Origin of the sequence: Mesorhizobium sp. M0663, from assembly GCF_040320585.1 — a bacterium.
Taxonomy (GTDB): domain Bacteria; phylum Pseudomonadota; class Alphaproteobacteria; order Rhizobiales; family Rhizobiaceae; genus Mesorhizobium.
The window spans coordinates 1-54,789 of record NZ_JAMYPX010000013.1; the positions used below are offsets into that span (position 1 = coordinate 1).

Below are 54,789 nucleotides of genomic sequence, written 5' to 3' on the forward strand. Positions count from 1 at the left end.
GCTCGATCCAAGTGACGCTGAGGCACACGCCGTGTTTGGTATGAGCCTCAGCCAGAAGGGCGACAACGCCCGCGCCAAGGCTGAGCTGGACACGGCCCTTCGTCTAGCTCCCGGTTCGTCCGAAATCCTGACATTCTATACCGGCTTTGCGGCACGCTTCAATGAACCCGAACGCGGCGCTCAGATGGTCGACCAAGTAATGCGGCTCGACCCGAACTACCCGATGTGGACGTCCAACTTCTTCGCCCCTGCCTATTTTATGGCCGGCCGATATGAGGACGCGTTGAAGATGCTGGAGCGCATGACGCCTAACAACTACGACAAGTGGAAGTGGGTGGTGCTTAGCAGCTCCCTTGCGGCTCTGGGTCGAATGGATGAGGCGAATGCTTCGGTTAGGGAAACTCTCAAGCAGTACCCGGACCTGACCGTCGAGAGCATGATTAATGAAGTGGGCTTGAGCACTAAAGAGCGCAGCCGGTTTATTGAAACAATGCCGCTCGCCGGCTTTCCGGCTTGCGCCAAGCCCGAGGCGCTGGCGAAACTCGCCAAACCTGTGCGATTGTCGGAATGCGAGGCGGGGGAGGCGAAGCCTCTCGGGCAGCCATAGAACACCCCTGTGCAAAGAAAGGCGAGGGCCGCTGCTCGCCAGCGCGCGAACGGCGCGCGTTGCCAGGAACGACCGCTGTGCATCGAAAGCGACAGTTCACTGGCCAAACGATGAATGGCGGCAAGTGGCGCTTAAATTTGGATCCTTATCGGCTGCCGGAGAGCCAATCGCTCTCGAGTGCAGGCACTCCAGTGGAGTCCAGACGTTGGATTGGACCCTCGACCTCTACAAAAGCTCACTGAGCTTCGGGTCGGGCTACGACGGCATTCCGAAGCGATCGCTTCGGCGAGAAGTCGTCGTTCTCAATCGGGCGAAGGGGGAGACATCGGCGAAGACGGCATAAGGGAGGATGGGCCAGACCGAGCCGACGGAAAGGTCGTAGCCATTGGAGCGCATAGCGCCTGGCCGGGAGGCCGCCGCCAGCCAGACTTACGCGGCGCGTCGTTGAGCGAGGTGGAGACCCGAACGGGCTCGACGAGGGTCCACGGCGGTCACAATGTGGTGGTGGTGATCGCAGTAGACGCGATCCGGCGAAGTTGGCCCAGCACAAAAACGATAGCCGCCGGGTACTGACGGGTCTTCGCTCACCGGGAAGCGGCACTGATAGAGGCCTAGCTGAATGAGAGGGACGTCTCTCGAAGTTAGTCTGATATTTTCAGGCATGATGGTTTCCTAGTTCACAGCAATTGCCGGCTGACGGCCGCAGTGCGACCCGTCGGGGCGAGCTTCTCTCGTTTGGGAGGGCTACGGACCATGTGGTGTTGGTAGCACCGTTAATGAAGGCCGACGCCCTGCTTCTGAAGCCAATAGTTTGCGACTTAAGGCCACACCCGCGAACGCATTGGCAATCTACCATCGTGTCCCCGAGGCACCCGCCCGCCGGTGTTTGTCGGCGGTGGGGCACTGGCTTGTGGCCCCCTATGAGACGCGCTCTGCCGACACCCTCGTTCACAGTCCGGACCACCTCATGCCGGGTCGCTCTAGCCGCCAAAAACCCAAATCACTCTAAGACGACCGAGTTCCGACCCTTGCAGTCGATCAGTTGCGAGCGTCGCATGACGCGATCTGACCCTGAGCTGCCCTTGGTCAGCCCATTTCACTGCCCGATACCCGACATTCGCGGCACTCGGCACTGACCCCTTGCTGACCTTCTCCAAGACGAGCCCCAAGCGCAAGTCGTGGCCCCAGTGGGGACAATCGACAGGCGCGATCACCCTATGTAGCTGCTTGGCGATCGAGCCTCGAAGTCAACCTGATAGACTTTTGAAATGGGCGGCATAAAATTCGCTTTTCTGCTTTCAATGAAAGCAACGCGAAATGGCCGAAGAACGCGCCCAACGCCGCCTTGCCGCCATATTGGCTGCCGACGTGGTGGGCTACAGTCGACTTCTGGACCTGGACGAGCAAGGAACGTTGGCCGCTTTAAGGAGGAGGAGGAAGGAAATCCTCGAACCACTCGTCCGCGACCGTCATGGCCGTATTGTGAAAGTGATGGGTGATGGCGTTCTGGTCGAGTTCGGAAGCGCGGTGAACGCCGTGTCATGCGCCGTGGACCTTCAGAAGCGGATGGCGGCCGCAAACGAGGGTGTGACCGCCGACCGGAGAATCTACCTGCATATCGGCATCAATCTGGGCGATGTCGTTGTCGAGGACGGCGATCTGTTCGGCGACGGCGTCATTGTCGCAGTGCGGCTCCAGGCAATGGCCGGGGCAGGAGATGTCTGTGTGTCCGGCAGCGTCTACGACCAAGTCAAGCGGAAGCTCGATTGCGGCTTCGACGAACTTGGTCCGCAAGCGATCAAGAACGTCACCGAACCAGTGTCTGTCTACCGGATCCGGCTGTCGACCGCATCGGACGATGGCGGGTTCGCGGAGAAAGCGCCTCTGCAGCTCCCCGCCAAGCCCTCCATTGCCGTCCTCCCCTTTACGAACATGAGCAATGATCCGGAGCAGGAGGCATTTGTCGATGGCCTCACCGAAGACTTGATCACGGATCTGTCGAGGACAAGCGAGTTGTTCGTCATCGCCAGCAACTCGGCATTTGCATACAAAGGCAGGCACGTGGATGTGCGTCGCATCGCGCGAGAACTGGGAGTTCGCCATCTTCTTGAAGGTAGTGCACGGCGGGCCGCTGGACGGGTGCGTATCAACGCCCAACTGATCGACGCGATCGCGGGTGACCACCTTTGGGCCGAAAGATTCGACCGGAGCCTAGAAGATATCTTCGCCGTTCAGGACGAGGTGACCGGCAAGATTGTCGAGGCTCTGGTTGGCCGCCTGACCACCGCGCCGGCGCGCAACAGACCGAGCAACCTGGAGGCCTATGATCTCTGTGTGCGTGCCCGGGTCCTTGGCCTGCAAACGGCGCTCACCGCGAAAGAGGCCATTTTGCTGCTAGACCGGGCAATCGCGCTCGACCCGGAATACGCGGAGGCGCACCGTTGGCTGGCGCTCAACCTCTGGCTGGGCTGGGAGTTCTGGGACGAACCGATGGACCCCAACCGCGCAAGAGCGCTCGCCGAAGCACAGCTGGCGGTCGAACTCGACCCGAACGACGCCGGGAACAGATGGGTATTGGGCGTCATACTTGGACATGAGAGTCGCTGGGTGGAATCGGATGCCGAATTCGATGCTGCCCACGAGTTGGACCCCAACCACGCCGACGCTTGGGCAATGCAGGCCGAGTTGACGACGGAAAAGGGCCGACCTGCCGAAGCCATAGAGCAGGTCCGCAGGGCACTGCGACTCAACCCTCACCCGCCCGGTTGGTATTATTGGATGTTGGGCCAGGCCCAATATGCCCTGGGCGACTACGAATCCGCGATCCTAACGCTGCGCAGGCCCGAAACCTATCGCACGACTTCACGACGCCTGCTTGCAGCAAGCCTTGCGCAACTTGGCCGTTTGGAGGAAGCGGGCTGGGAGGCGAAAATGTTCATGATAAGCAATCCGCACTTCACTATCCGGCACTGGTCGGATTCGCAGCCATTCCCAGCCGAAGACGTGCGCCGGCATATCGTGGAAGGTTATCGCATGGCGGGGCTGCCAGAATGACTGTCATTGGTTATACCTTCGGCCTGCTCGACAGGCGTCCCAAGGCTGCCGCAGCAGCGAATATTTTGGTCTTCTGACGGAACGAAATTCGCCATATCGTGCGTTTGTTTCGCCTCATGGTGTGCTTGAACATGGCCAGTGAAGACTTTCGGCACCGGATAGCGCGACGCGAGGACCTCGCCTCCATGATTGCGCTCATGGATGCAGCGATCTCCGAACTCCAGAAACCGTTTCTCGACGATGACCAGATCCGATCCAGCCGCGCAATCATGGGGCTGGACACGCAGCTTGTCGATGATGGCACCTATTTCGTCGTGGAGCACGACGGCGTCCTGGCAGGGTGCGGTGGCTGGAGCCGGCGCACGACCATGTATGGTGGTGATCAGTCACCGGGACGCAACGCGGCACTGCTTGATCCAGCCACGGACGCGGCGCGTATCAGAGCCATGTATACGCATCCGGACTTTGTCCGGCGAGGCGTCGGCCGCCTTATCCTTTCGCTGTGTGAACGTGCCGCTAAGGCTGAGGGCTTCCGCCGTGCCGATCTGGCAGCCACGATGGCAGGAGAGCCGCTCTATAGAGCCTGCGGCTACCAACCCGCCGAGAAATTCGTCGATGACCGTGGCGGCGCTCCGGTTCCGATCCTGATGATGAGCAAGACGCTCTGACCTACGCTCAAAGGCCAGTCGCTCGCGGCCGGCACTCGCTCCGGCCAGTATGGCAGGAGGAGGATGCTGGAGATTGAACCAGGCCATCTCGAACGAAACAGGACTTCGCCTGTACTTCCGCTCCATGGTCGAGTCGCGACCGACGTGGAGGTTTTCGCGAACGTCTCGAGATGGCGCACGTGGTAGGGTGGCGCGTTGAGTTTAACCGGATCAAACGACCATCCGCTTCGGGTCCGCATCAGGTCGTAGCGAGAACGACCGCAATGGTGAAGCGCCATGATTGTCAGCAAATGGCGCTCTGTGCTCATTCCCGCCGACTAATTCAAACGGCAAGTTCCGCCCATCTGGGCCATTGGCGGCAGCCAGTCTGATTGAGTTTTGACCGTAATCCTCAAACGCCGCCCTCAGCGTTTCGAACGTCGCAAACACGCACAATGCAGCGCCCTCGGGATTCTTGGTCGGTGGCAGAGCTTCAGCTATCCGGCGCACCAAGGTCGTCTCAGAACCGGCTGGAGCGTTCTTTCGGCTGAGGCGACTTCAAGCCGTGACAGGAGCATTCCGGATCAGCGGGAAGTCGCGCGGCGGTCTCCAGCGCGACCCGCGAGGCTGTCATGGAGAGACTGGGCAGCACGTCCTCCTGCAGCAATTTCTGGCGATTGCGATCCATATAGTCGTTGAAGCCCGCCGTCACGAACGCGCAAGGCACGAAACACGCGCCGATCTCGCGCGACAAGGTCGCCTCAGGGGCGATGGAATGGTTGAGTACATCCGCCCCCATGCCCCGATATGCCAAGGCTTCGGCAGGCGTTGTCAGCCGGGGCCCATAACAATGGGCAGCCACCAACTGCTGTTCGATGCCATAAACGCGGCATTCGGCTGGCCAATGACGGCGGGCCGTTTCGACCAGAACCGCCGCACATCTTGGACACACGATTTGCTTGCCCGAACAGTCAAAGCTCTGACGGTCAGGAAGCAGTGAAAACGGGGTCTGCGTCAGTTCAATGATATCGGCGGTCACCACCATGTCGCCCGGCTGGATCGCCTTGTTGACGGCGCCTACAGTCGAGCAGGCGAGAACTTGCCGTACACCCGCCCGCATCAATACCCAGAACGCGCGGCGATGGCAGGAATGGTCGATACGGTCGCGGGGATTGCCGTGCGAATACATGCACAGCGCGCGTTTTGCTCTCCCTTCCGCTGTGATCGACGCATCGAACTCGAGCAGCTTCCAGTTGTCGGTGCGACCGAAAGGTGTTTCAAAACTCATGTCGCGCCGCAAGGTGCGCACACCATCGAATTCGACATCTTCCGGGAAGGCAAGCCCCCAGTTTGCCGACCCTGTGATGATGGCCAACCCTACCTGAGGGATGTCCGTCGAATGATCCGTCAGATCGTCGGCTGCATGGTAATTGGTGGGCATGTTTCCAGTCTCGGTCAGGATTTTTGGCGAAGGGTCACAATCAGGACCACGGCCACGACGATGACGGTCCACAATGTCGAGATCGCCGCAATGGTCGGATCGATCTGATCGCGCAGCGACAGGAACATAAGCTTCGGCATCGTGCTGTTGCGACCACTTGCGATGAAGATCGAAATCACAGACTCGTCGAGCGAAGTCAGGAACGCCATCAATGTCGCCGACAGCAAGCTGATCCGAAGTTGCGGAACGATGATTCCGCCAATGGACCTGGCCCAGTTTGCACCGAGGCTGCGCGCCGCCTGAACCTGGTTCCAGTCAAAGCGGGCGAGAGCGGGTAGCAACACAATGCAGGCGACCGGAACGGCCAGCACCACATGTCCGACCAGCACACCGAATAGCGTTCCGATCAGATGTTGTGCGGCCAACACAAAGAAGAGACCGATCGCAAGCAGGATACCTGGGGTGATCGAGGGGGTCAGCAGGACGCTCTGGATGGCCGCAGCGGTCTTTCCGCCCAGCCGATTCATTGAAATGCAGGCGAGCAGCGCGAAAGGCACCGCGATCAACGCCGTCAACGTCCCAAGGATCAAACTCGTTCTGAGCGCGGCCATCCACGTTGCCGAGCCGAAGAAGTTCTCGTACCAGCGCAACGAGTAGGCGTGCGGCGGAAACTCGAGGAGATTCGACGCCGAAAAGGAAAGCGGCACCACCACGAGCGTCGGCAGCATCAGAAATGCCATGACAAGAGCGGCAAAGCTCCAGAGCAAAATGCGGGCGAGCCTGTTTTGCGGATAGGCTTCAAGCATGGGAGGCTTCCACGGCGTTCTGGGCCACCAGACGGCGTGCCGCCAGCAACATCACACCGATCAGCGCCATAAGAACGAGGAGCAGAATGCCCAGGACGCTTGCCGACCCCCAGTCCTGAAAGGTCGATAGTGTACGCTCGATCCGGGTAGAGAGCGGATTTACCTTGCCGCCGCCAAGCACCGCCGGCGTGATGAAAAAACCTATGGCGTAGATGAGGACGATGATCGAACCCGAGAAGATGCCGCCCGCCGAAAGCGGCATAATGACTGTGCGGATGACCTGCCTGAGAGTGGCTCCCATGCTCGCAGCCGCGCGAATGAGATTTGGGTCGATATCGCGCATCGCAGCATAAACAGGCAGCAGAAAAAGTGGCAGCATGTAGTGCACCATGCCGATGAGCGTTCCCGTGAAGTTGTAGACCAGCGGCAATGGCTCCGCCGTCAGGCCTGAACCGGTCAAAGCCGCGTTGATCAGGCCGTCGCGCCGCAAGAGCACGAGCCAACCATAGGTACGCACCAGAATAGAGGTCCACAGCGGCAGCATGACGAACGCCATGAGCACGTTGGCCAGCCTTGGTCTGACGCTGGCCAGCGCCAGCGCCAGAGGAGTGCCGAGGAGAATGCAGCCCGCCAGCGTACCCAAGGACAGTTCGAGGGTCGTGACGAGCGCCGACCACGTCAGTCCGCTCGAAAGGACCTTCTCGTAGTTGCCGACGGTGTACTCACCCCCGGTGGTCAGGAAGGATTGCCGGATGATCCAAAGGATGGGCAGTATCGCCGCCAGTCCAACGATGAACAGCGCCGGGAGCGAAAGTGAAAGAAAAAACCGCCGCTCGCGCCGCGCATCCGCCGCGAGCGCCGGGTCCCGGACGACGATCACGCCATCGCTCCCGGTATCGCGTGAACCTTCGCTGCTGGTGCATATGCGGTCATCCGCTGACCGGCGGCAAGCTCGGCGCAGCCGCCGGCCAGCGCTGCCGGAATGCAGACAAGAACCTCTTGCCCGCCGTCAAGCGCCAGCGTCAAAAGCCAGTTCTCGCCGCGGAACGCTTTGGCGCGCAGTATTCCTTCGAGAGCCACTCCGTCTCCCCCGACGAGCTTCGCATCAAGATGGAAGCTTTCGGCGCGGATCATCAGAGTTTCGCGTGATGCTTCGGCGCCGTCGATTCTGCGCGCTGAGCCCGGGGCCACAATGTTGGCCTCGCCCATGAACTCCGCGACGAAGCGGGTCGATGGACGATCATAAATCCGCTGCGGCGTATCTATCTGCTGGATGCGGCCAGAATTCATCACCGCAATCCGGTCAGACATAATCAGCGCTTCGCGCTGGTCGTGGGTTACATAGATTGTGGTGATCCGTAGATGATCATGCAGACGCCGGATCTCATACTGCATGGTCTCGCGCAGGTTCTTGTCGAGCGCCGACAGCGGCTCGTCCATCAACATCACGCGCGGTTCGAAGACGATAGCCCGCGCCAATGCCACCCGTTGACGTTGGCCGCCGGATAGTGCGGCAATATTGCGCTCCGCCAGACCATCCAGCTTCACGCGGGCCAAGGTATCAAGCGCCCGCTGACGCGCCTCCGCTCTCGGTACCTTGCGCAGCACCAGCGGATACGCGACGTTCGCCATGACATTCATGTGGGGAAACAAGGCGTAATTCTGGAATACTATGCCGATGTCTCGTTTGTTGGGCGGCAGGCGGGTGATGTCTCGATCGCCCAAGAAAAGTTTACCGGAATCCGGCCGGACAAAACCGGCCAGAGCCATGAGTAACGTGGTCTTGCCCGATCCCGATGGCCCTAGCAGCGTGAGGAATTCGCCAGCCTGGATGTCGAGCGAAACATCATCCAGTGCGACGTAGGACCCATAAGCCTTGTGCACGCTTTCGATGGTGATCGCGAGCGACTTCATCATGTGCTCCAGCCTTGAAGCGCGTCGCGTTCGACTGGCTTCACGCGACGCGCTTTAGGTTCTTGTTTTCATGCATGTCGTTGTCGCGCGCTGCACATTTTTGCGCGACATGCGTTAGAGCTGAGAGTCAGCGGGCCATCATTTCATCGAAGGCTCTTTGGGCAGCCTCGCCATTCTTGACCCACCATTCTGAATTGGAAAACACCGAAGTGCCAGCATTTTCAGGCGCGGTCGCAAGGGTCTTCAGACGGTCCTCGGGAATAAGGCCACCCTCATATGCCGCAGGATTGACTGGGCCGTAGGCAATGAAATCGGTCAGCTTCGCAACCCGCGCGGGCTGCGTCATCGCTGCGATGAGCTTCATCGCGGCTTCCTTGTTCGGCGCTCCCTTCGGCACCCCAAGGCAGTCCGTGCCGATGACCGAACCCTTGAACGTGTAGTCAGCCGCGCCGCCATCTGCTTTCACGGTTTGGGCGCGTCCGTTCCAGGTAATGACCAAATCCGCCTCGCCGTCTTTCAGCAACTGCGCCGACTGGGCGCCCGAGGTCCACCACACGGCGACATCTGGTTTGATCGCTTCAAGCCGCTTGATGGCGCGCTCTAGCCCTTCCGGGGTGCTGAGCACGGAATAGACGTCCGCCGGTGCCACGCCATCGGAGAGAAGCGCGATCTCGATCGAGTCTTGCGCATTGGCGCGCAACGCGCGACGGCCAGAAAATTTGGCAACATCCCAGAATTCCGCCCACGTCTTCGGCGGGTTCTCGCCATAGGTCTTGGTGTTCCACGACATGACGGTGCCATAGGAGTCAAACGGATAGCAGTAGTCGGACTTCGCACCCTCCGGCACGGATTTCGGATCGATGATCTTGTAGTCGAGTGGCTCCAGCAGCGATTGTGCGGCCGCCTGGGCACCTTCCGGTGAGCCCAGGTGAATGACGTCGGTCGTGACCGCACCCGAGGTGACCTGCATCTTCAAGGCGGCCAGGCCGTCGCTTAGGGTCTCCTCGCGGACATCATAGCCAAGCTCTTTTGCAGCAGGGGCCCACATGGCCTCCTTCATGGCGTTGCCATAGTCGCCACCCGCGGTCGTGATTGTGACCGTCTGCGCATGCACGGGCAGGGCAGCCGAGATTGCGAATGCTGTTAAGGAAATGCGTAGCCAGGACATAGGTTCTCCTCCCCAACTTTTATGGAATATCGCTTGAAAGAGCCATTATTTTGTAATCGTAACGTTACGATTACATCTGAATGCGCCGGAGTCAAGCTGCTTCCTGCGGGAGTTTGGATTGACCGGGATGTCGAATTCGGTAACGTTATGGCGGTCAGCAAATCAGCCGGCGCTTTCGCAAATGAAGTCGGGCGAACAATGGCCAATCTAAAGCAGATCGCCGCTGAACTTTCCCTCTCGGTGACCACGGTATCCCGCGCTCTGAAGGATGGGCCGGAGGTGCAGCCCTCGACCATAGCCCGCGTCAAGGAGGCGGCCAAGCGGGTCGGCTATCTACCAAATCATCATGGTCGCGCGCTCAAAACCGGTCGAACGCAGACGCTGACGGCAGTACTCCCGATGGAAACACGAGACCATCTGTCCGATCTATTGAAGCTTCCTTTAATCGAAGGCATGACGCTGGCGGCGCGGCAAGCCGGTTATAGTCTGTCCATCTATTCCACCACTCCCGACGACGATCCCGTTGAGAGTGTGCAGCGGCAGCTTCAGGCGCACAGCGCAGACGGCCTGGTCATCACGCGCCTGGTGTCGGCTGATCCGCGCGTCAAGCTGCTTCTGGATAAACGCATGCCGTTCGTTGCGTTTGGAAGAACCGACCTGGATATCGCGTATCCTTATGTCGATGTCGACAATGAACAGATTGCCTACGAGGCGACCCGGCGGCTCATGGATAAGGGCTGTCGACGTATTGCGCTGCAACTTCTCGTTCCGGAGGACCAGGCGAGTGCCACGCGTCTTTCCGGGTATGGAAGGGCAATGGCCGAGGCTGGTATTCCGATCGACCAGTCGTTGATCGGTCATGGCATGTTCACCATGGAATCGAGCGCAGGCTGGTTCGATCGCTTGCTGGCGTCATCAGATCCGCCAACGGGCTTGGCGTGCGCCAACGAACTGGGCCTTCTGGGAGCGTTGCACGCTCTCGGCAAGTGGGGTCTCACACCAGGCCGCGACGTCCACATCGTCACCCGTGACAGCACGCGGCTGGCACGCTTCCTGCCGGCAAAGATCGGAGTTCATTCCGTGGATATGGCGGGTGTTGGACGCAAACTTATCGAAGTCCTGGAGAGCCGGATCATCAATCCGCTCGGGCCGGTGGAGACAGTCTTGGTGCAAGGCAGATTCGAGCCGGCCGAATAATCCGGGCTGCCCTCAGGAGGCCGCCTCGTCTTGAACCGGCCGGATCAGCGCCTTTGCGGCAGCTGCTCCCGCCGCTAGGATACGATCCGAAAATTCCGTTCCTTCCACGGCGCGCGCGAGTTGAAGCGCGCCGATGAGCGTTGCAAACATGCCCAACGCAGCGCCCTCGGGATCGTTCGTCTGCGGCAGAGCTTCAGCTATCTGGCGCACCAGGGATTGAGCGCGCTTGGCATAGAGGGCTCGCGTTTCAGGCGGCTGCCGCGCGATTTCCGGCAACAACGCGGCCGAAGCGCAACCCTTTCCAGGATTGTCCCGGTGCTCGGCCGATAGATACGTCTCTATGGCCATTTCCGGACCGCCGGCGGCCAATGCTTCCTGCACTTCATGCGACTGCGCGTCCAAGGCCGCCGCCACGCTTTCACGGACGAGCTCCGCCTTCGACTGGAAGTGCGGATAGAAGGCGCCGTTCGTCAGCCCGGCGTCGCTCATGATGGTTGCCAGCCCGGACGCCGCGATGCCGTCAGATCGAAAACGTTCGGCGGCGACCTCCATGATCCGGCTGCGTGACGCGTCTTTTCGGCCCTTTTCGTAGCGCATGGTCTTTCTTTCCTGTCCTGCCATTGCATTATGCTCATAATCTGATATTACGATCATAATTCAACTCGTGGAAATAAGCTAGACCTCTCGAACCTGGAACATCAAAAATGAATGGGAATTCTGAAAAGACCGCAATCGTGACCGGAGCCTCCTCCGGCATCGGCCGCGCCAGCGCCGAGGCCTTGGCGCGGGCGGGTTTCACTGTCTTCGGGACAAGTCGCCGCAAGACCAGTAATGGTCCGGGCGGAGTGACCATGCTGGCATGCGACGTGACCGATGATGCGGCCGTCAATGCGCTCGTTGCCACCGTGCTCGCGCAGACCGGCCGGATCGACCTCCTGGTCAACAATGCCGGTGTCGGTCTGCTAGGAGGCGCCGAGGAATCCTCGGTCGCCCAGGTACAAGCCCTGTTCGACGTCAATCTGTTCGGCGTCATGCGAATGACCAATGCGGTGTTGCCGTCGATGCGGCGGCGCGGCGAAGGGCGCATCATCAATATCGGCTCCATTCTGGGACTGGTACCCGCGCCATACTCAGCTCATTACTCGGCGGTCAAGCACGCGCTCGAAGGCTATTCGGAATCGCTCGACCACGAGGTGCGCGCCTTCAACGTCCGCGTTTCCGTCATCGAGCCGGCATTCGTTCGCACCGTCTTCGACCAGAACGGCATCGAGCCGGATTCGCTGTTGAAGGAATACGATCGGGCTCGAGCCGGGCTCAAGGCGCTGCTGGGCGATGTGATGCCCAAAGCCGATCGGCCGGAAGTGGTGGCGGATGTGGTTGTCAAGGCAGCGACCGATGCCCGCCCGCGACGGCGCTATACCGCTGGCAACGCAGCGCGCCAGGTCAGCCTGCTGCGCCGCTTTGCCCCCGCGGGGATTTTCGACAAGAGCCTGCGCAAGCAGTTCCGCTTGCCGGTCTGAACAACGGCGAGGCAGAGGATTTCACGCACATGCGACTAGCAACTACGACACATTTGGCCAGGCCCTACGAAACGGAGGCGCCAAGCATGACACATAGATCCAATCGGTCGCCGCGTTCACCGGCGTTGTTCCAGGACGCGCCAACGCGCTCCGTCGATGTCGGCGGCATAGCTTTTGCGTACAGGGAACTCGGGCCCAGGACGGGCGTGCCAGTGATCCTGCTCAACCATCTGGCTGCTCAGCTGGACAATTTTGATCCGCACATCGTCGATGGCCTCGCTGCGACCCGGCGGGTAATTGCCTTCGACAATCGCGGCATCGGTGCTTCGGGTGGCAAAACTCCGTCGACCATTTCCGGCATGGCGCGGGATGCAATCGCCTTTGTCCGGGCGCTGGGGTTCGAAGAAGTCGATCTCTTCGGCTTTTCACTCGGCGGCTTCGTGGCGCAAGAGATTGTGCTGACCGAGCCCAAGCTTGTGCGCAAACTCATCCTGGCTGGCACGGGGCCGGCCGGTGGGCAAGGCATCGACAAGGTGACGCCGCTGACGATCGTGGACATGATCAAGGGCGCGCTGACTTTTCGGGATCCGAAGTACTATCTCTTCTTCACAAGAACGCCGAATGGGCGCCGCGCCGCAAACGCATTTCTGCAACGGCTGAAGGAGCGCCGGAACAACCGGGACAAGGCGATATCGCTGAGCGCGTTCGGCGCGCAACTCAAGGCGATCAAGGCCTACGGACTCCAGGCGCCACAAGACCTGAGCACCATCCGCATTCCCACTTTGGTTGCGAATGGCGACCAGGACAGGATGGTGCCGAGCAGCAATACCTATGATCTCGCCGGGCGTATCCCGGGGGCGCATCTGGTCATCTATCCGGATGCCGGGCATGGCGGGATATTTCAGAACCACGCCGATTTTGTCCCGAAGGCCCTGTCCTTCCTCGAGGCTGAGGCCTTGCCGCAAGGCGGCTATGCAGCTGAAAACGTTCGGCTTGTTTCGTCCCGAACAGCAACAGGCATTCTTAGAAAGTAACTGCCATGAAGGCATTCGTTGTCGATAAGTATAACAAGAAGGGCATTCTGCGGCTGGCCGAAATGCCGGAGCCGGAGCTCCAGGACAGCGATGTCTTGGTCGAGGTCCATGCCGCAGGGGTGAACCTGCTCGATTCCAAGGTCAAAACCGGAGAATTCAAGCTCATCCTGCCCTACCGCCGGCCCTTCATCCTGGGCCACGACGTGGCTGGGAAGGTTATCCGCGTAGGATCGCAAGTCAGCAAGTTCAAGGCCGGCGACGAGGTCTATGCGCGGCCGCGCGATGGCCGGATTGGGACATTCGCCGAATTCATTGCCGTGAATGAGGCCGACGTAGCCTTGAAGCCCGAGAATCTCAGTATGGAAGAGGCGGCGTCGATTCCCCTGGTCGGTCTCACCGCCTGGCAGACGCTCATCGAACGGGCAAACCTGAAGAAGGGACAGAAGGTCTTCATTCAGGCTGGTTCCGGCGGCGTCGGGACATTTGCTATTCAGTTGGCCAAGCACCTCGGCGCGACCGTTGCGACAACCGCGAGCGCGGCAAGTGCCGATCTGGTCAAAAGTCTCGGCGCCGATGTCGTCGTCGACTACAGGAAAGACGACTTCGAGAAAGTTCTGTCGGGCTACGATGTCGTCTTGAACAGCCAGGACGCCAAGACACTGGAAAAATCCGTGAGGGTGCTGAAACCGGGTGGCAAGCTCATCTCCATCTCCGGTCCACCGGATGCCGAATTTGCCAGGGAAAAGGGACTGAACTTGACGCTGAGGCTGGTGCTGCGCTTCCTGAGTCGCGGAATTCGGGCCAAAGCCAAGCGCCGCGGCGTGCAGTTTTCGTTCCTGTTCATGTGGGCGCAGGGCGATCAGCTGAGCAAAATCAACGCTCTCATCGAAGCCGGCGCGATCCGCCCGGTTGTGGATCGGGTCTTTCCATTCGAAGCGACCAATGACGCCCTGGCCTATGTCGAAACAGGACGCGCCAAGGGCAAGGTCGTCATCAAGGTCAGATAGCGGGTGCCTCGAACGCAGCCTTGAGCGTCTCGAACGGCGCCAGGGCGCCGCGCACCTGCACGACGGCGGCGGCGACGCGATGAGCGCGCAGCACGGCTTCTGCCGGGGCATGGCCGGCAAGGCGGGCGGCGAGGTAGGCGCCGTTGAAGGAGTCGCCGGCGCCGGTGGTGTCGACCGGGGTGGCGACGTGCACCGCCGGAACCGATTGCAAGGTTCCGTTTTGCGCGATCAGCGCCGGTTCCTCACCGTTCTTGACGACGACTTCGCCGGCCAGCTTTCGCAGCCGTTCGGCTGTTTTCTGCGGTGTCGTATCACCAAACAGCATCTGCTCGTCGGGAAAGGTCGGGAGCGCGATGTCGGCGACGGCGAGTGCCTCGAGGATCGCGGCCTGCGCGTCCTCGCGCCGGCGCCACAGCCGCGGCCGGTAATTGGGATCGAAGGCAATCAGCGAGCCGGCCGCGCGCGCCGTGGCCACGGCCGTCAGCAGTACCTTGCGTGGAGCCTCGTCGAGAATTGCCAAAGTTATACCGGAAAAATAGACAAGCGCCTGGTTTTCAAGGCTTTTCTGCAAAGCGGCTGGGTCCGAAGCCAACTGCCTTGCGGCCGCGTCGGCCCGCCAATAGGTGAAAGAACGTTCGGCGCCGGTCAGCGTGATCGCATAGAGGCCGGGGCGGGCGCCCGCTATCACCGGGCTGGCGCCGATGCCGATGCCGCTCTCGGCCAGGAACTTGATCTGGTCGCGCGAGAACGGGTCGTCGCCGAAGGCCGACACATAGGTCGCCGGCCGCTCGCCGCTCAAGGCATGCAGCGCCCATAACGTGTTGAACGTGTCGCCGGCAAAGCCCATGCGCCAGTTCGGCCCGGCCTGGCCCGAAAGCTCGAGCATGCACTCGCCGATCGAGGCGATGCCGTTTCCTGCCATGAAGCACTCCTCCATCCTGCAATTGCGGTGCTGTAGCTTTTTGCAGCCGGCAGCGCCATGCTTGGCGACGGCGGATTCTTGCACTGGGCTCGATTTCCCACAGGGGCGTGGGACGCGATCTGCCCAGCGAAACGTTATCCGCAGAACAGGAATGGGTTTGGCATCGTTATGGCGTTATCTTCTTGGAGGCCTCGGCCTGGCTGCCTTGCTCGCCGGAGTGCTGGCAATCGTCTATCTGACGGCGCCGCATGCACCCCAACCAAGTTCGGACGTCGGCCGTTCCAAGACGACGGCGAACAAGCTGTTCGTGGCGACTTTCGAGCCCGAGAAAGGCGTCATCCGGCAGGGCGAACTGGAATCCTGGCTGCTCACGCTCAAAACCGTCGAGGGTGCGCCGGTGGAAGGTGCTGCGATAACGATTTCCGGCGGCATGCCGCAGCACAAGCACGGTCTGCCGACCAGCCCGCAGGCGACCGATTACCTCGGCGCGGGGCGCTATCGCATCGACGGCGTCAAATTCACGATGAGCGGGTGGTGGCAATTGCATTTTGCCATTTCCGCTGCGGCCGGTTCGGACACTGTCGTCTTCAATGTGGTGCTGTGAGCCACTGATGAGCCGGTTTCCCAGTCTTCTCGCGTTCGTGGTGGTGGCCCTGCTTGCCGGCTGCGGCAGACCGGAGTTTTCCGATGCCGAAAAGCAGACCATCGCCTCGCTGGCACTATCCAAGCTGCCGCCGCTGAAGCCCGACACCACCAATCGCTTCGCCGATGTGCCGGCCGCCGCGGCACTCGGCTCGACGCTGTTCTTCGACACCGGGATGAGCGGCGACGGCACGGTATCGTGCTCGACCTGCCACAAGATCGACCGCCAATTCCAGGACGACTTGCCGCAAGCGGTCGCCGTCGGCCGCACCAACCGTCGTACCATGCCGTTGGCCGGCGTCGCGCATGATCCCTGGTTCTTCTGGGACGGGCGGCGCGACAGCCTGTGGGCGCAAGCGCTGACACCGCTCGAAAATCCGCTGGAGCAGGCCGGCAACCGCGCCGCCTTCGCGCATTACATCAAGGCCCGTTTCGGCGAGCGCTACGAGCGCATCTTCGGGCCGCTGCCGGACCTTTCGGGCGTGCCGGCCAATGCCGGCCCGCTCGGCACCGATGCCGAGAAGGCGGCCTGGAACGCCATGCCCGCCAGCCAAGCCGAGGAGGTCAACCGCGTCTTTGCCAACATCGGCAAGGCGATCGCTGCCTTCGAGCGCTCGATCGCGCCGCCGCAGACACGCTTCGACCGCTTCGCCATCGACCTGGCTGCGGGCGCCGAGCCGAAAGGCGACGCCTTTTCGCCGGAGGAAATCCTCGGCCTGAAGCTGTTCATCGGCAAGGCCAATTGCGTGACCTGCCACAATGGCCCGCGTTTTACCGACGGCAGCTTCCACAACACCGGCGTGCCGCCGGTCGCGGGCCTGCCGCCGGATCGCGGCCGCGTCGACGCGGTGGCGCAGGTCGAGGCCGATCCGTTCAACTGTTTCGGCGCCTTTCGCGATGGCGATGCCAGCGCCTGCCGCGAGTTGCGCTTCATGGTCAAGACCGGGCCGGAACTCGTCCGCGCCTACAAGACGCCGTCGCTGCGGGGTGCCGCCACCCGGCCGCCCTACATGCACGCCGGGCAGTTTTCCTCGCTCGACGAGGTGGTGGCGCATTATTCGAAGGCACCGGCAAGCGTCGAGGGCACATCCGAGATCCACCCGCTGCAGCTTTCGGACCGCGAACGCGCGGCGCTGGTGGCGTTCCTGAAGACACTGGCGGAGTGAGGGTGGCGGGACAACAACAGCGCTCTCCTACCGATCCTTCACCGTCTCCATCGCGACAAACGTCGAGGTCTGGGCAACGTGCGGCAGGGCGGAGATGCGCTTGCCGAGTACGCGGCGGTAGGCGGCGATGTCGGTGGTGCGGACCTTCAGCAGGTAGTCGAAGCTCGATGCCATCATGTGGCACTGCTCGATCTCCGGCACCGCCTGCACGGCGCGGTTGAAGGCGTCGAGCGCGGCCGAGCGGGTGTCGGACAGTTTCACCTGGACGAAGGCGACATGGCCTTCGCCCATGCGCTCACGGTCGATGATCGCCTGGTAGCCCCTGATGAAGCCGTCCTTCTCCAGCCGTTTGACTCGTGCCTGCACCGGCGTCTTCGACAGGCCGACTTTCGCCGCCAGTTCCGACATGGAAAGCCGGCCATTGCTGCCCAGAGCCGACAGGATGTTCCTGTCAATCCGGTCCAATTGGTCTTCTGTCACTGAATTCCTGGTCGAATTGGAGGTGATCAGTCCTAATGATAGATCGATCGATCTGTTCTGTCGACTTCTTTGGACCGACTGCAATCCCTACATATGTTAGCTTGCGCCGTTCGGTCCGGTGACCGCCGGCCCGCTCCCTTATGCTCGCTCTACAGGACCGCCATGCCAGCGCTCGACACCATCCGCCAGCAGATCCGTGCCAATTATTTGCCCGACGAAGACCAGGCGGTGAAGCGGCTGGCCGAGGCGGCCGGGCTGTCCGCGCAAGACCGCAAGGCGATTTCGGCGCGTGCCGCCGATCTGGTGCGGGCGGTGCGCGGCTCGTCCGATCCGCGGCTGATGGAGGTGTTCCTGTCCGCCTATGGCCTGTCGACCAAGGAGGGCGTGGCGCTGATGTGCCTGGCCGAGGCGCTGCTGCGGGTGCCAGACACCGAGACGATGGACGACCTTATCGCCGACAAGATCGCGCCGCACGACTGGTCGGCGCATGCGGGCGGCTCGAGCTCGATCTTCATCAATGCGTCGACCTGGGCGCTGATGCTGACCGGCCGCGTGCTCGACGAGGGCGAGGGCGGCATCGAAGGCACGCTGCGCGCCATGGTGCGCCGGCTTGGCGAGCCGGTCATCCGCAAGGCCGTCGCCGCCGCCATGCGCGAAATGGGCGAGCAATTCGTGCTCGGCCGCACCATTGCCGAGGCGGTCAGGCGCGGCCGACCGATGACGCAGAAGGGCTATCTCTATTCTTTCGACATGCTGGGCGAGGCGGCCCGCACCGAGGCCGACGCGCTGCGCTACCTCAAGGCATATGCCGATGCCATCTCTTCGCTCGATGCCGGCGCCAACGGCCCCGACATCCGCCAGAACCACGGCATCTCGGTAAAACTGTCTGCGCTGCATCCGCGTTATGAAGTGACGCAGAAGGAAAAGATGCTGCCCGTCATGGCCGAGCGGCTGTTGTCGCTGGCGCTGGCGGCGCGCCATTCGCGCATGGGCCTCAACATCGACGCCGAGGAAGCCGACCGCCTCGATTTGTCGCTCGACGTCATCGAGCGGGTGCTGGCCGAACCGGAGCTTGCCGGCTGGAACGGTTTTGGCGTCGTCGTGCAGGCCTATGGCCCGCGCGCGGCCTTCGTCATCGACTGGCTCTACGAGCTGGCGAGGAAATACGACCGCAGCATCATGGTGCGGCTGGTCAAGGGTGCCTATTGGGACACCGAGATCAAGCGGGCGCAGACGCTCGGGCTCGACGGCTATCCGGTTTTTACCCGCAAGGCCAACACCGACGTCTCCTACCTGGCCTGCGCCAAGAAGCTGTTGGCGATGACCGATCGCATCTATCCGCAATTTGCCACCCACAACGCCCACACCGTCGCCGCCATCCTGTCGATGACGACGGAGCGCGATACGTTCGAGTTCCAGCGGCTGCATGGCATGGGCGAGGCGCTGCATGAGACGGTGCGGCGGGCCGAAGGCACGCGCTGCCGCATCTATGCGCCGGTCGGTGCGCATTCCGACCTGCTCGCCTATCTGGTCCGCCGGCTGCTCGAAAACGGCGCCAATTCCTCCTTTGTCCACCAGCTCACCGACGAGGAAGTCGAGCCCGAGGACATTGCCCGCGACCCGCTCGAAACGGTGGAGAAACAAGGTGCCGCCGCCAATCCAGCGATCGTGCCGCCGTCGGCAATCTTCGGTCCAGGCCGGCGCAATTCCAAGGGCTTCGATATCACCGACACGCTGACGCTGGCTGCGATCGACAAGGCGAGGGCCGAGTTCGCCGGGCCGGAGCGCTGGCACGCCAAGCCGGTCAGCCGCGCGGCCGGCTACGGCAAGCAGCGTCCGGTCGTCAATCCGGCAAAACCTTCGGAAGTGGTCGGCACGGTCAGCGAGGCCGGCGCCAAGCAGGTCGAGACCGCCGTGCGCATCGCCGTCGAGGCACAACCGGCATGGGCAAGACGGCCGGTCGCCGAGCGCGCTGCCATCCTCAACCGGGCGGCCGATCTCTACGAAGCAAACGCCGTCGAGTTCTTTGCACTCTCCGCCCGCGAGGCCGGCAAATCGCTCGCCGACGGCGTCGCCGAAGTGCGCGAGGCGGTCGATTTCCTGCGCTACTATGCGGCTGAGGCCGCCAATGCCGAGGCGGGCACCGAGGCGCGCGGCGCCATCGCCTGCATCTCGCCGTGGAATTTTCCGCTCGCCATCTTCACCGGGCAGATCGCGGCGGCACTCGTCACCGGTAATTCGGTGATCGCCAAGCCGGCCGAACAGACGCCGCTGATCGCCTTCCGCGCTGTCCAGTTGCTGCGCGAGGCCGGCGTGCCGGAGGATGTCATCCAGCTTCTGCCCGGCGACGGCCCCTCGGTCGGCGGCCCGCTGACCGCTGACCCGCGCATTGCCGGCGTCTGCTTCACCGGCTCGACCGAGGTCGCCAAGCTGATCGAAAAGCAGCTCGCCGACACCGCCGCGCCCGACGCCATGCTGATCGCCGAGACCGGCGGCCTGAACGCCATGATTGTCGATTCCACTGCGCTGCCCGAACAGGCGGTGCGCGACATCCTGGCCTCCGCCTTCCAGAGTGCCGGCCAGCGCTGCTCGGCATTGCGCATTCTCTACGTGCAGAAGGACGTCGAGAAGAAGATGCTTGAGATGCTGAAAGGCGCGATGGAAGCGCTCAGCCTCGGCGACCCGTGGCGGATATCGACCGATGTCGGTCCGGTCATCGATGACGAGGCGCAAGCGTCGATCCGTGACTATTGCACCAAAATGGGCCTGCAGGGCCGGCTGATCGCCAAGCTCGAAGCGCCGAAGGACGGCCGCTTCGTTGCGCCGCACGTCTTTCGGGTCAAGGGCATCGAGGAGTTGGAGCGCGAGGTGTTCGGGCCGGTGCTGCATGTCGCCACCTTCGATGCCGACGAGATTGATGCGGTGATCGCGGCGATCAACCGCAAGGGCTATGGCCTGACCTTCGGCCTGCACACCCGCATCGAAGGCCGCGCCCAGCATTTCGTCGATGGCATCCATGCCGGCAACATCTACGTCAACCGCAACCAGATCGGCGCCGTCGTCGGCGCGCAGCCGTTCGGCGGCGAGAGCCTTTCCGGCACCGGGCCGAAGGCCGGCGGCCCACATTATCTTCGACGCTTCCGCAAGGGACCGGAGGCCGGCACCCATCTTGCCGAAGGCCGCAAGGTGACTGCGACCGAGCTCGCCGACAATCTGCCGGACCCGGCGCTTGGCGGCTGGTCGACGCGTCCGGATCGTGTCGCCATCCTGAGGAAACATCTGCGCGGCAAGGGTGCCGCCGCCATCGGCACCGCCGCCGCCATCGATTTTGGCCAGGTCGACCTGCCCGGGCCGACCGGCGAGGCCAACACGCTGTCGCTGTCGCCGCGCGGGCGCGTGCTGTGCCTCGGTCCCGACGCGGATACGCTGCTTGCGCAGACGATCCAGGCGCTGGCCGCCGGCAATGCCGTGCTCGCCGTCGCACCCGGCGCGCCGGCAGCGCTGTCGGCGCTGACCGGCAAGGGCCTGCCGCTGGCGGCCATCGACGGCCGGCCGGCCCCGGTCGAAGCGCGCTCGCTGCGGGTCGATGTCGTGGCCTTTTCCGGCACGCCCGAGGCCGCGCGCATCGTGCGCAAGGTCATCGCCGAGCGCGCCGGCCCGATCGTGCCGCTGATCAGCGAAGTCTATTATCCGGCCGCCTACGCCCACGAGCGCGCCGTCTGCGTCGACACCACGGCGGCGGGCGGCAATGCCAGCCTGCTGGCCGCTGCGTAGGTTTCGCCAGGGTTCGCGCATCGCGGGGCAGGGGTGGCGCCGACTTTGGTATCCGCATGAGGACGATCGTTACCTGATACCGAGCGGCACTTCGAACTGCCAAGCCGAGCGACCGGCTCCTTCCGGAATAGGAGGAAACGGAGAAGCCCGGCGGACTGCGTCGAGTGCGGCTTTGTCCAGCGCGGCAACACCCGAACTGCCCGTCAGCCTGGCTGACCGGACGCTGCCGTTCGAGCCGACGGTAAAGGCAACGGTTGCTGTGCCGGTGGCGCGCGTGCGTGTCGAATTGAAGGCCCGCACCAGTTTTGACCTGATCTTGCCGGGATAGTTCGTGACGGCTGCATTGCCGATGCCTGATTTGCCGCCTCTGCTGGCGGTCAGGATCTTGCCGTCCTTCCTGCCGTCGGCCATGCCGCGCGCGACATCCGTTTCGTCACGGCCGCCGGAGCCGGCTTCTTTCTTCTTGGTGTCGGCTTTTGCCGCAGCCTTGCCCGCCTTCTTGCGCAGGGGCGGCTTTTCGGTTTCAGTCGGTTCGGCTTTTTTGACCGGCTTGTTCTTTGCGGTTGCCTTCTTCGGCTGCTTGGGCTCCGGCCTGTCCGGCTTCGGTTCTTCCGCCGCGCCGACTGTCTCGGTCGTCTGAACCGTTTCGGCCGGCGCCGGGTCGGCTGGTGCCGGCGCACTCGTCTCGGCAGGTTCGGCCGTTTCGACCGCGCTGACTGGCGGCGGCACGGCATTGTCGTCGGCGGGGACCAGCCTGTCTGTCGCAAGAATGTCGGGCGACGGGTCCTGGCGCGCCGGCTGGACAGGTTGCGCAGGCTCGGTCCGGTCGGCAACGGCAGCGGTTTCCGTGGCGGCCTCGTTGACCGGCTCAACCACTTCTTTGTCCGATGTCTCCGCCGGATCGGTGACCGGCTGGAGCGTCTCTTCCGCCGCGGCCGCCTGCGCCTCGACCGTTTCGACCGGCTTGGCGTCGAGCATGGTCACCATCGTCACGTTGGCCACTTCCGGATCGTCTCCGACATCGCCGGCCGCCTGCTGCGGGTCGGCGCCGAGCAGCATTTCGCCTTGCTGGTCGGCACCTTCGATGCTTGGCCGGTCGTCTGGCAGCGTGAGGAAGGCCAGCGCCACCGCCACGTGGAATGCGCAAGAGCAGGCGATCGCCACCGTCCAGTTGCGGCGCCGCCGCGTCTGTCGTGCCTGCCGCAATGGCTCCACAGGTACCGCAGTCAAGTCGCCGTCGACATCGGCGATGTAACTGTCTTCCGGCCTGTCGCGCGGCGAAACACGCAGCGCCCCGCGCGGGATGGCGAAATCCGGATCGTCCGGCTCCGGCGGCAGGAAACCGGCTAGTGGCCACGCCACGGTGTTTCGCGCGAATGCGGGTTCCAGTCCCAAATTCAGACCCCGAAGGCGATGCCGGTCCTGGTCTGCGTCTTCAGCCCGCGCATGCAGGCATTCGGCTCGGCGCCGGCGCATTCCGTGGCGCTGTTGATCAACACGCGGCTGATCTTGCCGCAATCGGTGCCGGCAAGGTCGAAACGCGTCACCTTGGTCTTGCCTGCCGGCAGCTCCTTGAAATCGAGCACGGTCAGCCGGTCGACGACGCCGGCCTCGTTGAACAGCGCGATCTCGAACGCCGCCTTGGAAAGACCGGCGCCGAGATTGTTGGTGACCACGAAGGTCAGGCGGCAGCCCTTGTCGGAAGGCTGCGCGCCGTTGAGCTCGAGGATCAGCGCCGGTGCTTGCTGTTGTGTCCACGCCGGAGCCGCGACAAGCGACATAGCCAGCGCCGCGGCGAACAGACGAAGGGATGCTGTCACGGCTTGCCTCATCGTCAGCCTCCAAACCTCATGGTCGCTGCCAGCTTCAGGGTGACGCCGGGCTCGTAGACGACACTCGTTGTCGATGCGTTCAGCGGGTTGGCGTATTTGACATCGAACAGATTGTCGGCGCGGAAATCGACCTCGAAATTGTCGGTCGCCTGGTAGCTGGCGAAGGCATTGACCAGCGTATAGTCCTTGGCCACCGGGTTGCCCTGCGGCTTGCCGTTGTATTGCACCTCGCCACCGATGGTCAGCCTGTCCTCGAGGAAGCGAAAGCCGAGTTGCCCGGTGATCTGTGAGGAGGGGACGGTGACAAGGTCCGCCCGTTCGCCTTCATAGGAAATCGTGTGGCCGTCGGTGAACGACGCCGAAAGCCCGGCAAAGCCCCAGGCGGCATCATAGACGCCCTCCATCTCGAAGCCGTGAATCTTGGCCTTGGCGAAATTCTGATACTGGAAGCAGATCGGTATGCCCGGACCGAACGGGCAGCCGCTGGTCGGGTCGAACGGCGATAGCGTTACGCCATCGATGTAATCGTCAACATTGTTGTTGAAATAGGCCGCCTTCAGCCGCAGCGCGTCATCAGCCTCGATGACGCCGTTGGTGCTGTAATTGACGCCAAACTCCACCGTCTTGCCGGTTTCGGGCTTGAGATTGGGATTGGGGAGGAACGGGAAGCTGACGCCGGCTGGATGGTTGCCGCTGATCAGGGTCTCCGACAGCGACGGAGAACGATAGCCTTCAGCGTAGGTGCCGTAAAATTGCAGCCCGGAAAGGTTGGCGCTCTCGAAGGGCGAAATGCCCACTGTGATGCGTGGCGACAGCCGGTCGCCAGAGGTTTCGCCGACATCACTGTGGAGCTTGTAGCTGTCGTAACGAAGCCCGGCGATGACCTCGAGCCAGTCCCAGGTGAGCTTGTCCTGAACGTAAGCGCCGGAGACGTTCCTGTTGCCCGAGGGCGTATAGAAGCTGTCGCCGCCCGCCGTGCCGCCTGTCTCGACATCGTCGCCAACCCAGTCGCCGCCATAGGTCAGCTCATGCGCGATTCCAACGGTCTCGAATCTCGACGTGTTCCAAATGTCGATGCCGGAGGTGCCGATGTCGAACGTCGATTTCGAACCCGCCGGCAAAACCACGGGCAGACCGGTGACCGGATCAAACCGGTTTTGCGCCACAAGGGTCGTCAGATCGAGCTTGGTCTTGTTGTAGGACGCGTTGATGTGGAGGTCGAGCCAGCTCTTGTCTTCGTCGGTGATGTTGTAGCGGGCCGTGAAGGTATTCGCCTTCAGGTCGGCGTCGTTCACCGGCGCGCTGCCGCTGGTCTCGGTCCATCCGTCGTTCGAGCCGATCCAGCCCAGCTTCAGCTCGCTGTTTTCGCTGGGGCGGATGGTCGTCTTGAGGAGGCCGCTCAAGACGTCGAAGCCGGTGCCCGCTACAGTGTCGCCGCCGCCATGCTTGTAGTCGTCATAGTCGCGGTAGACGATATTGCCGAGCACGTCCCAGTTCTCGTTGATCCGATAGGCGCCGGTGGCGCTGGTGGTCCAGCCTTTGCCGTTGGTTTCGTAGCGCCCAGTTGCGGATACCGCCCAGGTCTCGTCCGGCTTGAGGAAATCCTGCGCATCCTTGGTGTCGAAAAATACGACGCCGCCGATCGCCCCGGAGCCATAGGTGTTGGCGACCGGGCCGCGGATCACATCGACGGATTTGATCAATTCGGGATCGATGTAGAAGGTCGATTGCGTACCGTGATCCGAGCGCTGGAAATTCTGGCGGGCACCGTCGACGATGACGGAGACGCGGCCGAAATCCTGCAGGCCGCGGATGTTGATGCTGGAACTGACACGCCTTGCGTCGGCCTGGACGGCGACACCCGGCACACCGAACAGCATTTCGTTGGGCGTCGTCGCCATGCGGCGCTCGAGCTGTTCCTCGTCGACATGGCTGGCTGAAGCAAGCGACTCGATCGCCGTCTCGCCGGTACGGCTGAGGATCAGGATCTTGTCGAGCAGTGTGGTACCCGCCGGGGCCGGCTTTACCTTTTCGGGCTGTTGAGACGGGTCAGTCTGCTGCTGGTCGGCTGCCGGTTGGGCGGCCTGCTGGGCGCCGGCCGGTGTTGCGAGCAGCGGGATCGCCGCCGCGCCGGCCAGCAACGCGGCCATTTTGCTTGTCATAGAACAATGTGTCAGGCCGCTGCCCGCCAGCCGTCCCCAATTCGCCAACCCCATGCTGCAACTCCAAGAATCCATGTTCGATGCTGGCTGGCTTGGGGCTCGCTGGCATTTTTCATCGCGTCCGGCGTCTTAAATGTTGACTCATTTACTCCGGTATTGCACTGCTAGATAACATGATTATTCGAGTCAAGAATTGAATCGGCATTTCACGCAGGCGCCGAGCCAGATGCCAGGCACAGGAAAGGGATCGAACCCATGAACACGCACAATCCCAGCGACTTTCGCTATCGCGTCCGCCGTTCCGACGAAAATTCCGTCCGTTTCGACCGGGTCCAATCGGCCGTGAGAACGCTGTCCAGCAACACGCTGTTCCAGGGGGAGCACGAGATCGGCATCGAGCATCATGGTGCGCTGTACCGGCTGAAGATCACCCGGCAGGGCAAGCTCATCCTCAACAAGTAGGTGGTAGAAATGGACCAGCGCGTAAAACCCGCCCCACACGAGATCCGGCGGGCACGGGCAGACAATCCGAAAATGCGCGAGCGCGACCTCGCCGCCCAGCTCGGTATTTCGGAGGCCGAACTGGTCGCCGCGCATTGCGGCGACGGCGTCGTGCGCGTCGAGCCGCGTGTCAACGACCTTTTGACTGGCCTCGAAGCTGTCGGTGAGGTGATGGCGCTGACCCGCAACGAAAGCGCGGTGCACGAGAAGATCGGCGTCTACGACAAGGTCGTCACCGGCAATCACAATGCCATGGTGCTCGGTGAGAATATCGACCTGCGCATTTTCCCAAAAGTCTGGGCGCACGGCTTTGCCGTGGAAAAGCGCGATGGCGCCGACATCCGCCGCAGCCTGCAGTTCTTCGATACCGCAGGCGAGGCGGTACACAAGGTGCATCTCAGGCCAGCCTCCAACCTTTACGCCTATCAGAAACTGGTGGCCGGGCTGGAATCGCCGAACCAGGAGCCGCCGGTGGCGATTTCAGCGGGCACGGCCGACGAGACCGAGACTGCGGACAACCCGGCGAGCATCGACGATCTGCGCGACCGCTGGAGCCAGCTGACCGACGTGCATCAGTTCTTCGGCATGCTGAAGACACTGAAGATCAGCCGCCGACAGGCGGTGCGCATGGTCGGCCAGGACTACGCCTGGCTGGTCGACAAGGATGCGGTGAACGCCATGCTCAACCACGCCGCTGCTGGCGCCATGCCGATCATGTGCTTTGTCGGCAATCGCGGCTGCATTCAGATCCATTCCGGCCCCGTCGCCTCGATCAAGCCGATGGGACCATGGCTCAACGTGCTCGACGAGACCTTCCATCTGCACCTGCGGACCGACCACATCGATGAGGTCTGGGCCGTGCGCAAGCCGACCAAGGACGGCTATGTCACGTCGCTCGAAGTCTATGGCGCCGACGGCAAGATGATCATCCAGTTCTTCGGTAAGCGGCATGAAGGCGAAAGCGAGCGCGAAGACTGGCGCTTTCTGGCCGAAAACCTGCCGCGTATCCCAAGCCCGACCGCAGCTTGAGGAAAACGACGATGGTTCTTTTCTCCAGGCTGGCATCGGTCTCCAGGTCGGCGCTTGGTCCTGTGGCCGCTGTTTTCCTGGCCTTCGCCGCGCTGATGACGGCTCAAGCCGCCGAGGGCATCGCGACTTTCGCCGATCGCTCGAGGATCGTGGCTATTGGCGGCTCGATCACCGAGATCGTCTACGCGCTCGGTGAACAGGATCGTCTTGTCGCGCGCGATTCGACCAGCCGCTATCCGCAAGCGGCGGCGGAACTGCCTGATGTCGGCTACATGCGCCAGCTGTCGCCGGAGGGTGTGCTGTCGGTCAATCCGTCGGGCATATTGGCCCTGCACGGCAGCGGACCGAAGGAAGCCGTCGACGTCTTGAAGAAATCAAGCATCCCGTTCATCGAGGTGACCGAGCGCTATGATAATCAAGGCATTCTCGAAAAGATCCACATCGTCGGCAAGGCGCTCGGCACCGAGGCCAAGGCCGATGCGCTGGCGGTCCAGATCGATGCCAGGCTGAAGGCAGCCGAAAAGCAGACCGCCTCGATCAAGGATCGCAAGCGCATCCTGTTCGTGCTGTCGATGCAGGGCGGCAAGCTGCTTGCCGCCGGCAGCGACACCGCCGCCGACGGCATCATCAAGCTTTCGGGCGGCATCAACGCCGTCGACGGCATTGCCGGCTACAAGCAATTGTCGGACGAGGCAGTCATCACCGCCAGGCCCGACGTGATCCTGATGATGAACAATGCCGGACCGGCCACCGCGGATGACGAATTGTTTTCGAACCCTGCCGTGGCTTCGACGCCGGCGGGTGCCGCCCGCAAGCTGATCCGCATGGACGGCGGCTATCTGCTCGGCTTCGGCCCGCGCACGGCCGACGCCATCCACGACCTCGCCGTCTCGCTCTATGGCGGCCAGGTCACGGATTGAGCGCGATGGCCGATCATTCGATCGCCGGTGCGGCGGGCATCATGGCGACGGCAGCCGAGGGTGACCGTTCGCGGCGCGCCCGCCTCGTCGTCGTGCTGCTCTGCGTCGGGCTGGCTATCGCCGTGCTGTTGTCGCTGACCTCCGGCGCATCCGATGCCTCGGCCATCGGCGTCATGCATGACTGGCTGTTCGGCGCGTTGCCCGGCGACGCGGCGTTGAGCGCCCGCGACCACCTGATCATCCATGACATCCGTCTGCCGCGCATCATTATGGGCGTGCTGATCGGCGCATCGCTTGCCGTCTCCGGTGCCGTCATGCAGGGGCTGTTCCGCAATCCGCTGGCCGACCCCGGCCTGATCGGCGTTTCGGCCGGATCGAGCCTCGGTGCGGTCGCCGTCATCGTGCTTGGCTCGACCATGCTGGCGCCGCTGACTTCGGCGCTCGGCACGATGGCTTTGCCGCTGGCTGCGTTCTGCGGCGGGCTGGCGACGACATTGCTGCTCTATAAGGTCGCGACACGGCAAGGCCGGACCTCGGTCGCCACCATGCTGCTCGCCGGCATCGCGCTGGCGGCGCTTGCCATGGCGCTGACCGGCATCCTGATCTTCATGGCCGACGACCGGCAATTGCGCGACCTGACCTTTTGGCAGCTCGGCTCGCTGGGCGGCGCAACCTGGCAGAAGATCGGCTCGGTCGGGCCGGTCATCGTGCTGGCGCTGGCGGCAATGCCGTTCCTGGCGCGCGGCCTCAACGCGCTGGCGCTCGGCGAGGCCACGGCCGGCCATCTCGGCATTCCGGTGCAGCGGCTGAAATACACCGCGATTGTCGGCGTCTCGGCAGCGGTCGGCGCATCGGTCGCCGTCAGCGGCGGCATCGGTTTCGTCGGCATCGTCGTGCCGCATCTGCTGCGTCTGCTGATCGGCCCCGATAACCGTTATTTGCTGCCGGCATCGGCGCTGCTTGGTGCGGCGCTGCTGCTGTTGGCCGACGCCGTCGCCCGCACCATCGTCGCCCCAGCCGAATTGCCGATCGGCATCGTCACCGCGGTCGCCGGCGCACCGTTCTTCCTGTGGATCCTGCTGCGCAAGCGCGGCGTCATCGACCTGTGAAAGTTTGCCTATGATCGAAGCGCGGGATGTCTCGGTGGCGATCGGCGGCAAGGGCATTGTCGCCAATGTCGATTTCGAGGCGCGGCCCGGCGAAATCGCGGCCATCGTCGGCCCCAACGGTTCGGGCAAGACGACCTTCCTCCGAGCACTGTCCGGCGATCTTGGCTATTCGGGAGAGGTCACCGTCAACGGCCGCAATCTATCGGCGATGAAGCCGGTCGAGGCGGCGACGGTGCGCGCGGTGCTGCCGCAGGCGACGACGCTGTCGTTTCCGTTCACCGTGCGCGAGATCGTCAGGCTGGGCCTGGTCGGCGGGCGCTCCGGCGCGCTGTCCGGCGAGGACCAGCGCCTGCCCGAACGGGCGCTGGCTCGCGTCGACCTCGACGGTTTTGCCGGCCGCTTCTACCAGGAGCTGTCCGGCGGCGAGCAGCAGCGCGTGCAGCTTGCCCGCGTTCTGTGCCAGGTGTGGGAGCCGGTGCTCGACGGCAAGCCGCGCTATTTGTTCCTCGATGAGCCGGTGTCCAGCCTCGACATCAAACACCAGCTGATCATCATGGACATCGCGTGCGATTTCGCCAGACGCGGCGGCGGCGTGGTCGCCATCCTGCACGACCTCAATTTGACGGCGATGTATGCCGACCGGATTTTCGTCATGCATCGCGGCAGGCTCGCCGCTAGAGGTTCGCCGCAACAGGTGCTCAGCGACGAGCTGATCGAAAAGGTCTTCGATTGCCGGCTGAAGGTCGGTGTGTTGCCGGCCGCAAACATGCCGTTCGTATTGCCGCAGTCGGTCTGTTGATATCCAGGTGATGCCGGCCCGCAAATGGCGGTTTCCTGCGCTTCCGGTACTCACGTACCCAAACGTACGCTCCGTTCCGGTTCTCGGAACCCACCATTTTCGGCTCGGCCTGACCTGAATCTCAACAGACCTCACCAACTGAGATGCGACCAGAAATCAGGCGGCCGGCGCCCTTTGCACCAGCATGTCGATGCCGAGCAGGTGCCGCACATTCGGGCGCGCCGCCACCAGATCGGCGATCGTGTAGCGCGACAGCACGGCGAAGAAGGCGTTGAGCGCTTCGCGCAATGCCGAATTCAGCGCGCAGCTATCGACCAGCGGACATTCGGCGGCGTCGTTCTCGAAGCACTCGGCCATGGCAAAGCTTTCCTCCGTTACCCGCACGACATCGAACAGGCTGATTGATTCGGCCGCGCGGCCGAGCCTGACGCCGCCATTCCTGCCGCGCACCGTTTCGATCAGGCCGTTTTCGACCAGCGGCTGCAGGATCTTGAACAGGAAAAGTTCCGATACCGAATAGGCGGCGGCGATCTCGGGGATGCGGCTCAACCGCTCGGTGTTGGCGGCGCAATACATCAGAATGCGCATGGCGTAGTTGGTCTGACGGGTAAGCCGCATTGTGTCCTCACATAACAGTGGTTGGCGTCAATATGGCCTATAGTTTGGAACAATTCCAGACTGGCGCTGCATAATAGATGAATTCCGGCGTCAAGTTTGCGTGCACGATTGCGCGCACCGGAACCAGCGGCGCGCTTTCTGGGGCAGGCGACACTAGATAAGTTCGCATACACGATCAGGAGCGGCCCATCATGTCACGACCAGCCCCGGCATTTGCATCCGTCGCGTCCGTCCGGTTCGACGCCGATGCCGACGCCAAGCTTTCGGCGCTCAGGCGCACCAAGTTCGTTGCCGCCGCAGCGCTTGCGTTTTGCGTGCTGGTCTTTGCGGTGGCGAAATCGCTCGAGAGCCGGCATGCGTGGTTGGGCTTCGTCGCCGCTTTCGCCGAGGCGGCGACGATCGGCGGCCTGGCGGACTGGTATGCGGTGGTGGCGCTGTTTCGGCGGCCGCTTGGCCTGCCGATCCCGCATACGGCCATCATCCCGGAAAACCAGAATCGCATCGCCGACAATCTCGGCCGCTTCATCGAGGTGAATTTCCTGGCGCCGGAACCGGTGCGCGAAAAGCTCGCCGAGGTCGACTTTTCCGCGCTGGTCGCGGACTGGCTGGCCGACCCGAACCGCGCCGCCGATTTGTCGCGCTTCGTCGGCCGGCTGGTGCCGCAGACGCTGGCGGCGGTCGAGCAATCCGGACTGCGCGGCTTCGTCACCAGCCGTATGCTGGAGCAGATCGAAAAGGTGCCGCTGGCGCCGCTCGCCGCCGAGCTGCTGTCGGCGCTGACTGACGATCGCCGCCACCAGAAATTATTCGACGAGTTCACCAAGGTGGTCGGCCGCTTCCTGAGCGACGAGCAGGCGCTGGCGACGATGCGCGAGAAGATCCGCGAGGAACTGCCGTCGCTGTTCAACCTGTTTCGCGCCGACGCCTATCTGTTGAAGAAGATCATTGCGTCGGCCGGCTCGCTGCTCGATGAGGTGCGGGCCGATCCGCACCATCCGATGCGAGCCGAATTCGACCTTTTCGTCGAAACCTTCGTCGAGCGGTTGAGGACATCCAAACAATATGCCAGGCGCGCTGAAAAGCTGAAGCGCGATTTCCTTGCCCGGCCAGAGCTCAGCGCGCTGGCCGGCGATATGTGGGACAGCCTGCGGCTGTTCATCGAACAGGACGCCAAGGCGCCGAATTCGATGATCCGCGACCATCTCGCCACCATGTTCGTCGAGGTCGGCCGCCATCTTGCCGACGACGCGCAGATCAGGGCCGACATGAACCAGGGGTTCATCGTGGCGCTGGCGTCCTTCGTCGAAAGCCAGAAGAGCGGCGTGTCGAAGTTCATCGCCGACCAGGTCAAGCGCTGGGACCTCGCGCAACTGACAAGGCTTATCGAAATGAACATCGGCAAGGACCTGCAATATATCCGCTTCAACGGCATGATCATCGGTGGCCTTGCCGGGCTCGTGCTCTACACTGCCGAACGGCTGTTTCTTGTCGGCTGACTCGTCCGAATGGACCGCTGAGCTTCGCTGCACTATCTTCCGTGCAGTGGCGGCGTTCACGGCAACAAGGGGGAGAGAACCAGCATGGCAAAACGACCGGAGTCCGAGTCCTTCATCGACATGTTCGGCAAGTTCGGCCGCGACCTGAAGCTGCCGAATGTCGACGTCGAGGCGATCCTCGCCCACCACGCCAAGAACCTGGAAGCGCTGGAGAAGTCGGCACGGGCGAGCGCCGCTGGAGCCTCGGCGCTGTTGTCAAGGCAACGCGAGATGCTGCAGGACACGCTGCGCGAAATCACCGACATGGCACAAAGCTACAGAGCGCCCGGCAATCCGCAGGAAATGATGCAGAAGCAGGCGGCGTTCGCCAGGAAATCCTTCGAGACCGCGCTGAAGAATGCCGGCGAGATGGCCGAACTGGCGAGGGCGTCCGGCACCGAATCGATCGAAATCCTGCGCAGCCGCATCAAGGAGGCGATGGAGGAGATCCGCGCCGGCCACGACAAGAGGTAGCTGTTCCCCGGCAGCACACTTGCCGGCGGCGAAGACTGGCGGTTCGCGGGCCGAAGATTATGCGCTGGAATCGCATTGGCGAATTGACAGGGGCGGCCCGTCGTGGTCCGGAACAGGCAAGCGATCGGGAAAGCAGGAATGACGCAGATACGGCCGAGGACGCCGCCGACCTTCGAGCAACTCAGGGCGATGGCCGGGCAGGAGTTGGGCGTTTCGGACTGGACGCTGGTCGATCAGCACCGCATCGACCAGTTTGCCGAATGCACGGGCGATCATCAATGGATCCATGTCGATCCCGAGCGGGCGAAGCGGCAAAGCCCGTTCCGCACCACGATCGCGCATGGCTATCTGACCCTGTCGATCATCGGCGCGCTGGCGCTCGAGATGGGGATCGTACCCGAAAACACGCAGGCCGCGTTCAACTACGGTTTCGACAAAGTGCGCTTCGTGGCGCCGGTCAGGGTCGGCTCGCGTATCAGGCTGCGCACCACGCTGTTGTCGATGGAAGACAAAGGTCCGGGGCAATATCTAATGAAGGCCGCCAATACGGTCGAGATCGAAGGCGAGCAGAGGCCGGCGCTGACCGCCGAGACGCTCGTCATGCTTTATGCACGCCGCAAGCGGGCAGGGGCCTGAGAGCACAGCCTCAGGCCAGCAGGGTTCCGGCAGCGCGAATCAACGCGACATCGCCTGTTCAAGCGCCCTGAAAATCCGGTCATCTCCGGACTGCGCGACGTTGAAGCGCATGAAACGGCTGGCCGACCGGGACAGGCTGAACGCATTGCCGGGCGCAAGCACGACGTTGGCCGACAAAGCGTGACGGGCGACGTCCGCGGCATCTATTCCCTCCGGCAGCCTGCACCATAAAAACATGCCGGCCGGCTGATCTATCCACGGCACGATGCTGATTGCCCTGAGCCGGGTGCCGGTTTCTTCCATGGCGCGCGAGAGCCGCGCGCGCAGCAGATCGACGTGCTTGCGATAGAGGCCGTCCTTCAGCAGCGTCAGCACCAGTTCGGATGCAAGTCGCCCGCTGCCAAAGGACGTGGCGATCTTGAGATCGGTCAATCCTTCCATCCAGTCGCGAGGAGCGGCGATGAAGCCGCAGCGCACCGATGCCGACAGCGTCTTGGAAAAGCTTCCGATATGGATGACCCTGCTGAGGCCGTCGAAGGCCGCCAGCCTGGGCGCGGACGTGTGTTCGAAATCGGCGAAGATATCGTCCTCGATGATCGTCAGCCCCGACTGGTCGGCGAGCTTCAGCACCCGATGGGCAACGACCGGGGACAATATCGCGCCGGTCGGATTATGGAGCGCCGAATTGGTGATGTAGAGGCGCGGCCGGTGCTCGTTCAGCGCCTGCGCGAACAGTTCGATGTCCGGCCCCGAGCGCGTGTAGGGGACGCTGATCACCTTGGCCCGATGGGCGCGCAACAGGGCATGGAAGTTGAAATAGCAGGGATCGTCGACCAACACCGTGTCACCCGGTTCGAGCAGGAACCGGCACAGCAGGTCGATCGCCTGAGTGCCCGATTCCGTCAGCATGATCTGGTCCGGGGAGGCTTCGATGCCGTGCTCGGCCATGCGCCGCGCCAGCAGATGGCGTAGCGCCGGCAAGCCGAGCGGCGTGCCGTAGTCGGTCAGCGCGGCGTCGTCGGCGCGGGCCGTCGTCCGCAGTGCCCGGCGCAATCCAGCCTCGGGCATCCATGTTGCCGGCAGCCAGCCGCAACCCGGTTTCAGGACGCCGTCGCCGGCTTCCAGCGATTGGCGCGAGACCCAGAGCGGGTCGACGGCACGGTCAAGCCTGGGGCCGATCTCGGCCAGCGACAACGGAGCCAACGGTCCGGCGGCATAGAAACCCGAGCCCGGCCGCGAGCGGATCATGCCTTCCGCCGCAAGACGCTCATAGGCTTCGACCACGGTGGATTTGGAAACCTGCATGGCCTTCGCAAACGCCCGGATCGAAGGCAGCCGCGTTCCCGGCGTCAGGCTGCGCGCGGCGATCCTGTGCCTGATCGTCACCATGACGCTTTCGACAAGCGTCCGGCTGCCTTCATCAGTTGTCGTCTGCTCATCCATCCGTACTGCTCGCCCTACCATGACGGTTTTGTCAAACTGTACCTGATTGTCTCTGGCGGAGCCAGACGCCCGGCCCGATAGAGGGCGAAATCAGCGGGGCATCGATGGACAAGGCGGCGAGTAGTTGGGCGGCGAGTAGTTGGGCGGCGAGTGGTTGGGCGGCGAGTGGCTGGGTCAACGGGTTCATAGGCGTGCTGATCTTCAGCGGTTCGCTTCCGGCGACGCGCGTGGCGGTGATGGATTTCGATCCGGTGTTCGTAACGGTCGCCCGTGCGGCTTCGGCGGGCATCCTCGGCCTGGCGCTGCTGCTCGTTTTTCGTCAGAAGCGCCCGGAGCGGCGAGATCTGTTCCCGCTGGCGATCGTGGCGCTTGGCGTCGTGGTCGGTTTTCCCCTGCTGACGGCGCTGGCGCTCAAGCACATCACGTCGGCTCACTCCATCATTTTCGTCGGCCTGTTGCCGTTGGCGACCGCGATCTTCGGTGTGGTTCGAGGCGGCGATCGCCCGAAGCCGGCGTTCTGGCTGTTCTCGTGCCTCGGCAGCGCCCTTGTCGCCGGTTTCGCAGTCACGCAAGGCCTGTCGGTCTCGCCGCTCGGCGACATCTTGATGCTGGCCGCCATCATCGTGTGCGGATTGGGCTATGCCGAAGGAGCGGCGCTGTCGCGCAAACTCGGCGGTTGGCAGGTGATTTCGTGGGCGCTGGTGCTGTCGCTGCCCCTCATGCTGGCGCTGACGTTCATCACCATGCCGCCGTCGCTCGAAAGTGCCGGCAGGGGCGCATGGATTGGTCTGGCCTATGTCTCGCTGTTCAGCATGCTGATCGGTTTCGTGTTCTGGTATCGCGGCCTGGCGCAAGGCGGCATCGCCGCGGTCGGGCAGTTGCAACTGCTGCAGCCCTTCTTCGGCCTGGGGCTGGCGGCAGCGCTGCTGCATGAGCAGGTCAGTCCCGCCATGATCGCCGTCACCGCCGCCGTCGTGCTTTGCGTCGTCGGTGCCAAGAGATATGCGAGATAGGTGCGCCGGCTGCCGGAGTTGCATGCGAACCGGGTGGAATCCTCAAGGATGCTTGGCAACGATATCAGTTCGCCCGGCAGTGGCGCGGGCTGAAAATACCGCAAGGATCAGCGCCATCAGCACCAGGCCCGTCGCCACCTGGAAGGTGACCTGCATCCCTCGTGCCGCTGCCGCAGGTGCCAACACTGCCAAGCCAGTGCCTTCCCCAGCCGATGCGAAGGCAAACACTGCGCCCATCACGGACGCACCGGTGATCAGGCCGAGATTGCGCGACAGATTGAGCAGGCCGGAGACGACGCCGCGCTGGTCGGATGCGACGCCCGTCATCACGGCCGAATTGTTGGAGGTCTGAAACAGGCTGTAGCCGGTGCAGACGATGATGATCGGCACGACATAGCCGGCAATACCGAATTCCGCCCGCGACAGAGCAAAGGTGCCAATAGCGAGATCGAACAGGCCGACGATCATGATCCGGTTCGCCCCGAAACGATCGACCAGGCGTCCGGCCGGCAGCGCCGCCAATGCGGTAACCAGAGGGCCGGTCGACAGAACCAGCCCGACCATGGCTGCGTCCAGCCCGAGCGCGCGCGACAGATAGAATGGTGCGACCACCAGTGTCGCCATCATCACCGTGGCGACGATCAGGTTCATGGCGAGGCTTGCGTTCAACGCCTGGTCGCGGAACCTCGCAGGTTGGATCAAAGGGTTCTGGACCCTTGTCTGCGCAATGACAAACAGCAGGCCAGCCACGGTTGCGGCAATCAGCAAGCCGACATTGAGAGAACCAAAACTGCCACGCCCAAGGGTCATGGCGAGCGCATAGGCGGCTAGCGTCAGCGCGAGCAAAGCCGTGCCGATCCCGTCGAAACCGCGCCGACCTGGCGTCTTTTTTCCGGCCGACAGGAAGCGCCAGGCAAGCGCAAAGGCCAGCACCCCCAACGGCAGATTGATGAGGAAGATCGCGCGCCAGCCGAGGCCGGCAATCAACAGTCCGCCAAGCGAGGGGCCAAGCGTGGTGCCGATCGCCGACATGGCGCCGAGCAGGCCCATGACGCTGCCGGTTTTATCCCGGGGAACCGCGTCGGCGACAAAGGCCAGCGTCAGAGCCATCATAATGGCCGCGCCGAGCCCCTGTGCCGCCCGTGCGGCGATCAGCAGCCAGAGCGTCGGCGCGAGCCCGCAAAGCACCGATGCGAAGGTGAACAGGGCAATGCCGCCGAGCAATAGCGGGCGGCGGCCGAATATATCGGCGAGCCGCCCGGCGCTTACGATCAAGGTGGTGATGGCGAGCAGATAGGCCAGGACGACCCATTGCACGAGCTGGAACGATGCGTCGAACGCCTGCATCAGCGATGGCAGCCCGACGCTGGCGATGCTGGTGGCGAGCGACGACAGCAGCGTTGAAAGCGACAGGCTTGCCAATGCCCATCGGGTCGAGCGTGCGCTCACCGGGGCAACTTCGTCCCAGGTCTTTTCAGCGGTCGATGCCAAGGTGAACTCCTTTGCCGGCAGCCCCCAATCGGAGCTGTCGGACGCTATTCCCTCGCATGATGTGGCGGAAGGCGCAGTATTTGCATCTTATTCGTGCATGAAACGCCACATCGCGGCCGAGCTGTGCTACGGTCCTTCCATGTCGTCGCCAGATCTCAATCTGCTTGTCGCCCTCGATGTGCTGCTGACCGAGGGCAGTGTGGCGCGCGCGGCCGGGCGGCTGCGCCTCAGTCCCTCGGCGATGAGCCGGACGTTGGCGCGGTTGCGCCAGGCGACAGGCGACCCATTGTTGGTCCGGGCCGGCCGTGGCCTGGTTGCGACGCCGCGCGCGCTCGAATTGCAGCAACAGGTAGGCCGAGTCGTTCAGGATGCGGAAGCGCTGCTGCGCCCGGCCAAGCTCCTCGACCTCTCTGCTCTCGACAAGGTCTTCACGCTGCGCGCCAACGAAAGTTTCGTCGAGGAGTTCGCACCGCGTCTTCTGACCCGTGTCGAAGCGGATGCACCTGGCGTGCGGCTGCGTTTTGCGCCGAAATCCGACAAGAACGACATGTCGTTGCGTGACGCGGCGGTTGATCTCGAAATCGGGGTTGCCAGTGAAACGAGCCCCGAAATGCGCATTCAGGCGCTGTTTCGCGACCGCTTCATCGGTGCGGTGCGAACGGGTCACAGGCTGGGCGAGGGCCCAATGACGCCGGAACGCTATGCGGCCGGCCGCCACATCAGCGTTTCGCGGCGTGGCCGCGAAAAGGGCCCGATCGACGAGGCCTTGAAACTGCTCGGTCTCCAGCGGACGATCGTGTGCATGGTTTCCAGCTTCTCGGCCACGCTCGCCATGGCGCGCGCCTCCGATCTGATCGCCAGCGTCCCCGAACGGCACACGCTGGGCGCGCGCACGGGCATGTACAGCTTCCCGTTGCCGGTCGATATCGAGGAGGTCACCATTTCGATGCTGTGGCATCCGCGACTCGATGCCGATCCGGCACAACGCTGGCTGCGAGCCTGCGTGCGGGAGGTCTGCGCGTCGTTTCGCTGATCCAGACTCAGGGCGTGATCTAGAATCTGGTCACCACGCCGATGCCTATGCCTTCGAAGCCGCCCATCGCCATCAATGCGGCCGGCGCCTCTTCGAGGCTGATCTTCTTGCCGACCAGCAGTTCGGGTTTCAGCTTGCCGGTGCGGATCATCTCCATCATCGCCTGGTAGCGGAAGGCCTGCATGCCGTGGCTGCCGCGGATTTCGAGCTCGAATGCGATCACCTTGTCCATCGGTATCTGCGGCCTGGCATGGTCGCCGAGCATCAGGCCGACCTGCACGTGGCGGCCGCGGCGGCGCAGGTTTGCGATCGAGTTGAACGAGGTACTGGGGTGGCCGAGCGCGTCCATCGACATGTGCGCGCCGCCATTGGTGATCTGCTTGACCGCCTTGACCACGTTCGGCGTCTTTGCCGCGTTGATCGTCGCCACCGCGCCGATCTTTTTGGCAAAGTCCAGCTTCTCGTCGGTGAGGTCGATGGCGACGACATTGGCGCCCATGGCGCTGGCGATCATGATCGCCGACAGGCCGACGCCGCCGCAGCCGTGCACCGCCACCCATTCGCCGGGCGTCACCCGGCCCTGGTCGACGATGGCGCGGAACGAGGTGACGAACCTGCAGCCGAGGCTGGCGGCGGTGGCGAATTCCATCTCATCGGGCAAGCGCACGAGATTGGTGTCGGCAGGGTCGATGGCGACATATTCGGCGAACGAACCCCAGGCAGTGAAGCCGGGCTGGAATTGGTGCTCGCACACCTGGTGATTGCCCGAGGTGCATTCGAAGCAGCGGCCGCAGCCGACGGCAAACGGCACGGTGACGCGCTCGCCGCCCTTCCAGCGGGTCACCTGGTTGCCTGCGGAGACCACGACGCCGGCCAGTTCGTGGCCCGGCACATGCGGCAGGCGGATGCCGTCGTCGTGGCCCATCCAGCCATGCCAGTCGCTGCGGCAGAGGCCGGTCGCCTCCACCTTGATGACGACGCCTTCCGGTGCCGGCTTCGGATCGGGAACGGTCTGGATCGTTGGCGTTTCGCCGAACTTTTCGAAGACGACGGCTTTCATCGGCAGTTCCTCATCACTTCATGCAATTTGCGGTCTATTCGGCATCGATCTGGTTCTCAGGCGCGGCCTTCTGGAACGCCGGCAGCGCCATGCAGGCGGCATTGATGCGCGAGATCGTCGGGTAGGGCGTCATGTCGACGCCGAAGCGGGCATTGCTGGTGACCTGTGCGACCAGGCAGATGTCGGCCAGCCCCGGCGTGTCGCCATGGCAGAATGTCTTGGTCTCGGGCGAGGAAGCCAGAATCTTTTCAAGCGGCTGGAAGCCTTCGTTGACCCAGTGCCGGAACCAGTTGACGACATCCTGGTCGCCGGCGCCGAACAGTGTGCGCAGCGAGGTCAGCACGCGCAGATTGTTCACCGGATGGATGTCGCAGGCGATCATCTGCGCCAGCATCCTGACGCGGGCGCGGCCAGGCGCATCCTTGGGCAGCAGCGGCGGCTCAGGCGTGGTCTCGTCGAAATATTCGATGATCGCCAGCGATTGCGTCAGCAGCGTGCCGTCGTCCAGGACCAGTGCCGGCACCAGCCCTTGCGGATTGACCGCGAGGTAGGCGGGTTCGAGATGCTCGCCGTGGCGCAAATGATGCGGCACGTAGTCGTAGGACAGGCCCTTCATCTCCAGCGCGATCCGCACCCGGTAAGAGGTCGAGGAGCGGTAGTAGTTATGGAGGACGATGTCGCTCATCGGATCGGTTGGCCGATGGTCAGTTCGATTTCGCCGATGCCGTCGACGCCACCGGTGATCTTTTCGCCCGGCCCGACGGCGCCGACGCCAGCCGGTGTTCCGGTGAAGATCAGGTCGCCGGGCTTAAGCTCTAGCGCCTCGCTGCAAATCGAGACGATGTCGGGAACCGGCCAGATCAGTTCGGCAAGGTCGCCGTCCTGCCTGATCTCGCCGTCGACCGCGAGCCAGATGCAGCCCTTTTCGGGATGACCGGATTTTTGCGCCGGGACCAGCGGGCCGCAGGGCGCTGAACGGTCGAAGGCTTTCGACCAGTCCCACGGCCTTGCCGCCTTTTTCGCCTCGTCCTGAAGGTCGCGGCGAGTCAGGTCGACGCCGACGCCGTAGCCCCAGACATGGTCCAGCGCGCGCTCGCGCGGGATGCGAAAGCCGGCTCTGCCGATCGCGACGACCAGCTCGATTTCGTGATGCAGGTTTTGGGTCAGTGGCGGGTAGGGGATCGTGGTGCCCGAACCGACCACCGAGTCGACCACTGCGTCGCCTGGTTTGGTGAAGAAGAAGGGAGGGTCGCGCTCGTCATTGCCGAGCTCGCGGGCATGGGCTGCGTAGTTGCGGCCAACGCAGAAGATCCGGCGCACCGCAAAACGCTCCGGCGAGCCGGCCACGGCCACCGACGGGGTTGCGGGCAAGGGAAGGACGAAGCCGGTCATGCACTGTCTCTGTTCAGTGGATATGTCGCTGGCACATTCGACCGATTTGGCCGGTCGGGCAAGGCATTGCATCGCGCAAAGGCTAGGCCTGCCGCGTTGCGTCGCGGAAATCGCCGGTACATTTTGCTCTGCCGGCCAAGATGGCAATGTACTATTTGGGAACAAGCCGGCCACGGCGCGAAGCGCCTGCCGCCAACGCCTGAGACTGTCGACCGTTGGTTTCGGGGAACGGACATGACAGCCCCTTTCGGTCCGTCCCCCTACTTCGGGCGTGTCGTTATCTCGCACTTGCACAAAGCTCTGGTGCGCTGCAATATAGCTGGAGGAATGCGGCCTCCAGCCCACCTTTCGCAGGTTCAATGAAGGGACCGGCATGACGGACATCTCCGCGACGCGTCTTGTCGTGTCCAGGCCTGTGGCCGATAGCTCGGCAAGAACCAGGCTTGCCTATCTCGACGGCTGGCGCGGCCTGTCGATCGCGCTGGTGCTGATCGGCCATTTCTTCCCCGTTCCCGGCATCAATCTCGGCGTCCTGGGCGTCGAATTCTTCTTCGTGCTCAGCGGCCGGCTGATGGCCGAGATCCTGTTTGTCGAATACTATCCGCTGAAGAAATTCTTCAAGCGCCGGTTCTCCCGCATCTACCCGGCACTGCTGATTTTTGTCGTCGCCGCGATGGTTGCCTTGTCCGGCACATTCATCGCCTTCAAGTCGAAGGCGGCGCTGACGGCGCTGACGTTCACCTACAACTATGCCGGAATTCTCGTCACCCGCGCCGGCGCGCTCGACCATATCTGGTCGCTCTGCGTCGAAGAGCACGCCTATATCATCCTGGCGCTGATCAGCGTCGTCGTCTCGGGGCGGTCCCGGGTCATCATGTTGCTCGGTGCATTGTCGGTGCTGGCCATGGCAAACGGCGCCATCTCCTACTGGGTGCTCGCAATAGGCTACGAGGGCACCTATTGGCGCACCGACGTGCACATCGCCTCGATCCTGCTGTCGGCGGTGATATGCCTGCTCAAGGCCGACGACAGGCTGCCGGCGCTGCTCAAGGGGCCGCATGTCGCCCTGGCGGCCTCAGTAGTGGCTGTGCTCCTTTTCATGGCTGCCGTGCCAACCCCGATCCACTATCTGCTCGCGGTGCCGCTGCTGGCGCTCGCCGTCAATTCGCTCGACTTCAGCAGCCGGTATCTGACCGGGTTTCTATCGTCCCTGCCGATGACGATGCTGGGGCTGTGGTCGTATTCGCTCTATCTTTGGCAGCAGCCTTTTTATCAATTCGTCGACATAAAAGGCAGTTCGCCGTGGTTGATGCTGGCGGCGGCGTTCGCTTGCGCGCTGTGCAGCTACTACATCATCGAAAAGCCGGCCCGCTCCTGGCTGAACCGCAATTGGTAGGGCGAACGGCGCCCGCCGTTCAGCCGGCGATCCGTCTTGCATAATACCGCACGGCTTTCCTGCCGCCGTGGATTACCGCGTCGCCCACTTCCGCAAAGCCGAGTGCGGCATGGAAGGCGTCCGAAGCCGGATTGGGTGGCTCGGCATTGACTTCGCAGGTGACGATCGCCTGGCCCGCGCGTGACGCCTGCTCGAACAGATCCTCATACAGCCGGCGGGCATGGCCGCGGCCGCGCGCTTTGGCGCCGACCACGACGCGGTCGACGTAGACGAACCGCGGATAGCGCTCGCGAAACCACAGGAAGTTGGGGCTGTCGTAGCTCGCGTCCTGGTCGAAGGTCATGATGAAGGCTTCGAGTGCACCGATGCGGCGCGTGTAAAACGCTTCGCCGAGCAGGAAGGACAGGCGCTCAGGTTCGAGCCATGATAATTCCGCAGCGTGCTCGTTGTTGAGCGCGAGGATGGCGGGCTCATCCTGCGGCGAAACCCGTTCGATCGGCAAACGCATTTCGATCATGTTTTTTCTTCGATCTTCCAGGATCATGTCCGGGCAGCGGCGATGGTCGCCGCCACCAGCGCCTCGTCGGTCACGGTGTTGCGGTATTCGCGGTCGAGGTCGGTGCCGCCCATGCCGACTTTCGGGTTGCGGTAGCGCATGGCACTCGGCACGTCCTTGAGCGCGGCGAAGTGCATTTCGCTCAACCCGGTTTTCCTCCGCACCTTGCTGATGTTCTCGGGATCAAGCCCGCCGCAGCCGAGGATGATGATGCGGTCGCCGGCCTGCCTGACAAGCTCGGCGAGCAGGTCCGCGCCTTCCAGTGCCGTGTCGCGCTGGCCGCTGGTCAGCACGCGGCCGACCTTGCAGCGGATCAGCGCTTCCAGCGCCTCGGTCGGGTCGCGGGTCATGTCGAAGGCGCGGTGGCAGGTGACGTTCAAGCGTCCCGCCGCCTTAACCAATTCGCTCATGCGCTGTTCGTCGATAGTGCCGTCGGCAGCGAGGCAACCGACGACGACACCGGCGACGCCGAGCTCGGCAAGCGCGCCGACATCGGCGAGCATCGAACGATATTCGGCTTCGCCATACAGAAAATCGCCGCCGCGCGGCCGCACGATGACGTGGAACGGGATCGTCGCCAGCTCGAGCGCGGCGCGCACCGTGCCGAAGCTCGGCGTGATGCCGCCCTCGATCAGGCTGGCACAGAGCTCGACACGGTCGGCGCCTGCGGCTTGCGCGGCCAGCAGGCCGTCTATGCCTTCGACGCAGATCTCGATCAACGGGAGGCGAGGGCGTTCGGTCTCGGTCATGGGCGATCCGTCGATGATTTCAGCTGGCCAGCGGTAGCATCGGGCATGGTGCGATGAAAGCCGGAAGTGTTGGCTCAACACGCGACAGGGCGGCCGGCGGTGCTCCAATTTTGCCGCTTGACACATCCATAACCGTTCAGCTATATGTCGATTCATAGCTAGCGAGTTATTGATTGATTAACAGCACAGCCGGCCGAAAGCTGAAATGTGTGGCCGGCAAAAACACGCCTAAGGAGACCACCATGCAAGCACGATTGAAAAACCCGGTGATGCTCATTCCCGGCGCCTTGCAGGCGTTGCTCGCGCTGGACAAGTCGACGGAGACGGCCGACCTGTCCTATGTGACGCGCAAGCTCGTCCATTTACGCGCCAGCCAGATCAATGGATGCAGCGTGTGTATCGATATGCATGCGCGCGAATTGAAGAAGGCCGGCGAAAAGGACGAGCGCGTCTTCACCGTGTCAGCCTGGCGCGAAACACCTTACTTCACCGACGCCGAACGCGCCGCACTGGCGCTGACCGAGGCGGCAACCCGGTTGGCCGACCGGCCGGATCCGGTGCCGGATGCAGTCTGGGACGAGGCCGCCCGGCACTATGACGAAAAGGCGCTTGCCGCCCTGGTCGTCCAGATTGCCCTGATCAACGCATTCAACCGGCTCAACGCAACCACCAGGCAGATGGTCGGCGCCTGGGGCTGAACGGGGCCGGGTTCTCGAAAAGCCACTTCAGATCCGCAGCTTGTGCGAATTCGCGCGGACGAAGTCGATGAAGGCCCGCAGCTTCGGCGGTACCAGGCGGCGGCTCGGATAATAGAGGTGGAGCGGCTCGTAAGCGGGACAGAAAGGCTCCAGCACCTTGACCAGCGCGCCTGAGGCGAGAAGCGGCACGGCGAGGCCCTCGACCGCGAAGGCGAGGCCCAGCCCTTGCGCGGCGGCGGTAATGCACAGCGGAAGTGTGTTCACGACCAGACATGCGTCCGGCGTGAATGCGACTTCGCGTCCATCCACGGTGAACTCCCAGGGCGAAATCGCGCGCGTGCGGGTGAGGGCGAATGCGATGCAGCGATGGGCGGCGAGGTCGGCCGGCCGCTTCGGTGTGCCTTTGCGCGCCAGATAATCGGGGCTACCCACCACGACCATCTGCAGTGGCCCGCCCAGACGCGCGCCGATCATGTCTTTCTCGAGAAGCTCGCCGATGCGCAGGCCGGCATCGAAGCCGTCGGCGGCGATGTCGACGAAGCTGTCGTCGAAAATCAGACTAAGCCGCACTTCGGGATAAGCATCCATGAACGGCCGCATCAATGGCTCTATCAGCAGCGGCGCGGCGATCCAGGGCAAGCTGAGGCGCAGCGTGCCGGCGGGACGGTCGCGGCTCTCGCGCAGAGCCGCACCAGCCGCCCAGATGTCTTCGGCTGCCGGACGCACGTGGTCGAGGTAGTGGGCGCCAGCCTCGGTCAAGCCAACGCTGCGGGTCGTGCGGTTGAGCAGCCGCACCCCCAGACGCTCCTCGAGCCCCTTGACCGCCTCGCTCAACGAGGCCGGAGCGACGCCGAGCTCGGCGGCGGCGCGGGTGAAGCTCCTGGCCTGGGCGACTTTCACGAAGGCGACGATGCCGCTGAATTGGTCGAAGCGCATTGTAAGGATTTTCCAAATAGCCCTGTCGAACTCTACTGGTTTTTCCGGCGAACAAAAGGCGTCATGTTGGGGTCCGACGAACGAGCCTCGGTGTTGGGAACGGCTCGAACGGGCAAGGAGACAGAACCGATGACAAGGCTCGCTTTACTCGCCGCCGGCACTCTTCTGGCGGTGTCTGCCGCCCCGGCGCACAGCGGGCCACTGGAAGACCGCAATATCCAGCTCATCAAAGACTATTACGCAGCTTACGCGACCGGCAATCCCGAGGCCGTGCGGCCCTTCCTCGCGCCCGACATCGTGTGGCGCATTCCCGGTCATCATCCGCTCGCCGGCGACAAGCGCGGGCCGGACGAGGTGGTCGCCTTCTTCCGCGGCCTGGCCGACGGCAAGTTCAAGGCCGGGCCGATCTTCTTCCAGGCGCAGGGCGACCTCGTCGTCGACGTCCATCGCGGCTGGTCGAATGTCGGCTCAGGTCCCGAGATCGACCAGCTCTACGCGCTGATGTTCCGCATCAAGGACGGCAAGATCGCCGAGGCACAGAATTTTTTGACCGACATGTATCAGTCAGACGCTTTCTACTGGGCGCATTACCCGCTGAAGCCGCTGCCCGGCCGACTGGCTGGCGAGCGCTGAGACGGCGGTCTTTCTCGCAACGCGCAGCGCTTCTCACTCCAAGCCAAAGGAGATTTGCGAATGCTTAAAACCCTGACACTTGCCGTAGCAACCACCGCCGCGCTCGCCGCCTCCAATGCCGTCGCCGCACCGCGCGTCGAGCGCGTCACATTCTCCTCGCATGGTGAGCAGCTTGTCGGCGACATCTATCTGCCAGAGGATCTGGACGCGGCAAAACCTCGGCCGGCGCTGGTCGTGACCGGCGCCTGGATGACGGTGAAGGAACAGATGCCGGCCCGCTATGCCCGCGAGATGGCCGATCGCGGCTTCGTCGCCTTGACCTTCGATTTTCGCGGCTGGGGCGAAAGCGGCGGCATGCGCCGCCAGTACGAGGACCCTAACGCCAAGATCGCCGACATCGAAGCGGCGGTCGCCTATCTCGCGACCCGGCCCGAGACCGATCAGGACCGCATCGGCGGGCTCGGCATTTGCGCCAGCTCCGGCTATATGGTCACCGCCGCGGCAGGAAACGCCGCGATCAAGTCGGTCGCCCTCGTTGCGCCCTGGTTACAGGATGCCGAAGTGGTCGAGCAGACCTATGGCGGCAAGGAAGGCGTCGCCAGGCTCGAAGCCACGAGCGATGCGGCCGAGGCCGAGTATCGCCGCACCGGCAGACAGGCGTTACTGCCGGCCGCCAGCCTGAGCGACGAGCGCGCGATCATGTTCAAGATGCCCTATTACACCGAGCCCGTTACACCGAGCCCGATCGCGGCATGATTCCGGCCTGGCGCAACGAGGCCGATCCGGCGTTCTGGCGCGGCTGGTTGAGGTTCGATGCGATCCGGGCGGCTCCGCGCCTGAACCAGCCTTTTCTGATGGTGCACAGCGAGGCGGCTGCCATTCCGCAGGGTGCGCACAAATTCTACGCGGGGCTGACCAGCTCCAAGCAGGAGCTGTGGCTCGACAATGTCACCCAATTCGATTTCTACGATCGTGCCACGCCGGTGAAGGCGGCGAGCGATGCCGTCGCCGCGCATTTCCGCGCAACGCTGGGCGGTGCGGGGGAGGCGGGACAATGAGCCTCGTCACCCGCCGGTATGTCCTGGTCTCGGCGGTTTCAGCCGCGATGGTTTCCGCTATCTCGGCGCCCGCCGCGAGCGCATCGGGAGATGCGCTGACGGTCAAAGATAGGATCGCAATCGCCGAGGCGATTGCCGGGATCGGCCTCTATGCCGATCTGCGTGAATGGGACCGGGTCAGATCCTATCTCGCGGCCCGTGTCACGACCGACTACACCAGCCTCTTCGGCGGCGAGGTCACGACCAGCGGCTGCGACGCGCTGATCGCCCAATGGCAAGCGCTGCTGCCGGGCTTCGACGCCACCCAGCACCTCATCACCAACATCATTGTCGAAGGCGGGGATAACGGTGCGGTTGCGCGCAGCCATGTCCGCGCAACCCACTGGATCGGCGGGCGGTTCTGGACGGTCGGCGGCAGCTATCTCCACCGGCTGGTGCGGACGCCGGAAGGTTGGCGCGTCAAGGCAATCTCCATCCGCCGCTTGTACGAAGAGGGGGATCGCGCCGTGCTGGCCGCCGCCGCCGGCCGGGTAAAGGCGGAGGCCAAATGAGTGTTCGGGTTTGCGCATGCCCAGTCGCGCGGCGAGGTTGCTCGGAGCATCGGCAACGTGAATATTGATCGAAATGTCGGGGCAGGCTTGGCGCATGCGGCATTAGTGCCGCCAACCGCGGAGACAGGACATGACCCTTTCATTGCAGGAGGTTTCCGATAGGCTTGAGATCGAACAGCTGCTTGTTCGCTATTGCTATGCGGTGGACGATCGCGACTGGGAAGCCTATCGCAAAATATTCACACCCGATGCCGTGCTTGACGACACTGTAACAGGTGGAATCAGGAGCGGTGTGGATGAGCATGTTGCTTACATGAAAGGCGCCCTTTCCAAGATATTGATCTCGCAGCACGCCATTTCGACAATCCTTCTGGATCTCCGAGGGGATGAGGCCAGCGCGCGCGTGCATTGTTCATGCCCGATGGTGGTCGACCTCGGCGAAGGCAAAAGGCAGGTCTTCTTCCAGGGGCTTTGGTATCGAGACCGCGTCGTACGCACGTCCGAGGGCTGGCGCATAAGTGAACTTGTCGAGAAAGGCTATTGGAATCACAATTTGCCTGAGGGGTTCGCGTTCTGACGTCTGTTACGCGCTGTGCTGGATCCGCCCCGGACGCCGTTTTCAGACGTGGCAGCTACTGGCGCAACACCGTGTTCTTGGTACCTTCTTCGACCTGGTCGATGACCAGCAGCTTGACCGGATCGGCGCCGACATTGGTCGCCTGATGCCATTGCCCGATCATCTCGATGATGAAATCACCTGTTTGATAGGTGTTGCTCTTGCCGGTCTCGACGTTGGTGACCTGAAGCGTGCCGGCCTCGACATAGGCATAGCGCGGAAACGGATGCTTGTGGACCGGCAAGGTCGCGCCCGGCGCGATCTGATAGGCCGAGACCAGGACCTGGACGTTCTTCTGCGGCAGCGTGATCGGCTGGCCGGACGCGGTCTCGGTGTGAGAGGCAAGCGGGGTCACGATGACCGGCGTGCCGCTGGCATCCAGCGCCTGGGCGCTGTTTGCAAACAGTGGAGCCGCGAGCAGCAGCATCGATGCCAAGATTTTTCGCATGATTCCCCCCGAGCTGCGTCAGCATTGCGCAGCAAGCATTGGCGCGCAAGCTTGTCTGTTCAGGAGCGCCTTATCCCGCTCTTCTGAACATGCCCGGCGTCATGCCATGCATAGCCCGGAATGTACGGGAAAGATGGCTCTGGTCGGCGAAACCCGCCGCGATGGCGGCGTCGGCGAGGCCAAATCCCTGTTCGATCAGCGCACTCGCCCGGCGCAATCGCCGGTCGCGGATATAGGCCGCCGGCGTCAGGCCGATCGCCTTGTTGAAGTCGCGGATGACCTGGAATCGGGTCACGCCAGCCGCGCCGGCTAGCCGCTTGAGGTCGAGCTGCGAGCCAAGCTCGCTTTCGACAAGATCGCGGTAGAGCGAGAACCGCCGCTGCGATCCGGAGCTTTCGATCTCTTCGGCCTGTCCGCTCGAGTCGCCATGCCGAACGATCAGCCGTCGCAGCGCCACGAGCAGGGACGTCTCGGCCGTCATTGTGTCCGGGGATGTCGAGCCCTGGTGTGCTGCCATCAATGCTGCGGCGAGACTGCTGTCTTCGATAGTCGCGCGCGAAAATACTGGAGCGCCGTCGCGGCCGAGTTCGCGGGTAAGCGCGGTCATCATCGGCACCGAAGGATAAAACGTCCGGTAGGCCCAGCCTTCATCCGCCCCGCGTTCGCCGTCATGCCACTCCTCGGGATTGACGACGGCAATGGTGCCTGCCGGAGCGAGAACGCTTTTGCGGCCGATGCGAATGCGCTCGCAGCCAGAGGTGATCAGGGCGATCACATAGGTCGGGTGCGTGTGCAAGTCATAGCGGTGCCGGGTGAAGCGCGCCTCGAACAGGCCCAGGTCGGGGAAGCACGGATGGCGCCAGTATTTCCCGGTCTCTGCCGCTTCGTTTGTCCTTGCCATGGTCAATCCGGTTCAAGACGCCTCTCGCCGGGCCTTCTATGGCAGGCAAACCAAGCCGCTTTTTGTCGGCGGAAAGGAGGCATCATGTTGCATAATGACCCCGTCGCCGCGCTGACACCAGAGGTTATAGGCTGGCGGCACCATATCCATGCCAATCCGGAACTCGCATTCAATGAATACGAAACGGCGCGTTTCGTTGCAGAGAAGCTGCGCTCCTTCGGCGTCGACGAGGTGCATGAAGGGATCGGCGGCACCGGCGTCGTCGGTGTCCTGCGCAGCGGCGCTGGAACGTGCGCTATCGGCCTTCGCGCCGAGCTCGACGCGCTTCCGGTGCTGGAGAAAACCGGCCTGTCCTATGCTTCGAGGCAAGAGGGCGTGATGCACGCCTGCGGCCATGACGGCCACGCCGCCATGCTGCTCGGCGCCGCCAAACTGCTCAGTCAATCGCGCGCCTTCGACGGAGCCGTCACTTTCATCTTTCAGCCGGCCGAGGAAAACGAGGGCGGCAGCATGCGCATGATCGAGGACGGCCTGTTCAAGCGCTTTCCGGTCGAAGCGGTCTATGCGGTTCACAACTGGCCGGGCATCAGGCTGGGGACGATCGCCGCCCGCGTCGGGCCGCAAATGGCGGCCGTCGATAATTTCGAACTGACCTTTGAGGGTCTTGGCGCTCATGCCGCCATGCCGCAGCTCGGGGATGACCCGATCCTGGCCGCGGGCGCCTTCGTGCAAGCCGTCCAGCGCATCGTCAGCCGCTCGGTCGACCCTCAGAGCGCGCTTGTCGTCAGCATCACGCAGATTCATGGCGGCAATGTCGGCAATATCGTGCCGGGCAAGGTCTGGCTGCAAGGCACCTGCCGCTTCTTCGAGCACGGCCTTTCCGACCATTGCGAGAGGCTGATCGGCGAGATCGCACAAGGTATTGCCGCCGCGCATTCGCTCAAGGCCAGGCTCGACTACAGGAAGGGCTATCCGCCGCTGATCAATACGGCCGATGCGACGGCCCGCGCCGTCGAGGCCGCCGCCTCCGTCGTCGGCCGGGAGAATGTCTTGACCGAGTTCAGCCCCAGTCTCGGCTGCGAGGATTTCGCTTTCATGATCCGCGCCGCCGGCGGCTGCTATGCGTGGATCGGCGCCGGCGAGGTCGGCCCGGGCGAAGGCCTGCACGGCGACCGCTACGTTTTCAACGACGAGATCGTGCCGACGGTGATGCGCTATTACGTCAACCTCGTCGAGCAGACGCTTCCGCGGGCCGATCCTTCCACAGCAGTTTTTCCGGCGTGATCGGCAACTCCCGGATCCGCTTGCCTGTGGCGTCGAAGACGGCGTTGGCAACAGCAGCGGCAACGCCGGTGGCGCCGAGTTCGCCGATGCCTTTGCCGCCGATCGGGCTGGCATGCTCGTCCACCTCATCGACGAAGTGGATTATGATGTCGCCGGGAATGTCGGCGTTGACCGGAATGGCGACTCCGGAAAGGTTCTTCGACAGGAACCGGCCAAGCACCGGTTCGTGCCTGCTCTGCTCCATTGCCGCCATGCCCCAGCCCCAGATGATGCCGCCCGTCATCTGGCTGCGTGCGGTGCGGGGATTGACGATGCGGCCGGCGCTGTAGCTGCCCACGGCGCGACGAAGCCTGAGCAGGCCGAGCCCCGGATCGACGCCGACCTCCATGAAAATCGCGCCGAAAGTGCGCATCGCGAGGCCTTTGCCATGCTGCGCCGGATCGAACGAGCCGGAGCCGGTGATCTCGCCGATGTCGGTATGGCTCATCACGTCGGCGATCGTCTGACCGCCGGCAGCGCCTCTGCGGCGAATCTTGCCGTCCTGCATCTCGACCTCGTCCGGCAGCAGATTGGCAAGACGGGCAAGCTGCGAACGCGCATCTTCGGCAGCGGCAAGCACCGCCGCGCCCACCCCCATGGTCGATGACGAGCCATAGGTCGGTCCCGCCTCCGGCAGCTGTGTATCGCCCATTTCCATCTCAATCCTCTCCATCGGCAGGCCCAGCACGTCGGCCGCGATCTGCGGAAAGATGGTGAGTGTTCCGGTCCCTATGTCCTGGGTGCCGGTGCGGATGAGCACCGTGCCATCTCGGTGCAACCTGACCTCGGCTGCAGGCGTCGGGTTGCGGAAACAGCCCATGCTGCAGGTCGCCATGCCGTAGCCGATCAGCCAATCGCCGTCGCGTTGCGGCTTGCGCGGGCGCTCGCGCCAGCCGAACAGGCGGGCGCCTTCCTCATAAGCCTCGCGCAGCTTCTTCGACGACCAGGGCTGGCCGGTGGCCGGATCCGTGTCCGCATGGTTGACCAGACGCAGGTCGAGCGGATCGATGCCGAGGCGGTGGGCGAGCTCGTCCATCGCGCTTTCAAGCGCCCAGGTGCCCGGACCCTCGACCGGCGCGCGCAGCGGCGTCGGCATGGCGACGTTTGCGCGCTCCACGCGCTGGCTGAGACGCATGGCCGGCGTGGCGTAGAGACCCTTCGAGGCTTCGGTGGCGAACTCGACGAAATCGTCGGTCACGGTGGTCAGGTTGACCACGTCCTGCTGCACGGCCGTCAGCTTGCCCGACCTGTCCGCCGCCAGCACGATCTTCTGTGCCATGCGCGGCTGATACCCGAGGCAGGAATAGGCATTGGCGCGGCTGAGCGCCAGCCTGACCGGGCGCTGCATGATGCGCGCGGCGGCGGCGGCCAGCACCTGATGCGGCCAGATCCAGCCCTTGCCGCCGAAGCCGCCGCCGGTATGGCGGGAAATCACGCGGACCTTCTCGGCCGGGACATTCATGCGGGCGGCAACCACCTGGCGGACACCGTAGACGTGTTGCGTGGCGTCGTGCAGCGTCAGCTCTCCGTCATTCCATTCGGCGAGCGTCGCCGAGGGCTCCATGGCGTTGTGATGGCGCGACGGCTGCAGGTAGACGGCTTCGACCATGGCGGCGGCGTCAGCAAGCCCGCGGTCGACCGCGCCCTTGGTAAACGTCGGCTCCAGGAACAGGAAGCCGCTCTCCCTCGGCACGACCGCAGCCTTGTCGATGGCGGTCCACTCCGGCGGTGCCGGCAATTCCGGCTCGGCGAACTCGTAGCGCAATGCGACGCGGCGGGCACCGGCCTCCGCTGCCTCCAGCGTCTCGCCCAGCACAATGGCAAGCGGCTGACCCTCGTGACGTATCTCGTCGCCCTGCATGGGCATGAAGCTCTGCGCTGCCGGCGGGCCTTCGGCCTGCTGCATCTGCGTATCCGGCTCGGCCCTCGGCGATGCGAACCGGCCGAATTTGGGCATGTCCTCATGCGTGAGCACACGCACGACGCCTTCCTCGGCGAGCGCGTCGTCGACCATGATCGACGTCACGCGGCCGGCGGGAACGGGCGCGGTCACCAGCACCGCATGGAGCAGATCGGGGGCAAAATAGTCGGCCGCATAGCGGGCGCGGCCGGTCACCTTGACGCCGCCGTCAGGGCGGGCAACAGGCTGGCTGATCATCATGACGGCATCCTCGCTGCTCTTTCGATCGCCCGCAAAGCGGCGGTCTTGGCCAGTTCGATCTTGTAGGCGTTCTGCGACAAGGGACGCGCTTCGGCGAAGGATTGCTCGATAGCGGTGCTCAACGCCTCGCGATCGCCGATTTCGGCACCGGCGAGCTGCTGGTCGGCGGCGCTCAGCGCCACGGCCGCAGCGCGACGGACCCCAGCGCCAGGGCCGCCCGACGGATGGTTTGGCCGTCCATCTCCAGCACAGCGGCGGCAGAGACGATGGCGTATTCGTAGGATTCGCGCTCGCGCACCTTGAGGTAAGCCGATCGCGGCGCCGGCGCCGGCAGCTCGATTGCCGTGATCAGTTCGCCTTGCTGCAACACATTGTCTGCCTCGGGCCGCGTGTCGGGAAGCAGGTGGAATTCCGCTGCCGGAATGCGCCGGCCGCCGCTGCGGTGCGCGGTGACGATGACCGCATCAAGTGCTGCCAGCGCCACCGCCGGGTCGGATGGCTGGGTGGCGACGCAATCCTCGGTCCAGCCGAATATCGCGTGATTGTCCTTGATGCCATGCAATGCCGAGCAGCCGGAGCCGAGCTGACGCTTGTTGCATGGCAACTGCTCTTCGGCACGGAAATAGGCACAGCGCGTCTTCTGCAGAAGATTGCCGCCTATCGTTGCTAGGTTTCTCAGCTGCGGCGATGCGGCGTTGAGGATCGCCTGGCTCAACACCGGATAGTCGCGCATGACCAGCGCATGCTGCGCGACATCGTTGAGATGCGTCAGCGCGCCGATCGTCAAGCCGCCGCCGGGCAGTGCCTCGACCTGATCCAGCCCGTCGAGGCGGGAGATGTCGATGATCCGGGTCGGCTCGGCAATGCCAAGGCGCAGCCAGTTGAGCAATTCGGTGCCGCCGGCGAGAAAGGCGCTGTCCGGCGCGGCACCGGCTGCGATCGTTTCGCCCAGGCTGTCGGCGCGCGCATAGACGAATGGGGTCATTGGCTCGCCCTCCCGGCTGCTGAGCGCACCGCCTCGACGATTTGCGGATAGGCCGAGCAGCGACACAGATTGCCGCTCATCCATTCGCGGATCTCCGCATCGGAGCCGGTGTGTCCCTCCTCGATCAGCGCCGCCGCCGACATCACCTGGCCGGGCGTGCAGAATCCGCACTGGAAACCATCATGATCGATGAACGCCTGCTGCACGGGATGAAGCGCATCGCCGTTTGCCAGGCCTTCGATCGTCGTGACCTCGCGTCCCTCGCAGGACACGGCAAGTATCATGCAGGCATTCACACGCCGTTCGTCGAGATGCACGGTGCAGGCGCCGCACTCGCCGAAATTGCATCCCTTTTTCGTTCCGGTCAGATGCAGCCGCTCGCGCAGCAGGTCGAGCAGCGTGACGCGGGGATCGAGATCGGAAAGGCTGTGATCCTCTCCGTTCACCCGCAACCTCAATAGGTGCCGATCGTGGAAGTTCATGTGGGGTACCTCGAAGCACATGCCGTACTCGCCGCAAGGACTCGTCCAGCAAGCAGCCACCCACCTGTCGAGGCGAAAATAGGGCGGTCGATTCCGGTGAAAAGGCGCTGCCGGTCAGGGAAGGCTAAAAAACGCGCATTTGAGATTTGCGGCGGAGCGGAAAGGCCCTGCATAACTGTGGTTCACGGCCGTCCCAACATGAGCCGAATGCAGACGGTCCCCCTTTAGGGACGATTACCATGAGCTGAAGTCACCTGGTGAGGTCTAAGACTATCTTTCCGGGAGCGTGGCCGGTGCGATTGCGCTCGATCGCGGATGCCAGATCGTCGAAGCCGATCACTTCTGCAATCGTCGACCGCAGCGAGCCGCCAGCGATCTCTTGAGCGATTGTGGCTAGGCGCGCGGTGTCAGGTTTGACTGACAACCAGATGCCACGACGGCCTGCCGGGGCGCGCGAAACCACATCAGTTGCAGCGATGCTGGCCAGGACGCCGCCAGGCGATAGGACCGACCAAGATTTGTCCAAGACCTGACCCCCGACAAGATCGACGATAAGGTCAATGTCGCTCGCAAGAAGCTCGAAGTTCTGTTTCTGGTAATCGATCACTTCGTCAGCGCCCAAGGCTTGGACATGGGCCACGCTCTTGGTTGAGGCTGTAGCATAGACGGTCGCTCCAGCCGTCTTGGCGAACTGGACAGCGAAGCTGCCCACCCCACCAGCCGCGCCGTGGATCAACACCCGCCGCCCTCGAAGGTCGAAATCGGCGACCTGAAGGACTTGCCATGCCGTCATCGCCGCCACCGGTACTGCCGCCGCGTCAATGTCTGACAGGACTGCAGGCGTCTCGACGAGTTTTTCGGCATTTATCA

55 protein-coding genes (1 of these 55 only partly in view) are annotated in these 54,789 nt (G+C 63.4%); 28 read left to right on the forward strand and 27 right to left on the reverse strand.

Annotation, left to right across the window (positions count from 1 at the left end):
- The 3 genes from NKI54_RS21195 to NKI54_RS21210 all read left to right on the forward strand — a co-directional run.
- The coding region (locus tag NKI54_RS21195) for a tetratricopeptide repeat protein (RefSeq protein WP_352692327.1) at positions 1–607 on the forward strand (607 nt) is incomplete at its 5' end.
- Positions 608–1,924: 1,317 nt separating this feature from the next.
- Complete coding sequence (locus NKI54_RS21205) at positions 1,925–3,661, forward strand: adenylate/guanylate cyclase domain-containing protein (RefSeq protein ID WP_352635581.1); 1,737 nt, start codon at positions 1,925–1,927, stop codon at positions 3,659–3,661.
- A gap of 185 nt (positions 3,662–3,846) precedes the next feature.
- A complete protein-coding gene (locus NKI54_RS21210) occupies positions 3,847–4,329 on the forward strand; it encodes a GNAT family N-acetyltransferase (protein WP_352454573.1) in 483 nt (160 codons plus the stop codon).
- A gap of 499 nt (positions 4,330–4,828) precedes the next feature.
- On the opposite strand, the gene NKI54_RS21215 is transcribed toward NKI54_RS21210, so the two are convergent.
- The 5 genes from NKI54_RS21215 to NKI54_RS21235 form a co-directional block, all read right to left on the reverse strand.
- Entirely contained in the window at positions 4,829–5,749 is a 921-nt protein-coding gene (locus NKI54_RS21215) for a phosphorylase family protein (RefSeq protein ID WP_023676454.1), read from the reverse strand.
- Between the two features lie 14 nt (positions 5,750–5,763).
- Positions 5,764–6,555 (reverse strand): ABC transporter permease, encoded by a 792-nt coding sequence (locus NKI54_RS21220; RefSeq protein WP_352624600.1) that lies wholly within the window; start codon positions 6,553–6,555, stop codon positions 5,764–5,766.
- Positions 6,548–7,435, reverse strand: coding sequence for an ABC transporter permease (locus NKI54_RS21225; protein ID WP_352624599.1), 888 nt, complete (start codon positions 7,433–7,435; stop codon positions 6,548–6,550). The genes NKI54_RS21220 and NKI54_RS21225 overlap by 8 nt, the downstream gene beginning before the upstream one ends.
- On the reverse strand, positions 7,432–8,469 hold the full coding sequence (locus tag NKI54_RS21230; RefSeq protein WP_352692328.1) for an ABC transporter ATP-binding protein: 1,038 nt from the start codon (positions 8,467–8,469) through the stop codon (positions 7,432–7,434). Before NKI54_RS21230 ends, NKI54_RS21225 begins: the two co-directional genes overlap by 4 nt.
- Before the next feature lie 127 nt (positions 8,470–8,596).
- A complete protein-coding gene (locus tag NKI54_RS21235; protein WP_352470335.1) occupies positions 8,597–9,637 on the reverse strand; it encodes an ABC transporter substrate-binding protein in 1,041 nt (346 codons plus the stop codon).
- Positions 9,638–9,784: 147 nt separating this feature from the next.
- Between NKI54_RS21235 and NKI54_RS21240 the strand changes: the two genes are divergently transcribed.
- Complete coding sequence (locus NKI54_RS21240; protein ID WP_352692329.1) at positions 9,785–10,834, forward strand: LacI family DNA-binding transcriptional regulator; 1,050 nt, start codon at positions 9,785–9,787, stop codon at positions 10,832–10,834.
- Between the two features lie 12 nt (positions 10,835–10,846).
- Here NKI54_RS21240 and NKI54_RS21245 read toward each other — a convergent pair whose 3' ends face one another.
- The gene (locus NKI54_RS21245) at positions 10,847–11,431 is read right to left on the reverse strand and encodes a TetR/AcrR family transcriptional regulator (RefSeq protein WP_352692330.1); all 585 of its coding nucleotides are present in this window, start codon (positions 11,429–11,431) and stop codon (positions 10,847–10,849) included.
- Between the two features lie 107 nt (positions 11,432–11,538).
- Between NKI54_RS21245 and NKI54_RS21250 the strand changes: the two genes are divergently transcribed.
- The 3 genes from NKI54_RS21250 (at position 11,539) to NKI54_RS21260 (ending at position 14,395) form a co-directional block, all read left to right on the forward strand.
- A complete protein-coding gene (locus NKI54_RS21250; RefSeq protein WP_352451958.1) occupies positions 11,539–12,354 on the forward strand; it encodes an oxidoreductase in 816 nt (271 codons plus the stop codon).
- Positions 12,355–12,440: 86 nt separating this feature from the next.
- Positions 12,441–13,388, forward strand: a complete 948-nt coding sequence (locus NKI54_RS21255; protein ID WP_352692331.1) for an alpha/beta fold hydrolase — start codon at positions 12,441–12,443, stop codon at positions 13,386–13,388.
- Between the two features lie 5 nt (positions 13,389–13,393).
- Complete coding sequence (locus tag NKI54_RS21260; RefSeq protein ID WP_352692332.1) at positions 13,394–14,395, forward strand: NADP-dependent oxidoreductase; 1,002 nt, start codon at positions 13,394–13,396, stop codon at positions 14,393–14,395.
- Here NKI54_RS21260 and NKI54_RS21265 read toward each other — a convergent pair.
- Positions 14,388–15,317 (reverse strand): sugar kinase, encoded by a 930-nt coding sequence (locus NKI54_RS21265; RefSeq protein ID WP_352692333.1) that lies wholly within the window; start codon positions 15,315–15,317, stop codon positions 14,388–14,390. The two genes, NKI54_RS21260 and NKI54_RS21265, sit on opposite strands and share 8 nt — an antisense overlap.
- Before the next feature lie 157 nt (positions 15,318–15,474).
- Here NKI54_RS21265 and NKI54_RS21270 point away from each other — a divergent pair, with 157 nt between their 5' ends.
- Positions 15,475–15,921: a FixH family protein gene (locus tag NKI54_RS21270; RefSeq protein WP_352470464.1), complete on the forward strand. Its 447-nt coding sequence runs from the start codon at positions 15,475–15,477 to the stop codon at positions 15,919–15,921.
- Between the two features lie 7 nt (positions 15,922–15,928).
- Positions 15,929–17,125, forward strand: coding sequence for a cytochrome-c peroxidase (locus tag NKI54_RS21275; protein WP_352470341.1), 1,197 nt, complete (start codon positions 15,929–15,931; stop codon positions 17,123–17,125).
- Between the two features lie 27 nt (positions 17,126–17,152).
- On the opposite strand, the gene NKI54_RS21280 is transcribed toward NKI54_RS21275, so the two are convergent.
- Positions 17,153–17,605 carry an Lrp/AsnC family transcriptional regulator gene (locus tag NKI54_RS21280; RefSeq protein ID WP_352692334.1) on the reverse strand — a complete coding sequence of 151 codons (453 nt, stop codon included), beginning with the start codon at positions 17,603–17,605 and terminating at the stop codon, positions 17,153–17,155.
- Between the two features lie 162 nt (positions 17,606–17,767).
- Here NKI54_RS21280 and putA point away from each other — a divergent pair, with 162 nt between their 5' ends.
- Positions 17,768–21,379, forward strand: coding sequence for a bifunctional proline dehydrogenase/L-glutamate gamma-semialdehyde dehydrogenase PutA (gene putA / locus NKI54_RS21285; RefSeq protein ID WP_352692336.1), 3,612 nt, complete (start codon positions 17,768–17,770; stop codon positions 21,377–21,379).
- Between the two features lie 69 nt (positions 21,380–21,448).
- Here putA and NKI54_RS21290 read toward each other — a convergent pair whose 3' ends face one another.
- From NKI54_RS21290 to NKI54_RS21300, 3 genes are read right to left on the reverse strand one after another with little or no spacing between them, the layout of a single operon-like run.
- Complete coding sequence (locus NKI54_RS21290) at positions 21,449–22,741, reverse strand: TonB family protein (protein ID WP_352692337.1); 1,293 nt, start codon at positions 22,739–22,741, stop codon at positions 21,449–21,451.
- A gap of 35 nt (positions 22,742–22,776) precedes the next feature.
- Entirely contained in the window at positions 22,777–23,211 is a 435-nt protein-coding gene (locus NKI54_RS21295; RefSeq protein WP_502898237.1) for a hypothetical protein, read from the reverse strand.
- 2 nt (positions 23,212–23,213) lie between these two features.
- A complete protein-coding gene (locus tag NKI54_RS21300; RefSeq protein WP_502898238.1) occupies positions 23,214–25,427 on the reverse strand; it encodes a TonB-dependent hemoglobin/transferrin/lactoferrin family receptor in 2,214 nt (737 codons plus the stop codon).
- Positions 25,428–25,628: 201 nt separating this feature from the next.
- Between NKI54_RS21300 and hemP the strand changes: the two genes are divergently transcribed.
- Genes hemP through NKI54_RS21325 form a run of 5 tightly spaced genes read left to right on the forward strand, consistent with a single transcriptional unit; the run spans position 25,629 to position 29,731 of the window.
- Positions 25,629–25,835 carry a hemin uptake protein HemP gene (gene hemP / locus NKI54_RS21305; protein ID WP_352451949.1) on the forward strand — a complete coding sequence of 69 codons (207 nt, stop codon included), beginning with the start codon at positions 25,629–25,631 and terminating at the stop codon, positions 25,833–25,835.
- Positions 25,836–25,844: 9 nt separating this feature from the next.
- Positions 25,845–26,903 (forward strand): hemin-degrading factor, encoded by a 1,059-nt coding sequence (locus NKI54_RS21310; protein WP_352635559.1) that lies wholly within the window; start codon positions 25,845–25,847, stop codon positions 26,901–26,903.
- Positions 26,904–26,914: 11 nt separating this feature from the next.
- On the forward strand, positions 26,915–27,823 hold the full coding sequence (locus NKI54_RS21315; protein WP_352587793.1) for a heme/hemin ABC transporter substrate-binding protein: 909 nt from the start codon (positions 26,915–26,917) through the stop codon (positions 27,821–27,823).
- Between the two features lie 5 nt (positions 27,824–27,828).
- On the forward strand, positions 27,829–28,932 hold the full coding sequence (locus NKI54_RS21320; protein ID WP_352635557.1) for a FecCD family ABC transporter permease: 1,104 nt from the start codon (positions 27,829–27,831) through the stop codon (positions 28,930–28,932).
- Positions 28,933–28,942: 10 nt separating this feature from the next.
- Positions 28,943–29,731: a heme ABC transporter ATP-binding protein gene (locus NKI54_RS21325; RefSeq protein WP_352692338.1), complete on the forward strand. Its 789-nt coding sequence runs from the start codon at positions 28,943–28,945 to the stop codon at positions 29,729–29,731.
- Between the two features lie 156 nt (positions 29,732–29,887).
- Here NKI54_RS21325 and rirA read toward each other — a convergent pair whose 3' ends face one another.
- Complete coding sequence (gene rirA, locus NKI54_RS21330; protein WP_023676431.1) at positions 29,888–30,349, reverse strand: iron-responsive transcriptional regulator RirA; 462 nt, start codon at positions 30,347–30,349, stop codon at positions 29,888–29,890.
- A gap of 191 nt (positions 30,350–30,540) precedes the next feature.
- Between rirA and NKI54_RS21335 the strand changes: the two genes are divergently transcribed.
- From NKI54_RS21335 to NKI54_RS21345, 3 genes are all read left to right on the forward strand, one after another.
- Positions 30,541–31,845 (forward strand): DUF445 domain-containing protein, encoded by a 1,305-nt coding sequence (locus tag NKI54_RS21335; protein WP_352454554.1) that lies wholly within the window; start codon positions 30,541–30,543, stop codon positions 31,843–31,845.
- 84 nt (positions 31,846–31,929) lie between these two features.
- Positions 31,930–32,358, forward strand: coding sequence for a phasin family protein (locus NKI54_RS21340; protein WP_023676429.1), 429 nt, complete (start codon positions 31,930–31,932; stop codon positions 32,356–32,358).
- Positions 32,359–32,496: 138 nt separating this feature from the next.
- Positions 32,497–32,994: a MaoC family dehydratase gene (locus tag NKI54_RS21345; RefSeq protein ID WP_023676428.1), complete on the forward strand. Its 498-nt coding sequence runs from the start codon at positions 32,497–32,499 to the stop codon at positions 32,992–32,994.
- Between the two features lie 39 nt (positions 32,995–33,033).
- Here NKI54_RS21345 and NKI54_RS21350 read toward each other — a convergent pair whose 3' ends face one another.
- The gene (locus NKI54_RS21350) at positions 33,034–34,437 is read right to left on the reverse strand and encodes an aminotransferase-like domain-containing protein (protein ID WP_352517638.1); all 1,404 of its coding nucleotides are present in this window, start codon (positions 34,435–34,437) and stop codon (positions 33,034–33,036) included.
- A 104-nt stretch (positions 34,438–34,541) separates the two neighbouring features.
- Between NKI54_RS21350 and NKI54_RS21355 the strand changes: the two genes are divergently transcribed.
- Positions 34,542–35,450, forward strand: coding sequence for a DMT family transporter (locus NKI54_RS21355; RefSeq protein ID WP_023676426.1), 909 nt, complete (start codon positions 34,542–34,544; stop codon positions 35,448–35,450).
- A 42-nt stretch (positions 35,451–35,492) separates the two neighbouring features.
- Here the strand turns inward: NKI54_RS21355 and NKI54_RS21360 are convergent, their stop codons facing one another.
- Complete coding sequence (locus tag NKI54_RS21360; protein WP_023676425.1) at positions 35,493–36,941, reverse strand: MFS transporter; 1,449 nt, start codon at positions 36,939–36,941, stop codon at positions 35,493–35,495.
- Positions 36,942–37,080: 139 nt separating this feature from the next.
- On the opposite strand from NKI54_RS21360, the gene NKI54_RS21365 reads away from it, so the two are divergent.
- Complete coding sequence (locus NKI54_RS21365) at positions 37,081–37,974, forward strand: LysR family transcriptional regulator (RefSeq protein ID WP_023676424.1); 894 nt, start codon at positions 37,081–37,083, stop codon at positions 37,972–37,974.
- 19 nt (positions 37,975–37,993) lie between these two features.
- On the opposite strand, the gene NKI54_RS21370 is transcribed toward NKI54_RS21365, so the two are convergent.
- The 3 genes from NKI54_RS21370 to NKI54_RS21380 are packed head-to-tail and all read right to left on the reverse strand — an operon-like array spanning position 37,994 to position 40,426.
- The gene (locus NKI54_RS21370) at positions 37,994–39,034 is read right to left on the reverse strand and encodes a zinc-dependent alcohol dehydrogenase family protein (RefSeq protein ID WP_352692339.1); all 1,041 of its coding nucleotides are present in this window, start codon (positions 39,032–39,034) and stop codon (positions 37,994–37,996) included.
- Positions 39,035–39,068: 34 nt separating this feature from the next.
- Complete coding sequence (gene maiA / locus NKI54_RS21375) at positions 39,069–39,719, reverse strand: maleylacetoacetate isomerase (RefSeq protein ID WP_023676422.1); 651 nt, start codon at positions 39,717–39,719, stop codon at positions 39,069–39,071.
- Positions 39,716–40,426 carry a fumarylacetoacetate hydrolase family protein gene (locus NKI54_RS21380; protein WP_023676421.1) on the reverse strand — a complete coding sequence of 237 codons (711 nt, stop codon included), beginning with the start codon at positions 40,424–40,426 and terminating at the stop codon, positions 39,716–39,718. The genes maiA and NKI54_RS21380 overlap by 4 nt, the downstream gene beginning before the upstream one ends.
- A gap of 373 nt (positions 40,427–40,799) precedes the next feature.
- On the opposite strand from NKI54_RS21380, the gene NKI54_RS21385 reads away from it, so the two are divergent.
- Positions 40,800–41,822 carry an acyltransferase family protein gene (locus NKI54_RS21385; RefSeq protein WP_352568886.1) on the forward strand — a complete coding sequence of 341 codons (1,023 nt, stop codon included), beginning with the start codon at positions 40,800–40,802 and terminating at the stop codon, positions 41,820–41,822.
- A 19-nt stretch (positions 41,823–41,841) separates the two neighbouring features.
- Here NKI54_RS21385 and NKI54_RS21390 read toward each other — a convergent pair whose 3' ends face one another.
- Complete coding sequence (locus tag NKI54_RS21390; RefSeq protein ID WP_023676419.1) at positions 41,842–42,330, reverse strand: GNAT family N-acetyltransferase; 489 nt, start codon at positions 42,328–42,330, stop codon at positions 41,842–41,844.
- A 32-nt stretch (positions 42,331–42,362) separates the two neighbouring features.
- Positions 42,363–43,127 (reverse strand): copper homeostasis protein CutC, encoded by a 765-nt coding sequence (locus tag NKI54_RS21395; RefSeq protein ID WP_023676418.1) that lies wholly within the window; start codon positions 43,125–43,127, stop codon positions 42,363–42,365.
- Between the two features lie 242 nt (positions 43,128–43,369).
- On the opposite strand from NKI54_RS21395, the gene NKI54_RS21400 reads away from it, so the two are divergent.
- Complete coding sequence (locus tag NKI54_RS21400) at positions 43,370–43,825, forward strand: carboxymuconolactone decarboxylase family protein (RefSeq protein WP_023720025.1); 456 nt, start codon at positions 43,370–43,372, stop codon at positions 43,823–43,825.
- A gap of 27 nt (positions 43,826–43,852) precedes the next feature.
- Here the strand turns inward: NKI54_RS21400 and NKI54_RS21405 are convergent, their stop codons facing one another.
- The gene (locus tag NKI54_RS21405; RefSeq protein WP_352635547.1) at positions 43,853–44,761 is read right to left on the reverse strand and encodes a LysR family transcriptional regulator; all 909 of its coding nucleotides are present in this window, start codon (positions 44,759–44,761) and stop codon (positions 43,853–43,855) included.
- 129 nt (positions 44,762–44,890) lie between these two features.
- On the opposite strand from NKI54_RS21405, the gene NKI54_RS21410 reads away from it, so the two are divergent.
- The 5 genes from NKI54_RS21410 to NKI54_RS21430 all read left to right on the forward strand — a co-directional run bounded on the left by NKI54_RS21410 (position 44,891) and on the right by NKI54_RS21430 (position 47,580).
- Positions 44,891–45,394 (forward strand): nuclear transport factor 2 family protein, encoded by a 504-nt coding sequence (locus NKI54_RS21410; RefSeq protein ID WP_352635545.1) that lies wholly within the window; start codon positions 44,891–44,893, stop codon positions 45,392–45,394.
- A gap of 60 nt (positions 45,395–45,454) precedes the next feature.
- Positions 45,455–46,150 carry an alpha/beta hydrolase gene (locus NKI54_RS21415; protein ID WP_352635543.1) on the forward strand — a complete coding sequence of 232 codons (696 nt, stop codon included), beginning with the start codon at positions 45,455–45,457 and terminating at the stop codon, positions 46,148–46,150.
- The gene (locus NKI54_RS21420; RefSeq protein ID WP_352635541.1) at positions 46,147–46,452 is read left to right on the forward strand and encodes an alpha/beta hydrolase family protein; all 306 of its coding nucleotides are present in this window, start codon (positions 46,147–46,149) and stop codon (positions 46,450–46,452) included. Before NKI54_RS21415 ends, NKI54_RS21420 begins: the two co-directional genes overlap by 4 nt.
- The gene (locus tag NKI54_RS21425) at positions 46,449–47,003 is read left to right on the forward strand and encodes a nuclear transport factor 2 family protein (RefSeq protein ID WP_352635539.1); all 555 of its coding nucleotides are present in this window, start codon (positions 46,449–46,451) and stop codon (positions 47,001–47,003) included. The genes NKI54_RS21420 and NKI54_RS21425 overlap by 4 nt, the downstream gene beginning before the upstream one ends.
- A 130-nt stretch (positions 47,004–47,133) precedes the next feature.
- Positions 47,134–47,580 carry a nuclear transport factor 2 family protein gene (locus NKI54_RS21430; protein ID WP_352635537.1) on the forward strand — a complete coding sequence of 149 codons (447 nt, stop codon included), beginning with the start codon at positions 47,134–47,136 and terminating at the stop codon, positions 47,578–47,580.
- A 55-nt stretch (positions 47,581–47,635) separates the two neighbouring features.
- On the opposite strand, the gene NKI54_RS21435 is transcribed toward NKI54_RS21430, so the two are convergent.
- Both NKI54_RS21435 and NKI54_RS21440 read right to left on the reverse strand, forming a co-directional pair.
- Complete coding sequence (locus NKI54_RS21435; RefSeq protein WP_352635535.1) at positions 47,636–48,067, reverse strand: cupin domain-containing protein; 432 nt, start codon at positions 48,065–48,067, stop codon at positions 47,636–47,638.
- A 70-nt stretch (positions 48,068–48,137) separates the two neighbouring features.
- Positions 48,138–48,968 (reverse strand): AraC family transcriptional regulator, encoded by an 831-nt coding sequence (locus tag NKI54_RS21440; RefSeq protein ID WP_352635533.1) that lies wholly within the window; start codon positions 48,966–48,968, stop codon positions 48,138–48,140.
- A gap of 84 nt (positions 48,969–49,052) precedes the next feature.
- Between NKI54_RS21440 and NKI54_RS21445 the strand changes: the two genes are divergently transcribed.
- Positions 49,053–50,252 (forward strand): amidohydrolase, encoded by a 1,200-nt coding sequence (locus tag NKI54_RS21445; RefSeq protein ID WP_352635531.1) that lies wholly within the window; start codon positions 49,053–49,055, stop codon positions 50,250–50,252.
- Here NKI54_RS21445 and NKI54_RS21450 read toward each other — a convergent pair.
- From NKI54_RS21450 to NKI54_RS21470, 5 genes are all read right to left on the reverse strand, one after another.
- Entirely contained in the window at positions 50,191–52,452 is a 2,262-nt protein-coding gene (locus NKI54_RS21450; protein ID WP_352635529.1) for a xanthine dehydrogenase family protein molybdopterin-binding subunit, read from the reverse strand. The genes NKI54_RS21445 and NKI54_RS21450 overlap by 62 nt on opposite strands.
- On the reverse strand, positions 52,449–52,634 hold the full coding sequence (locus tag NKI54_RS21455) for a hypothetical protein (RefSeq protein ID WP_352692340.1): 186 nt from the start codon (positions 52,632–52,634) through the stop codon (positions 52,449–52,451). The genes NKI54_RS21450 and NKI54_RS21455 overlap by 4 nt, the downstream gene beginning before the upstream one ends.
- Positions 52,625–53,437 (reverse strand): FAD binding domain-containing protein, encoded by an 813-nt coding sequence (locus NKI54_RS21460; protein ID WP_352692341.1) that lies wholly within the window; start codon positions 53,435–53,437, stop codon positions 52,625–52,627. Before NKI54_RS21460 ends, NKI54_RS21455 begins: the two co-directional genes overlap by 10 nt.
- Positions 53,434–53,919: a (2Fe-2S)-binding protein gene (locus NKI54_RS21465; RefSeq protein WP_023676406.1), complete on the reverse strand. Its 486-nt coding sequence runs from the start codon at positions 53,917–53,919 to the stop codon at positions 53,434–53,436. Before NKI54_RS21465 ends, NKI54_RS21460 begins: the two co-directional genes overlap by 4 nt.
- A gap of 250 nt (positions 53,920–54,169) precedes the next feature.
- Positions 54,170–54,789, reverse strand: partial view of an NADP-dependent oxidoreductase gene (locus tag NKI54_RS21470; protein WP_352635524.1) — the 3' portion only. 361 nt of this gene lie beyond the right edge of the window; only the last 620 of its 981 coding nucleotides appear in the window; its start codon lies off the right edge, out of view; the stop codon is at positions 54,170–54,172.

What these genes read in the sequence shown, in the direction of transcription:
- NKI54_RS21220 (WP_352624600.1), bottom strand. Translation starts at nt 6,555, where the DNA reads ATGCTTGAAGCCTATCCGCAAAACAGGCTCGCCCGCATTTTGCTCTGG.
- NKI54_RS21345 (WP_023676428.1), top strand. Translation starts at nt 32,497, where the DNA reads ATGACGCAGATACGGCCGAGGACGCCGCCGACCTTCGAGCAACTCAGG.
- rirA (WP_023676431.1), bottom strand. Translation starts at nt 30,349, where the DNA reads ATGCGGCTTACCCGTCAGACCAACTACGCCATGCGCATTCTGATGTAT.
- NKI54_RS21410 (WP_352635545.1), top strand. Translation starts at nt 44,891, where the DNA reads ATGACAAGGCTCGCTTTACTCGCCGCCGGCACTCTTCTGGCGGTGTCT.
- NKI54_RS21295 (WP_502898237.1), bottom strand. Translation starts at nt 23,211, where the DNA reads ATGAGGCAAGCCGTGACAGCATCCCTTCGTCTGTTCGCCGCGGCGCTG.
- NKI54_RS21400 (WP_023720025.1), top strand. Translation starts at nt 43,370, where the DNA reads ATGCAAGCACGATTGAAAAACCCGGTGATGCTCATTCCCGGCGCCTTG.
- NKI54_RS21420 (WP_352635541.1), top strand. Translation starts at nt 46,147, where the DNA reads ATGATTCCGGCCTGGCGCAACGAGGCCGATCCGGCGTTCTGGCGCGGC.
- NKI54_RS21385 (WP_352568886.1), top strand. Translation starts at nt 40,800, where the DNA reads ATGACGGACATCTCCGCGACGCGTCTTGTCGTGTCCAGGCCTGTGGCC.
- NKI54_RS21440 (WP_352635533.1), bottom strand. Translation starts at nt 48,968, where the DNA reads ATGGCAAGGACAAACGAAGCGGCAGAGACCGGGAAATACTGGCGCCAT.
- NKI54_RS21255 (WP_352692331.1), top strand. Translation starts at nt 12,441, where the DNA reads ATGACACATAGATCCAATCGGTCGCCGCGTTCACCGGCGTTGTTCCAG.
- NKI54_RS21365 (WP_023676424.1), top strand. Translation starts at nt 37,081, where the DNA reads ATGTCGTCGCCAGATCTCAATCTGCTTGTCGCCCTCGATGTGCTGCTG.
- NKI54_RS21230 (WP_352692328.1), bottom strand. Translation starts at nt 8,469, where the DNA reads ATGAAGTCGCTCGCGATCACCATCGAAAGCGTGCACAAGGCTTATGGG.
- NKI54_RS21245 (WP_352692330.1), bottom strand. Translation starts at nt 11,431, where the DNA reads ATGCGCTACGAAAAGGGCCGAAAAGACGCGTCACGCAGCCGGATCATG.
- NKI54_RS21260 (WP_352692332.1), top strand. Translation starts at nt 13,394, where the DNA reads ATGAAGGCATTCGTTGTCGATAAGTATAACAAGAAGGGCATTCTGCGG.
- putA (WP_352692336.1), top strand. Translation starts at nt 17,768, where the DNA reads ATGCCAGCGCTCGACACCATCCGCCAGCAGATCCGTGCCAATTATTTG.
- NKI54_RS21275 (WP_352470341.1), top strand. Translation starts at nt 15,929, where the DNA reads ATGAGCCGGTTTCCCAGTCTTCTCGCGTTCGTGGTGGTGGCCCTGCTT.
- NKI54_RS21350 (WP_352517638.1), bottom strand. Translation starts at nt 34,437, where the DNA reads ATGGATGAGCAGACGACAACTGATGAAGGCAGCCGGACGCTTGTCGAA.
- NKI54_RS21300 (WP_502898238.1), bottom strand. Translation starts at nt 25,427, where the DNA reads ATGGGGTTGGCGAATTGGGGACGGCTGGCGGGCAGCGGCCTGACACAT.
- NKI54_RS21265 (WP_352692333.1), bottom strand. Translation starts at nt 15,317, where the DNA reads ATGGCAGGAAACGGCATCGCCTCGATCGGCGAGTGCATGCTCGAGCTT.
- NKI54_RS21325 (WP_352692338.1), top strand. Translation starts at nt 28,943, where the DNA reads ATGATCGAAGCGCGGGATGTCTCGGTGGCGATCGGCGGCAAGGGCATT.
- NKI54_RS21335 (WP_352454554.1), top strand. Translation starts at nt 30,541, where the DNA reads ATGTCACGACCAGCCCCGGCATTTGCATCCGTCGCGTCCGTCCGGTTC.
- NKI54_RS21435 (WP_352635535.1), bottom strand. Translation starts at nt 48,067, where the DNA reads ATGCGAAAAATCTTGGCATCGATGCTGCTGCTCGCGGCTCCACTGTTT.
- NKI54_RS21380 (WP_023676421.1), bottom strand. Translation starts at nt 40,426, where the DNA reads ATGACCGGCTTCGTCCTTCCCTTGCCCGCAACCCCGTCGGTGGCCGTG.
- NKI54_RS21425 (WP_352635539.1), top strand. Translation starts at nt 46,449, where the DNA reads ATGAGCCTCGTCACCCGCCGGTATGTCCTGGTCTCGGCGGTTTCAGCC.
- NKI54_RS21355 (WP_023676426.1), top strand. Translation starts at nt 34,542, where the DNA reads ATGGACAAGGCGGCGAGTAGTTGGGCGGCGAGTAGTTGGGCGGCGAGT.
- NKI54_RS21445 (WP_352635531.1), top strand. Translation starts at nt 49,053, where the DNA reads ATGTTGCATAATGACCCCGTCGCCGCGCTGACACCAGAGGTTATAGGC.
- NKI54_RS21340 (WP_023676429.1), top strand. Translation starts at nt 31,930, where the DNA reads ATGGCAAAACGACCGGAGTCCGAGTCCTTCATCGACATGTTCGGCAAG.
- NKI54_RS21465 (WP_023676406.1), bottom strand. Translation starts at nt 53,919, where the DNA reads ATGAACTTCCACGATCGGCACCTATTGAGGTTGCGGGTGAACGGAGAG.
- NKI54_RS21460 (WP_352692341.1), bottom strand. Translation starts at nt 53,437, where the DNA reads ATGACCCCATTCGTCTATGCGCGCGCCGACAGCCTGGGCGAAACGATC.
- NKI54_RS21390 (WP_023676419.1), bottom strand. Translation starts at nt 42,330, where the DNA reads ATGCGTTTGCCGATCGAACGGGTTTCGCCGCAGGATGAGCCCGCCATC.
- NKI54_RS21205 (WP_352635581.1), top strand. Translation starts at nt 1,925, where the DNA reads ATGGCCGAAGAACGCGCCCAACGCCGCCTTGCCGCCATATTGGCTGCC.
- NKI54_RS21320 (WP_352635557.1), top strand. Translation starts at nt 27,829, where the DNA reads ATGGCCGATCATTCGATCGCCGGTGCGGCGGGCATCATGGCGACGGCA.
- NKI54_RS21315 (WP_352587793.1), top strand. Translation starts at nt 26,915, where the DNA reads ATGGTTCTTTTCTCCAGGCTGGCATCGGTCTCCAGGTCGGCGCTTGGT.
- NKI54_RS21395 (WP_023676418.1), bottom strand. Translation starts at nt 43,127, where the DNA reads ATGACCGAGACCGAACGCCCTCGCCTCCCGTTGATCGAGATCTGCGTC.
- NKI54_RS21210 (WP_352454573.1), top strand. Translation starts at nt 3,847, where the DNA reads ATGATTGCGCTCATGGATGCAGCGATCTCCGAACTCCAGAAACCGTTT.
- NKI54_RS21235 (WP_352470335.1), bottom strand. Translation starts at nt 9,637, where the DNA reads ATGTCCTGGCTACGCATTTCCTTAACAGCATTCGCAATCTCGGCTGCC.
- maiA (WP_023676422.1), bottom strand. Translation starts at nt 39,719, where the DNA reads ATGAGCGACATCGTCCTCCATAACTACTACCGCTCCTCGACCTCTTAC.
- NKI54_RS21450 (WP_352635529.1), bottom strand. Translation starts at nt 52,452, where the DNA reads ATGATGATCAGCCAGCCTGTTGCCCGCCCTGACGGCGGCGTCAAGGTG.
- NKI54_RS21215 (WP_023676454.1), bottom strand. Translation starts at nt 5,749, where the DNA reads ATGCCCACCAATTACCATGCAGCCGACGATCTGACGGATCATTCGACG.
- hemP (WP_352451949.1), top strand. Translation starts at nt 25,629, where the DNA reads ATGAACACGCACAATCCCAGCGACTTTCGCTATCGCGTCCGCCGTTCC.
- NKI54_RS21405 (WP_352635547.1), bottom strand. Translation starts at nt 44,761, where the DNA reads ATGCGCTTCGACCAATTCAGCGGCATCGTCGCCTTCGTGAAAGTCGCC.
- NKI54_RS21310 (WP_352635559.1), top strand. Translation starts at nt 25,845, where the DNA reads ATGGACCAGCGCGTAAAACCCGCCCCACACGAGATCCGGCGGGCACGG.
- NKI54_RS21240 (WP_352692329.1), top strand. Translation starts at nt 9,785, where the DNA reads ATGGCGGTCAGCAAATCAGCCGGCGCTTTCGCAAATGAAGTCGGGCGA.
- NKI54_RS21370 (WP_352692339.1), bottom strand. Translation starts at nt 39,034, where the DNA reads ATGAAAGCCGTCGTCTTCGAAAAGTTCGGCGAAACGCCAACGATCCAG.
- NKI54_RS21250 (WP_352451958.1), top strand. Translation starts at nt 11,539, where the DNA reads ATGAATGGGAATTCTGAAAAGACCGCAATCGTGACCGGAGCCTCCTCC.
- NKI54_RS21430 (WP_352635537.1), top strand. Translation starts at nt 47,134, where the DNA reads ATGACCCTTTCATTGCAGGAGGTTTCCGATAGGCTTGAGATCGAACAG.
- NKI54_RS21415 (WP_352635543.1), top strand. Translation starts at nt 45,455, where the DNA reads ATGCTTAAAACCCTGACACTTGCCGTAGCAACCACCGCCGCGCTCGCC.